General features: G+C 63.0%; 51 protein-coding genes (2 of these 51 cut by a window edge). 30 read left to right on the top strand and 21 right to left on the bottom strand.

The genetic code is table 11. The annotated features are described in order from the left end of the window. The 3 genes from glnE to ACPW75_RS16650 all read right to left on the bottom strand — a co-directional run. A protein-coding gene (gene glnE, locus ACPW75_RS16660) for a bifunctional [glutamate--ammonia ligase]-adenylyl-L-tyrosine phosphorylase/[glutamate--ammonia-ligase] adenylyltransferase (protein WP_179101397.1) crosses the window boundary here: on the bottom strand, window positions 1-2,146 show its 5' portion. Its footprint begins 728 nt before the window's first position; only the first 2,146 of its 2,874 coding nucleotides appear in the window; it begins with the start codon at window positions 2,144-2,146; the stop codon falls past the left edge of the window. A gap of 130 nt (window positions 2,147-2,276) precedes the next feature. Then, complete coding sequence (locus ACPW75_RS16655; protein ID WP_017410669.1) at window positions 2,277-2,717, bottom strand: GNAT family N-acetyltransferase; 441 nt, start codon at window positions 2,715-2,717, stop codon at window positions 2,277-2,279. Window positions 2,718-2,896: 179 nt separating this feature from the next. Beyond that, entirely contained in the window at window positions 2,897-4,147 is a 1,251-nt protein-coding gene (locus ACPW75_RS16650; protein WP_029302409.1) for a methyl-accepting chemotaxis protein, read from the bottom strand. A gap of 31 nt (window positions 4,148-4,178) precedes the next feature. On the opposite strand from ACPW75_RS16650, the gene ACPW75_RS16645 reads away from it, so the two are divergent. The 10 genes from ACPW75_RS16645 (at window position 4,179) to ACPW75_RS16600 (ending at window position 17,499) form a co-directional block, all read left to right on the top strand. Further along, entirely contained in the window at window positions 4,179-5,000 is an 822-nt protein-coding gene (locus tag ACPW75_RS16645) for a potassium channel family protein (RefSeq protein WP_039214669.1), read from the top strand. 152 nt (window positions 5,001-5,152) lie between these two features. After that, window positions 5,153-5,758, top strand: a complete 606-nt coding sequence (locus tag ACPW75_RS16640) for a TIGR04211 family SH3 domain-containing protein (protein WP_077096121.1) — start codon at window positions 5,153-5,155, stop codon at window positions 5,756-5,758. Between the two features lie 269 nt (window positions 5,759-6,027). Next, on the top strand, window positions 6,028-9,192 hold the full coding sequence (gene putA, locus ACPW75_RS16635) for a bifunctional proline dehydrogenase/L-glutamate gamma-semialdehyde dehydrogenase PutA (RefSeq protein ID WP_077096120.1): 3,165 nt from the start codon (window positions 6,028-6,030) through the stop codon (window positions 9,190-9,192). A 200-nt stretch (window positions 9,193-9,392) separates the two neighbouring features. Beyond that, window positions 9,393-10,172, top strand: a complete 780-nt coding sequence (gene nudC / locus ACPW75_RS16630) for an NAD(+) diphosphatase (protein ID WP_077096119.1) — start codon at window positions 9,393-9,395, stop codon at window positions 10,170-10,172. 142 nt (window positions 10,173-10,314) lie between these two features. Next, the gene (gene hemE / locus ACPW75_RS16625) at window positions 10,315-11,382 is read left to right on the top strand and encodes a uroporphyrinogen decarboxylase (protein ID WP_041217975.1); all 1,068 of its coding nucleotides are present in this window, start codon (window positions 10,315-10,317) and stop codon (window positions 11,380-11,382) included. Window positions 11,383-11,562: 180 nt separating this feature from the next. After that, window positions 11,563-12,492 (top strand): ROK family protein, encoded by a 930-nt coding sequence (locus tag ACPW75_RS16620; RefSeq protein ID WP_039214666.1) that lies wholly within the window; start codon window positions 11,563-11,565, stop codon window positions 12,490-12,492. Between the two features lie 49 nt (window positions 12,493-12,541). Further along, complete coding sequence (epd, locus tag ACPW75_RS16615; protein ID WP_010635047.1) at window positions 12,542-13,552, top strand: erythrose-4-phosphate dehydrogenase; 1,011 nt, start codon at window positions 12,542-12,544, stop codon at window positions 13,550-13,552. Window positions 13,553-13,614: 62 nt separating this feature from the next. Next, window positions 13,615-14,778, top strand: a complete 1,164-nt coding sequence (locus tag ACPW75_RS16610; RefSeq protein ID WP_024946155.1) for a phosphoglycerate kinase — start codon at window positions 13,615-13,617, stop codon at window positions 14,776-14,778. Window positions 14,779-14,894: 116 nt separating this feature from the next. Beyond that, window positions 14,895-15,974: a class II fructose-bisphosphate aldolase gene (fbaA, locus tag ACPW75_RS16605; RefSeq protein WP_024946156.1), complete on the top strand. Its 1,080-nt coding sequence runs from the start codon at window positions 14,895-14,897 to the stop codon at window positions 15,972-15,974. 220 nt (window positions 15,975-16,194) lie between these two features. Continuing rightward, the gene (locus tag ACPW75_RS16600) at window positions 16,195-17,499 is read left to right on the top strand and encodes an NAD(P)/FAD-dependent oxidoreductase (RefSeq protein WP_077096117.1); all 1,305 of its coding nucleotides are present in this window, start codon (window positions 16,195-16,197) and stop codon (window positions 17,497-17,499) included. A gap of 183 nt (window positions 17,500-17,682) precedes the next feature. On the opposite strand, the gene ACPW75_RS16595 is transcribed toward ACPW75_RS16600, so the two are convergent. The 3 genes from ACPW75_RS16595 to cutA form a co-directional block, all read right to left on the bottom strand. Next, complete coding sequence (locus tag ACPW75_RS16595) at window positions 17,683-18,096, bottom strand: hypothetical protein (protein WP_077096116.1); 414 nt, start codon at window positions 18,094-18,096, stop codon at window positions 17,683-17,685. Between the two features lie 124 nt (window positions 18,097-18,220). Beyond that, a complete protein-coding gene (locus ACPW75_RS16590; protein ID WP_077096115.1) occupies window positions 18,221-19,993 on the bottom strand; it encodes a protein-disulfide reductase DsbD in 1,773 nt (590 codons plus the stop codon). Further along, entirely contained in the window at window positions 19,990-20,307 is a 318-nt protein-coding gene (gene cutA / locus ACPW75_RS16585) for a divalent-cation tolerance protein CutA (RefSeq protein ID WP_039214661.1), read from the bottom strand. The genes ACPW75_RS16590 and cutA overlap by 4 nt, the downstream gene beginning before the upstream one ends. 193 nt (window positions 20,308-20,500) lie before the next feature. On the opposite strand from cutA, the gene ACPW75_RS16580 reads away from it, so the two are divergent. After that, entirely contained in the window at window positions 20,501-20,842 is a 342-nt protein-coding gene (locus tag ACPW75_RS16580) for a hypothetical protein (protein WP_179101396.1), read from the top strand. A gap of 95 nt (window positions 20,843-20,937) precedes the next feature. On the opposite strand, the gene ACPW75_RS16575 is transcribed toward ACPW75_RS16580, so the two are convergent. Further along, entirely contained in the window at window positions 20,938-21,375 is a 438-nt protein-coding gene (locus ACPW75_RS16575; RefSeq protein WP_077096113.1) for a PACE efflux transporter, read from the bottom strand. 124 nt (window positions 21,376-21,499) lie between these two features. Between ACPW75_RS16575 and ACPW75_RS16570 the strand changes: the two genes are divergently transcribed. After that, window positions 21,500-22,378: a LysR family transcriptional regulator gene (locus tag ACPW75_RS16570; RefSeq protein WP_077096112.1), complete on the top strand. Its 879-nt coding sequence runs from the start codon at window positions 21,500-21,502 to the stop codon at window positions 22,376-22,378. A gap of 13 nt (window positions 22,379-22,391) precedes the next feature. Here ACPW75_RS16570 and ygfZ read toward each other — a convergent pair whose 3' ends face one another. After that, a complete protein-coding gene (gene ygfZ / locus ACPW75_RS16565; protein WP_077096111.1) occupies window positions 22,392-23,297 on the bottom strand; it encodes a tRNA-modifying protein YgfZ in 906 nt (301 codons plus the stop codon). A 113-nt stretch (window positions 23,298-23,410) separates the two neighbouring features. Here ygfZ and ACPW75_RS16560 point away from each other — a divergent pair, with 113 nt between their 5' ends. Together ACPW75_RS16560 and ACPW75_RS16555 are read left to right on the top strand one after the other, a co-directional pair. Continuing rightward, window positions 23,411-23,680, top strand: coding sequence for a succinate dehydrogenase assembly factor 2 (locus ACPW75_RS16560; protein ID WP_011704741.1), 270 nt, complete (start codon window positions 23,411-23,413; stop codon window positions 23,678-23,680). A 19-nt stretch (window positions 23,681-23,699) separates the two neighbouring features. Next, entirely contained in the window at window positions 23,700-24,077 is a 378-nt protein-coding gene (locus tag ACPW75_RS16555) for a protein YgfX (protein ID WP_077096110.1), read from the top strand. A gap of 223 nt (window positions 24,078-24,300) precedes the next feature. Here ACPW75_RS16555 and nadB read toward each other — a convergent pair whose 3' ends face one another. After that, window positions 24,301-25,908: an L-aspartate oxidase gene (gene nadB / locus ACPW75_RS16550; protein WP_039214655.1), complete on the bottom strand. Its 1,608-nt coding sequence runs from the start codon at window positions 25,906-25,908 to the stop codon at window positions 24,301-24,303. Between the two features lie 182 nt (window positions 25,909-26,090). Between nadB and rpoE the strand changes: the two genes are divergently transcribed. From rpoE to pdxJ, 10 genes are all read left to right on the top strand, one after another. Then, window positions 26,091-26,672, top strand: coding sequence for an RNA polymerase sigma factor RpoE (rpoE, locus tag ACPW75_RS16545; RefSeq protein ID WP_005309371.1), 582 nt, complete (start codon window positions 26,091-26,093; stop codon window positions 26,670-26,672). A gap of 22 nt (window positions 26,673-26,694) precedes the next feature. Then, window positions 26,695-27,285, top strand: coding sequence for an RseA family anti-sigma factor (locus tag ACPW75_RS16540; RefSeq protein ID WP_077096109.1), 591 nt, complete (start codon window positions 26,695-26,697; stop codon window positions 27,283-27,285). A gap of 19 nt (window positions 27,286-27,304) precedes the next feature. After that, window positions 27,305-28,285, top strand: coding sequence for a MucB/RseB C-terminal domain-containing protein (locus tag ACPW75_RS16535; protein WP_016349517.1), 981 nt, complete (start codon window positions 27,305-27,307; stop codon window positions 28,283-28,285). 93 nt (window positions 28,286-28,378) lie between these two features. Next, window positions 28,379-28,840, top strand: coding sequence for a SoxR reducing system RseC family protein (locus ACPW75_RS16530; RefSeq protein ID WP_011704746.1), 462 nt, complete (start codon window positions 28,379-28,381; stop codon window positions 28,838-28,840). A 120-nt stretch (window positions 28,841-28,960) separates the two neighbouring features. Continuing rightward, window positions 28,961-30,754: a translation elongation factor 4 gene (lepA, locus tag ACPW75_RS16525; RefSeq protein ID WP_016349519.1), complete on the top strand. Its 1,794-nt coding sequence runs from the start codon at window positions 28,961-28,963 to the stop codon at window positions 30,752-30,754. Window positions 30,755-30,757: 3 nt separating this feature from the next. Next, a complete protein-coding gene (lepB, locus tag ACPW75_RS16520; RefSeq protein WP_016349520.1) occupies window positions 30,758-31,681 on the top strand; it encodes a signal peptidase I in 924 nt (307 codons plus the stop codon). After that, window positions 31,682-32,353, top strand: a complete 672-nt coding sequence (gene rnc, locus ACPW75_RS16515; RefSeq protein ID WP_044799232.1) for a ribonuclease III — start codon at window positions 31,682-31,684, stop codon at window positions 32,351-32,353. Continuing rightward, window positions 32,350-33,249, top strand: a complete 900-nt coding sequence (gene era / locus ACPW75_RS16510; protein WP_011704750.1) for a GTPase Era — start codon at window positions 32,350-32,352, stop codon at window positions 33,247-33,249. The genes rnc and era overlap by 4 nt, the downstream gene beginning before the upstream one ends. After that, complete coding sequence (gene recO, locus ACPW75_RS16505; RefSeq protein WP_039214654.1) at window positions 33,250-33,957, top strand: DNA repair protein RecO; 708 nt, start codon at window positions 33,250-33,252, stop codon at window positions 33,955-33,957. It begins immediately after the preceding gene. 162 nt (window positions 33,958-34,119) lie between these two features. Beyond that, window positions 34,120-34,857, top strand: a complete 738-nt coding sequence (gene pdxJ / locus ACPW75_RS16500) for a pyridoxine 5'-phosphate synthase (RefSeq protein ID WP_016349522.1) — start codon at window positions 34,120-34,122, stop codon at window positions 34,855-34,857. A gap of 85 nt (window positions 34,858-34,942) precedes the next feature. Here the strand turns inward: pdxJ and ast are convergent, their stop codons facing one another. The 9 genes from ast to kbaZ all read right to left on the bottom strand — a co-directional run bounded on the left by ast (window position 34,943) and on the right by kbaZ (window position 44,109). Continuing rightward, window positions 34,943-36,853, bottom strand: a complete 1,911-nt coding sequence (ast, locus tag ACPW75_RS16495; protein ID WP_077096108.1) for a thermostable cytotonic enterotoxin Ast — start codon at window positions 36,851-36,853, stop codon at window positions 34,943-34,945. 101 nt (window positions 36,854-36,954) lie between these two features. Beyond that, entirely contained in the window at window positions 36,955-37,809 is an 855-nt protein-coding gene (locus ACPW75_RS16490; protein WP_077096107.1) for a tagatose bisphosphate family class II aldolase, read from the bottom strand. After that, a complete protein-coding gene (gene nagA / locus ACPW75_RS16485) occupies window positions 37,800-38,999 on the bottom strand; it encodes an N-acetylglucosamine-6-phosphate deacetylase (RefSeq protein WP_077096106.1) in 1,200 nt (399 codons plus the stop codon). Before nagA ends, ACPW75_RS16490 begins: the two co-directional genes overlap by 10 nt. Next, the gene (agaF, locus tag ACPW75_RS16480) at window positions 39,000-39,434 is read right to left on the bottom strand and encodes a PTS galactosamine/N-acetylgalactosamine transporter subunit IIA (protein ID WP_010635027.1); all 435 of its coding nucleotides are present in this window, start codon (window positions 39,432-39,434) and stop codon (window positions 39,000-39,002) included. Between the two features lie 46 nt (window positions 39,435-39,480). Further along, the gene (agaE, locus tag ACPW75_RS16475; RefSeq protein ID WP_017410651.1) at window positions 39,481-40,359 is read right to left on the bottom strand and encodes a PTS N-acetylgalactosamine transporter subunit IID; all 879 of its coding nucleotides are present in this window, start codon (window positions 40,357-40,359) and stop codon (window positions 39,481-39,483) included. Then, complete coding sequence (agaW, locus tag ACPW75_RS16470) at window positions 40,349-41,125, bottom strand: PTS N-acetylgalactosamine transporter subunit IIC (protein ID WP_042051145.1); 777 nt, start codon at window positions 41,123-41,125, stop codon at window positions 40,349-40,351. The genes agaE and agaW overlap by 11 nt, the downstream gene beginning before the upstream one ends. A gap of 15 nt (window positions 41,126-41,140) precedes the next feature. Further along, window positions 41,141-41,614, bottom strand: a complete 474-nt coding sequence (gene agaV / locus ACPW75_RS16465; RefSeq protein ID WP_043160451.1) for a PTS N-acetylgalactosamine transporter subunit IIB — start codon at window positions 41,612-41,614, stop codon at window positions 41,141-41,143. After that, window positions 41,614-42,783 carry an SIS domain-containing protein gene (locus tag ACPW75_RS16460; RefSeq protein ID WP_077096105.1) on the bottom strand — a complete coding sequence of 390 codons (1,170 nt, stop codon included), beginning with the start codon at window positions 42,781-42,783 and terminating at the stop codon, window positions 41,614-41,616. The genes agaV and ACPW75_RS16460 overlap by 1 nt, the downstream gene beginning before the upstream one ends. A gap of 12 nt (window positions 42,784-42,795) precedes the next feature. Then, entirely contained in the window at window positions 42,796-44,109 is a 1,314-nt protein-coding gene (gene kbaZ / locus ACPW75_RS16455) for a tagatose-bisphosphate aldolase subunit KbaZ (protein WP_077096104.1), read from the bottom strand. Between the two features lie 272 nt (window positions 44,110-44,381). On the opposite strand from kbaZ, the gene ACPW75_RS16450 reads away from it, so the two are divergent. After that, window positions 44,382-45,179: a DeoR family transcriptional regulator gene (locus ACPW75_RS16450; protein ID WP_005309410.1), complete on the top strand. Its 798-nt coding sequence runs from the start codon at window positions 44,382-44,384 to the stop codon at window positions 45,177-45,179. Between the two features lie 69 nt (window positions 45,180-45,248). Here the strand turns inward: ACPW75_RS16450 and ACPW75_RS16445 are convergent, their stop codons facing one another. The 3 genes from ACPW75_RS16445 to barA form a co-directional block, all read right to left on the bottom strand. After that, window positions 45,249-46,169 (bottom strand): N-acetylmuramoyl-L-alanine amidase, encoded by a 921-nt coding sequence (locus ACPW75_RS16445; RefSeq protein WP_077096103.1) that lies wholly within the window; start codon window positions 46,167-46,169, stop codon window positions 45,249-45,251. A gap of 3 nt (window positions 46,170-46,172) precedes the next feature. Beyond that, the gene (locus ACPW75_RS16440) at window positions 46,173-46,652 is read right to left on the bottom strand and encodes a DUF1456 family protein (RefSeq protein WP_077096102.1); all 480 of its coding nucleotides are present in this window, start codon (window positions 46,650-46,652) and stop codon (window positions 46,173-46,175) included. Window positions 46,653-46,724: 72 nt separating this feature from the next. Further along, window positions 46,725-49,436, bottom strand: coding sequence for a two-component sensor histidine kinase BarA (gene barA / locus ACPW75_RS16435; protein WP_043165792.1), 2,712 nt, complete (start codon window positions 49,434-49,436; stop codon window positions 46,725-46,727). 153 nt (window positions 49,437-49,589) lie between these two features. On the opposite strand from barA, the gene rlmD reads away from it, so the two are divergent. From rlmD to eno, 5 genes are all read left to right on the top strand, one after another. Continuing rightward, window positions 49,590-50,912, top strand: a complete 1,323-nt coding sequence (gene rlmD, locus ACPW75_RS16430; RefSeq protein WP_077096101.1) for a 23S rRNA (uracil(1939)-C(5))-methyltransferase RlmD — start codon at window positions 49,590-49,592, stop codon at window positions 50,910-50,912. 254 nt (window positions 50,913-51,166) lie between these two features. Beyond that, window positions 51,167-53,377, top strand: a complete 2,211-nt coding sequence (gene relA, locus ACPW75_RS16425; protein WP_077096100.1) for a GTP diphosphokinase — start codon at window positions 51,167-51,169, stop codon at window positions 53,375-53,377. Between the two features lie 84 nt (window positions 53,378-53,461). Next, window positions 53,462-54,259 (top strand): nucleoside triphosphate pyrophosphohydrolase, encoded by a 798-nt coding sequence (gene mazG, locus ACPW75_RS16420; RefSeq protein WP_077096099.1) that lies wholly within the window; start codon window positions 53,462-53,464, stop codon window positions 54,257-54,259. Window positions 54,260-54,400: 141 nt separating this feature from the next. Then, window positions 54,401-56,038 (top strand): glutamine hydrolyzing CTP synthase, encoded by a 1,638-nt coding sequence (pyrG, locus tag ACPW75_RS16415; RefSeq protein WP_017410643.1) that lies wholly within the window; start codon window positions 54,401-54,403, stop codon window positions 56,036-56,038. 89 nt (window positions 56,039-56,127) lie between these two features. Next, a protein-coding gene (eno, locus tag ACPW75_RS16410) for a phosphopyruvate hydratase (protein ID WP_017410642.1) crosses the window boundary here: on the top strand, window positions 56,128-56,725 show its 5' portion. 704 nt of this gene lie beyond the right edge of the window; the window shows 598 of its 1,302 coding nt (coding positions 1-598); the start codon lies at window positions 56,128-56,130; its stop codon lies beyond the right edge, outside the window.

Genomic DNA, 56,725 nt, shown 5'->3' with positions numbered 1-56,725 from the left:
CCAGGTCGAGATCCGAGCCGTAGCCGAGCTCGATACCGCCCAGCTTGCCGTAGGCCACTACCGCAAAGCCGCGCTGGCCGCTCACCGCCACCTCGGGCGGTACCCCGTAGCGCTCGCTCATCTGGGCCCAGGCCTGATTGACCACCTCTTCGGTGATCGCCTCCGCCAGCCAGGTGAGGTGGTCGCTCACCTTCATCAGCGGCAGGGCGCCGGCGATGTCGGCCGCCACGATGCGCAGCAGCTGTACCTGCTTGAACTGGCGCAGCGCCTCCATCTGCTGCTCCACGTCCTCCTCGGGGATGCGCAGCAGGAACTGGCGCAGCTGGGGCTTGTACTGATCGAGCGGGGTGGGGTGGTAGAGGTGCTGGGGATCGAGCAGCTCGTCCAGCAAAATCGGGTAGCGGGCCAGCTGCTCGCTCACCAGATGGCTGGCGTCACACAGCCGTACCAGCTGGCGCAGGGCGCCCGGGTTCTCCGCCAGCAGTTGCAGATAGGCGCTGCGGGTGAAGATGCGGGTCAGCAGCTCGCACACCCGCTCGAACAGGCGGGCAGGTTGCTCGCTGGCGACCACCAGGCGCAGCAGTTCCGGCATCAGCCAGTCCAGCGCGATGCGCCCCTGCGGGCCCACCTGACGGCGCTTGTACTCCTCCTTGAAACGCAGCAGGGCACCGCAGAGCGAGGCAGGCTCAGCCACCCCCTGCGCAATCAGCAGTTGCTCCAGCTCGGCGGCGTCGAGCTCGGTGCGCCAGAGATCGAGCCAGAGCTGCTCCAGATGGGCGGGGGCCTCCTTCTCTTCCCCCACCACGGCGGCGAACTCCTGATGGACGGCGGCCATCTCCTCGTCCAGATGGGCCATGAAGGCGCCCCAGTCGGCAAAGCCGAGGGCGGCGACGAGCCGCTGGCGATCCCGCTCCTCGGTGGGCAGGGTCTGGGTCTGCTGATCGCCGATCTCCTGCAATATGTTCTCGACCCGGCGCAGGAAGCGATAGGCCGTCAGCAGGCGGTCGCAATGGGTGGCTTCGAGGGCGCCGCACTGGGCGATGGCGGCCAGCGCCTCCGGCAGGTGGCGCACCCGCAGCGCCGGCTCACGGCCGCCGCGAATCAGCTGCAGCGCCTGGGCGATGAACTCCACCTCGCGAATGCCGCCGGCCCCCAGCTTGATGTTGCCCTCCAGCCCCTTGCGGCGCACCTCGGCAGCGATCATCGCCTTCATCTGGCGCAGGCCGTCGATGACGCCGAAGTCGATATAGCGGCGAAACACGAAGGGGCGCAGCATCTCGGCCAGCTCCACCGCGTGTTCGCACTGAGGCCCCAGCACCCGCGCCTTGACCATGGCGTAGCGCTCCCAGTTGCGGCCGTGGTGCTGGTAGTAATCCTCCATGGCGGCAAAGGAGATGGCCAGCGGCCCCGCATCGCCAAAGGGGCGCAGCCGCATATCGACCCGAAACACCTGGCCGTCGACCGTGCCCTGGTGCAGGGCGTTGATGATGCGCTGGCCCAGCTTGATGAAGAATTGCTGGTTGGCGAGCTCGCGCCGCCCGCCGACCGTGTAGCCGTTCTCGGGGAAGGTGAAGATAAGGTCGATGTCCGAGGAGAAATTGAGCTCACCGCCCCCCAGCTTGCCCATGCCGAGGATCAGCAGTGGCTGCGGGTTGCCGTTGCCATCCATCGGGGTGCCCAGCTCGCCGCACTGCTTGGCGTAGAGCCAGTCGCGGGTCGCGCAGATAAGCGCATCCGCCAGTCTGGTGAGGTGGATAAAGCTCTCTTCCACCGCCGCGTGACCCAGCAGCTCGCGCCAGGCGATCACCAGCATGCGGCTGCGACGGAACTGGCGCAGGATGCGCTTGAGCGCCTCTTCGTCGTCCACCTCGGCCAGCAGGGCGGTCAGATCGTGCTGGTAGGCGGGCCAGCGCTCGGCCTGATCCAGATCGCCGGAGGCGAGCAGCTCGGTCAGCAACTCCGGCTGTTTGAAGAGGGAATCGGCGACAAAATCGGAGAGGCCGAGCAGGGTCAGCAGGGTCTGGCGCACCGACTCGGGTTGGTTGCCATAGTCGGGGGCCAGTTCAATCAGCCGTTGCCAGTGGCGCTGGGCCAGCTCCTGCAGCAGGGGGGAGAAGGCGGAGAAAGAGGGAGAGTGCTGGGCCACGGTTGCCGTCCTTGTGATTAACGAAACTGCCGGATAAAAAGCTGGCTGCCAATCTAGCACTGTCAGGCCCCCGCGTCACAGCGCAGGGGCGAGAAGCATGATCCGGCGGGAATTATCGGCAGCCGGCCATTCAGGTGCGCTGGTAGATATCGGGGTGGTAGATCTCCATCAGGCTGCCGGGGCTGGCGGGTGGCACGAAGCCGAAACCGGCGTAGAGGCCGTGGGCATCCGAGGTGGCGAGGGAGAGGCGGCGCAATCCCTGCAACTCGGGATGGTCGAGCATGGCCGCCACCAGCGCCTTGCTGTAGCCCCGGCCGCGATGCTCAGGCAGGACAAACACGTCGGCCAGATAGCCGAAGGTGGCCCGGTCGGTGATGACCCGGGCGAAGGCGACCTGCTGAGCGCCGAGGTAGCCGCCAAAGCAGAGCGAATGGTTGATGGCCCGCTGCAGGGTGGCAAGGGGAATGCCGCGACACCAGTAGGCCTCTTCAGACAAGAAGCGGTGGATCAGCGGCACGTCGAGCCGTCCCTTGTCGGCGCTGATTTCAAGCGCAAGTTCTGTGGTTTGCATCCTGGCTCCTTGCCGCGATGAAAAAAGAAAGGCCCCTCGTGGGGCCTTCCAGTCTAACCGGATTGCGACGTTCAACAACAGCGGCCCTGTGTCAGGCCAGTTTGAAGACCTGAATGATGAGTGCTGTCCAGGGGCTGGCTGTGCTGAGCCATCCCTTCCTGTCTGTGAGATGACGCCCGTCAGGCCAGTTTGAAGGCCTGGATATGGGTATCCAGGGTCTGGCTGTGGCGCTCCACCAGTTCGGAGGCCTCCTGCAGCTCGCGCAGCACCACCACGGAGCCCTCTACCACCTGCTTGACCTGCTCCAGGTTGCCGCTCATTTCCTCGGCCACCGAGCTCTGCTGCTCGGAGGCGGCGGCGATCTGGCGGTTCATGTCGGCCACCCCTTGTACCCTCTGCACTATGGTAGCGAGCTGGTCGCCGGCTTGGGTCACCTGTTCCACCCCCTTGTCGGCCTGCTGCACGCTCTGGGCCATCAGTTCGGCGGCCTGGCGGGCGTTGCCCTGCAACTGCTCGATCATCTTCTGGATCTCGACGGTGGCGGCCTGGGCCCGGTTGGCCAGTTCGCGCACCTCGGAGGCGACCACCGCGAAGCCGCGGCCGGCCTCGCCGGCGCGGGCGGCTTCGATGGCGGCGTTCAGCGCCAGCAGGTTGGTCTGCTCCGAGATGCCGCGAATGGTATCCACAACGGAGCCAATCTGCTCGACCCCCTGTTCCACCTGATTGACCACGGTGGAGGAGCGCTGAATGTTGCCGGAGAGGGTATCTATGGTGTTGACGGTGGCGGCCACGCAGCGGCTGCCCTCCTCGGCCAGCAGGCTGGTCTCGGCGGTGGCGTGGGAGGCCTGCTCCGCATGGGCGGCCACCTCGCGAATGGCGCCCACCATCTGGCTCATGGCGCTGGCCAGCTGTTCAATCTGGGTGAACTCCTCGCTGATGGCCTCGTTGGCCTCTTCCATGCAAAGGGTGACCTGGGAGGCGATGTCGTTGAGCTCCTTGCAGGCGACGCGCTGGGTGCCGAACACCTCCTTGAGGTTCTCCTGGGAGTGGGCCACCGCCTTGGCGATGTCACCGAACTCGTCACGGGACTTGAGCAGTACCCGGTGGCTCAGATCCTTGCGGGCGAAGCGCTCCAGCAGGCCCACCAGATAGTGCACCTGCTTGACCATCAGGCGCGAGCCGGTCAGCAGCAGCACCACGAACAGCAACCCCATGATGGCGGTCTCCATCAACCCGGTCCAGAGCAGGCTGTTGGCGATAGTGTCCGCCTTGTCGGGCGCGATGCCTTCGCTGAGCAGGGTGGTTTCCAGATTGCTGGCGTCGAACCAGAGCTTGACCAGCAGCAGCACAGTACTGAACACCATGAGCAGTACCACTTTGGGTACCAGCCGGATATTGCTCATTCGCCTCTCCAGCGGGTTTAACTGCATAATATTTCTCCTTTTAATGACCGGTTTTCCTTTGTCCTCAGGACTATCGGCATTATCTTCCTTTTTATTAATTCGCACCGTGCCTAAAGTGGGAAAATGTATGCGACATCACTTAACTCATCTGCGCGCCATGGATCTGCTGATGGCGTTTCTGTCGGTGATCTCGGTTTTGCTGGTCACGGCCCGCTGGTGGGGGCATGCCCAGCTCACCCCCCAGACCCTGCAGCTGTTCTATGACGTCGACAGTCTGATCTGCTACTTCTTCCTCGCCCACTTCGCCTATGGCTGGGCCCGCGCCTCCGACCGGATGGCCTTCTTCAAGGCCAACTGGTTCTATCTGCCGGGCAGCCTGCCGATGGTGGAGCAGCTGCGCTGGGCACGGCTCATTCAGCTGTGGCGGGTCTACCGGCTGCTGCGGGATCAGCCGGATCTGCTCGCCATGTTCCGTCGCGAGCGCAACGAGACCACCCTCTCCGGCATCCTGTTCCTGTTCTTCCTGCTGCTGGGGGTCGGTTCCGGGGTCATGTATCTGATCGAATCGGGCCAGCCCGGCAGCCAGATCCAGACCCCCTACGATGCCTTCTGGTGGACCCTGGTGACCCTGTCGACCGTGGGGTACGGCGATCTGGTGCCCAAGACGGAGCAAGGGCGTTTCGTCGCCAGCCTGCTGATCCTGTTCGGGGTCGGCCTGTTCGGCGCCATCAGCGGTTTCATGGCCAGCCTGTTTCTGCAGCCGGGGCGGGGGGATGGCGAGCTGGAGAAGTGGCGTCATCACCAGAGCGCGCAGCAGGATCTGTTGTTGCAGGAGCTGCGTGCCCTGCGGGACGAGGTGAAGGCACTGAAACAGAAATAGGCTGCGGCGTCCGGAATGGTCGCGTCGCGGCGCAGACAAGTTGCGAGCCAGCTCTCAGCTCGGGGGGCGCCACTTTTCTTTGCTTGTCCTTTGACCCGCAGGCGGCTTAACATTCGCCAGTCACCTAACCAAACGAAGAGAACCGATCGACCATGCGCGCCCTTCTCGGGATCCTGATCTGCTTGTGTGCCCAACAGGCACTGGCCGATACCCGTTATGTTTCAGACAACATCTTTACCTTTATTCACAATGGTCCGGGTACCCAGTACCGGATCCTTGGCAGCGTCAAGGCGGGTGAGCCGCTGGACGTCAAGGCAGTGAACAACGAAGCCGGTTTCACCCAGGTGGTGGATGGTCGTGGCCGTGAAGGCTGGATCAAGAGCAGCGAGCTGCAGGGCGAGATCAGCCTGCGCGAACGGCTGCCCCAGGTGCAAAAAGAGCTGGAAGAGGCCAAGGCCCGCCTGCTGAACCTCAACGGTGACAACGAGAAACGCTTCACCGAGAAGGATGGCAAGCTCGCCGAGCAGAGCAAGGAGATCGCCAGCCTGAAGGCTCAGCTGGCCAGCCAGAGCGAGGAGATGGGCAATCTCAAAGAGCAGAACGACGCCCTGACCCAGAGCTACGACAACCAGGAGCACGACATGCAGATGGACTGGTTCATCCGCGGTGGTGCCATGGTGGGTGGCGGCATCCTGCTCGGCATCCTGTTGCCCATGCTGCCCCGTCGTCGCAGCCGCGGCGATCGCTGGATGAACTGACAACGGCTGTCGGAAGCAGAGTGAAGGGTCGCCATGGCGACCCTTCTTTTTTGCCTTGAGAAAAATTGTATACAAAATAAGGCCATGAATTTTGTCTGGTTAGCATATGGGGCCGATATCGTGCGTCATATGAGCCAATCAGCGATCTTTGTTAATAACAGGCAACAATTTCATTTCATCTATGGGTTGATATTGTATACATTATCGGCGTTTCGGCGGCACGGCCGCCTTCGTCGATATCAGCCCTAGGGCGTACAGGAAGACCCCATATGTTCAAAGCTACCCAAGTGCTTGCCGCTGACTATGTTCCCTCCGATCTGGCCGCCCTGCGCGAAGCCATCACCCAGAACTACGTGGTGGATGAAAATGCCTATCTGGCCGAGCTGTCGGCCATGCTGCCGGGGGACGGCGCCTCGCTGGAACGGGTGACCCAGCGTGCCCGCACCCTGGTGACCAAGGTGCGCAAGGAGAGCGGCTCCGGCGACGGCATCGACGCCTTCCTGCAGGAGTACAGCCTGGATACCCAGGAGGGGATCATCCTGATGTGCCTGGCGGAGGCGCTGCTGCGCATTCCCGATGCCGAGACCGCCGATGCCCTGATCAAGGACAAGCTCTCCGGCGCCAACTGGTCGTCCCATTTTCGCAAGAGCGACTCCACCCTGGTGAACGCCTCCACCTGGGGGCTGATGCTGACCGGCAAGATCATCAAGCTGGACAAGAAGCTGGATGGCAACCCGGCCAACCTGCTGGGCCGCATGGTCAACAAGCTGGGGGAGCCGGTGGTGCGTTCCGCCATGTACGCCGCCATGAAGATCATGGGCAAGCAGTTCGTGCTGGGGCGCGACATGAAGGAAGCCCTCAAGGCGAGCCGCAAGTCCCGCGAGAAGGGTTACACCCACACCTACGACATGCTGGGGGAGTCCGCCCTGACCCTGGCCGATGCCGACAAGTATTTCGGTGACTACCAGCGCGCTATCGAGGCGGTGGGCAACGAGCGTATCAGCGACGGCGGCCCGGCCCCCTCCATCTCAATCAAGCTGTCGGCGCTCCATCCGCGCTATGACGTGGCCAACCGCGAGCGGGTGCTCGGCGAAATGTGCGAGCGGCTGGTGGGACTGGTGCGCCTCGCCCGTGACAAGGACGTGGCCATCAGCATCGATGCCGAAGAGATGGATCGCCTCGAGCTCTCCCTCGATCTGTTCGAGCAGCTCTATCGCTCCGAGGCGAACCGCGGCTGGGGCAAGCTCGGCATGGTGGTACAGGCCTACTCCAAGCGCGCCCTGCCGGTGCTCTGCTGGTTGACCGGGCTGGCCCGCGAGCAGGGGGACCTGATCCCGGTGCGGCTGGTGAAGGGCGCCTACTGGGACAGCGAGCTCAAATATGCCCAGCAGGCCGGCCTGCCCGGCTACCCGCTGTTTACCCGCAAGGCGGGCACCGACATCTCCTACCTCGCCTGCGCCCGCTACCTGCTGAGCGAGCCGACCCGCGGCTTCATCTCGCCCCAGTTTGCCACCCACAACGCCAACACCGTGGTCAGCATTCTGGAGATGGCCGGTGATCGCCAGTTCGAATTCCAGCGCTTGCACGGCATGGGGGAGGAGCTGCACAACGCCGTGCTCAGCGAATATCCCGGCCTGCACTGCCGCATCTATGCGCCGGTCGGCGCCCACAAGGATCTGCTGCCCTACCTGGTGCGTCGCCTGCTGGAGAACGGGGCCAACACCTCCTTCGTCCACAAGCTGGTGGATCCCAACACCCCGGTCGATTCCCTGGCCGAGCATCCGCTGCGCACCCTCAAGCGCTACTCCAGCCTGGCCAACGATCGCATTCCGCAGCCGGTGAATCTGTTCAGCGACCGCAAGAACTCCAGCGGCGTCAACATGAATATCGTCTCCATCCAGCGCCCCTTCTTCGCCAAGCTGAAGGAGCTGGAGAGCAAGCAGTGGCTGGCGGGCCCCATCGTCGATGGCGAGACCCTCAAGCGCAACGAGGCCCGTGTGGTGCTGAGCCCGCAGGATGTGAGCCAGCTAGTGGGCAAGATCCACTGGGCCGACGAACAGGCGGTGGAGCAGGCGCTGGCCTCGGCCCATGCCGCCTTCCCGCGCTGGCGCGAGACCCCGGTGAGCGAGCGTGTCGCCGCGCTGGAGAAACTGGCGGATCTGCTGGAAGCGAACCGCGAGCAGTTCATCTCCCTCTGTACCCGCGAGGCGGGCAAGCTGCTGCAGGATGGCATCGACGAGGTGCGCGAGGCGGTGGACTTCTGCCGTTACTACGCGGTGCAGGCCCGTGGCCTGATGGGGCAGGCCACCCTGCTGCCCGGCTACACCGGCGAGATGAACGAGCTATTCCTGCAGGGGCGTGGCGTGTTCGTCTGCATCAGCCCGTGGAACTTCCCGCTGGCGATTTTCCTGGGACAAGTCGCCGCGGCGCTGGCCACCGGCAACACCGTCATCGCCAAGCCGGCCGAGCAGACCGGTCTCATCGCCCACCTGGCGGTGACCCTGGCCCATCAGGCTGGCATTCCGGGCGACGTGCTGCAACTGCTGCCGGGTGACGGCGCCACCGTCGGCGCCAAGCTGACGGCGGATGCCCGCATCGGCGGCGTCTGCTTCACCGGCTCCACCGAGACCGCCAAGCTCATCAACATGACCCTGGCCCAGCGCGAGGGCGCCATCCTGCCGCTCATCGCCGAGACCGGCGGCCAGAACGCCATGATTGTCGACTCCACCGCCCTGCCGGAGCAGGTGGTGCGCGATGTGGTGAGCGCCGCCTTCCAGAGCGCCGGCCAGCGCTGCTCCGCCCTGCGGGTGCTCTACCTGCAGGAAGAGATCGCGCCGCGGGTGCTGGAGATCCTGACCGGTGCCCTGCAGGAGCTCAAAGTGGGCAACCCGGCCGAGCACAACACCGACGTCGGCCCGGTCATCGACGCCGAGGCCAAGGCCGGGCTGGATGCACACCTGGTGCACATGATCCCGCGTGCCCGCCTGATCGCCCAGGCGCCGATGTCGGCCGTGACCCTGGGTGGCCACTTCGTGCAACCGACCGCGCTGGAGATCGGCTCCATCCGCGAGCTGACCCGCGAGCAGTTCGGCCCCATCCTGCACGTGGTGCGCTATGCTGCCCGGGATCTGGACAAGGTGATCAGCGACATCAACGGTACCGGTTACGGTCTGACGCTGGGGATCCACAGCCGCAACGAATCCCATGCCGAGGAGCTGGCGAGCCGCATCAACGTGGGCAACGTCTACATCAACCGCAACCAGATCGGCGCCATGGTCGGGGTGCAGCCGTTCGGCGGGCAGGGCCTTTCCGGCACCGGTCCCAAGGCGGGCGGCCCCCATTACCTGAGCCGTTTCATTACCGAGAAAACCCGCACCATCAACACCACGGCGGTGGGCGGCAACGCCTCTTTGCTGGCGATGGGCGACGCCTGATCGACCGTGACCGACATCAGGCCGCCTGCGGGCGGCCTTTTTCATGGGCGTTCTCATGAGCGTTGAAAAGCCGCCATCTTGGGGTCGCCACCCGGCTTGCCGCGTCTTAATATGGTGGCCGGTTGTCGCTTTCATCCGTCACCGCCGCCCGGCCCCGGGCGCGCATCCCGACCGACGTCACAACAAAGAGTGCTGCATCTATGCCATTAACCGAACAGGCCCGCTGGTTCGTGCTGGGGGGCGATCACCTCGTCCTGCTGGATGAGCAGGGACGCATTCCACAAGGCCCCCGTGCCTGTCTGCCCAGCCACTTGCAGCATGCCGCCTTTGAGCGCTTTGACGAGTGGGACGGGCTGCCCTGCCTGCTGCTGGATCTGGGGGAGGCGGCTGACACCGAGGCCCTGACCCCCCTGCGCCAGCTGATGGTGGCCGGTGATGAAACGGGCTTTCAGCTGGCCGGCCGCGCCTGGCAGCTCGCCACCTTTCGCCGCACCCACCGTTTCTGCGGCGAGTGCGGTGCCCCCATGAGCCCGAAGGCGGGGGAGTGGGCGCAAGGGTGCCGCCATGGCCACGTCGCCTATCCGCGTATCTCCCCCTGCATCATAGTGGCGGTGCGCAAGGGGCCCGCCATCTTGCTGGCGGCCCACCGCCGTCACTATCAGGCCGAGGATCCCATGTATACCGTGCTGGCCGGCTTCGTAGAGGCGGGGGAGAACCTGGAGCAGTGCGTGGCGCGGGAGGTGTTCGAGGAGAGCGGCATCCGGGTGACCAACGTGCGTTACGTGGCGAGCCAGCCCTGGCCGTTTCCCCATAGCCTGATGATGGGCTTTACCGCCGACTACGAGAGCGGCGAGATCAAGGTGCAGGATGACGAACTGGTGGCCGCCGATTTCTTCGAGGCCGATACGCTGCCACGGCTGCCGCCCCACGGCACCATAGCGCGGCGGCTCATCGCGCTCTGCCTCGACGACCAAGCCTGAGGGAGGCAAAGAGGGGCGCTTGTTTGCGCCCCTTCACATCTTTGCACTCCAACGGCGGCGGCAGGCGTTTGAGCCGCCCCCCGCCGCGCACAAAGTGGTATCATATCCGCCATTTTATGCTGGATATGACTCAGGAACTGGGATGAAAGAGCTGAAGAACGATCGTTACCTGCGTGCCCTGCTGCGCCAGGAAGTGGACATGACCCCGGTATGGATGATGCGCCAGGCTGGCCGCTATCTGCCGGAATACAAGGCCACGCGCGCCCAGGCGGGGGATTTCATGTCCCTGTGCCGCAACGCCGAGCTGGCTTGTGAAGTCACCCTGCAGCCGCTGCGCCGCTATCCACTCGATGCCGCCATCCTCTTCTCCGACATCCTCACCGTGCCCGATGCTATGGGGCTGGGTCTCTACTTCGAGCAGGGGGAAGGCCCGCGCTTCGAGCGTCCGATCACCTCCATGGCCGATGTGCAGGCGCTGCCGGTGCCGGATCCGGAGGATGAACTCGGCTACGTGATGAATGCGGTGCGCACCATCCGCCGTGAGCTCAAGGGCGAAGTGCCGCTCATCGGCTTCTCCGGCAGCCCCTGGACCCTGGCCACCTACATGGTGGAGGGGGGCAGCTCCAAGGCGTTCACCAAGATCAAGCAGATGATGTATGCAGAGCCGCAGACCCTGCACCTGCTGCTCGACAAGCTGGCCGACAGCGTGATTAGCTATCTCAACGCCCAGATCAAGGCGGGTGCCCAGGCGGTCATGGTGTTCGATACCTGGGGCGGCGTGCTCACCCCGCGCGATTACCGCGACTTCTCCCTGCAATACATGCACAAGATTGTCGATGGCCTCATTCGCGAGCACGACGGTCGCCGTGTGCCGGTCACCCTGTTCACCAAGAACGGCGGCCAGTGGCTGGAGCAGATCGCCGCTACCGGTTGCGATGCGCTGGGTCTGGACTGGACCACCGACATCGCCGACGCCAAGCGCCGGGTCGGCGACAAGGTGGCGCTGCAGGGCAACATGGACCCCTCCATGCTCTACGCCAGCCCGGCCCGCATCCGTGAAGAGGTCGCCTCCATCCTGGCCGGCTTCGGTCACGGCAACGGCCATGTCTTCAACCTGGGTCACGGCATCCATCAGGATGTGAACCCGGAGCATGCCGGCGTGTTCGTCAACGCGGTACACGAGCTGTCCGCCCAGTACCACGGCCGCTGAGCGCCGCCGACAACACAGTGAACAACGGGGCCTGCGGGCCCCGTTTTGCTGCCTGCGGCGGGGGCTGCATCCTGACCGCCGCTCGGGTTACACTTCAACCCGGTAGCGGGCGGTCGACGGCAGGTGGGCACGGCAAGGTGCCCCCGGGCCTGACGCCCCAAGGTGATGGCTGGAGGCAGGATGAGCAACAGGTTGTTGGATTGGGGTATCGACCTTGGCGGTACCAAGTGCGAATGCGTGGTACTGGACGGGGACGAGGTGCTGCTGCGCCATCGTATTCCCACCGAGCGTGCCGGCGGTTATGACCACATGATCGGCCAGATCGCCAAACTGGTGGCAGAGTGCGCCGACAAGATCGGTCAGCGGCCGACCCTCATCGGCATGGGGACGCCGGGGGCGCGGGATCCGCAAACCGGCCTGATGAAGAACTGCAACACCACCGAGCTCAACGGCAAGCCGTTCAAGGAAGATCTGGAGCGCCGGCTCGGCGTGCCGGTGCTTATCGCCAACGACGCCAACTGCTTCGCGCTGGCGGAAACCCATCTGGGGGCGGTGCGCCAGCACCACCCTGATGCCAAGGTAGTGTTCGGCATCATCATGGGTACCGGAGTGGGCTCCGGCATCGTCATCAACGGCCGCATCCTCAACGGTCACCACGGCATCGCCGGCGAGTGGGGCCACAACGTGCTCTCACCCGACGGCCCCGAGTGCTACTGCGGCAAGCGCGGCTGCGTCGAGACCTTCATCAGCGGCCCGGCGCTGGAGGCCTGGTACGAGGCCAAGGCCAAGCGTCACCTCTCGCTGGCCAAGATAGCGGCGGCGACGGCTCACGACCACGTGGCCAAGCTCACCATCGACCGGCTGCATCTGCTGTTTGGCCAGGCGCTGGCCAACGTGGTGAACATTCTCGATCCGGATGTGATCGTCATCGGCGGCGGGGTCGGCAACGTGCAGAGCCTGTACAGTGTGGGACGGGAGACTATTTTGCCCTTCCTCTTTAATCCCCGCTTCGCCACCCCCATTATTGCTCCAGCCCTGGGGGACAGCGCCGGGGTATTCGGGGCGGCACTGCTGGCCCGCGGTGAATTTCAGGATGCCCTGCTGTCGTGAGTCAGCCATCCGCTTGTCCCTTTGTCCCAGCTAAGGACCCAGAGTTTTCATGATCAAGATTGCCATCAACGGGTACGGGCGGATCGGCCGCAACGTGCTGCGGGCCCTCTACGAGAGCGGCCGCGACAAGAACATCAAGATAGTGGCCATCAACGAGCTGGCTGCCCCCGAGGCCATGGTGCACCTGACCCGCTTCGACACCAGCCACGGTCGGTTCCACCATCCGGTGCAGCTGGCCGGCAACAGCATGCTGGTGGGGGAGGATCTCATCTCCCTGTTCGCCGAGCGGGATCCGTCGCGGTTGCCGTGGCGGGCGCTGGGGGTGGACGTGGTGCTGGACTGCACCGGGGTGTTCGGCTCGCGGGCCGATGCCGAGCTGCATCTGGCGGCGGGGGCGGGCAAGGTGTTGTTCTCCCATCCGGCCGAGGCGGACGTGGACGCCACCATCGTCTACGGGGTCAACCATCAGGTGCTGACGGGGCGCGAGCGGATCGTCTCCAACGCCTCCTGCACCACCAACTGCGTGGTCCCCGTCATCGAAACATTGCATCGAGAATTCGAGATAAATTGTGGTACTATTACGACAATTCATTCGGCCATGCATGATCAGCAAGTCATCGATGCCTACCACAGCGACTTGCGTCGAACCCGCGCTGCCAGCCAGTCCATCATCCCGGTGGATACCAAGCTGGCCAAGGGGTTGGAGCGGATCCTCCCCCACTTCGCCGGCAAGTTCGAGGCGATCGCGGTACGGGTACCGACCATCAATGTAACGGCAATGGATCTCAGTATTACTGTTCGTAAAAAAGTGACGGTTACTGACGTAAATCAAGCCCTGCAACGGGCATCCAGAGGTACATTAAGCGGTATTCTGGATTACACGGAAGAGCCACTGGTCTCCGTAGACTTTAATCATGATGCTCACTCCTGCATCATTGATGGTACCCAGACCCGGGTCAGCGATGCCAACCTCGTCAAGATGTTGATGTGGTGTGATAACGAATGGGGCTTCGCCAACCGCATGCTGGATACCACCCGGGCCATGATGGCCGCAGGCTGAGAGCTTGCACCGGGCGCAAGGTTACTGTTTTTAACATTACCTGAAAATATAGAGGACTGAATATGTCTGTTATCAAGATGACTGACCTGGATCTGGCGGGCAAACGCGTTCTGATCCGTGCTGACCTGAACGTGCCGGTAAAAGACGGCAAGGTCACCTCCGATGCACGTATCGTGGCGACTCTGCCGACCATCAAGCTGGCTCTGAAAAAGGGCGCCAAGCTGATGATCACCTCCCATCTGGGTCGTCCGACCGAAGGCGAGTACAACGAAGAATTCTCCCTGGCTCCGGTTGTCAACTATCTGAAAGACGCTCTGTCCTGCTCGGTTCGCCTGGCCAAGGATTACCTGGATGGCGTAGAAGTCGCCGAAGGTGAGCTGGTTGTGCTGGAAAACTGCCGCTTCAACAAGGGCGAGAAGAAGAACACCGAAGAGCTGGCCAAAAAATACGCCGCCCTGTGTGACGTCTTTGTAATGGATGCGTTCGGTACTGCTCACCGCGCCGAAGGCTCCACCTACGGTGTGGCCCAGTTCGCACCGGTCGCCTGTGCCGGCCCGCTGCTGGCGGGTGAACTGGAAGCCCTGGGCAAAGCCATGCTGAAGCCTGAGCGCCCGATGGTTGCCATCGTTGGCGGCTCCAAGGTCTCCACCAAGCTGACCGTACTGGAATCCCTCTCCAAGATCGCTGACCAGCTGGTGGTCGGTGGTGGCATCGCCAACACCTTCATCGCTGCTGCCGGTCACAACGTCGGCAAGTCCCTGTGCGAGCACGACCTGATCGACACCGCCAAGAAACTGGCTGCCGAAACCAATATCCCGGTGACCACCGACGTGGTTGTCGGTGCCGAGTTCTCCGAGTCCACCCCGGCCACCATCAAGTCCGTCGCTGACGTGACCGACGGCGACATGATCTTCGACATCGGCCCTGACTCTGCCAAGGCCCTGGCCGACATCATCATGAACGCCAAGACCATCCTGTGGAACGGCCCGGTCGGCGTATTCGAGTTCGACCAATTCGCTGAAGGCACCAAGGTGATCGCCGAAGCCATCGCTGCTTCTCCGGCCTTCTCCATCGCTGGTGGTGGTGACACCCTGGCTGCCATCGACAAGTTCGGCATCGCCGACAAGGTCTCCTACATCTCCACCGGCGGCGGCGCCTTCCTGGAGTTCGTGGAAGGCAAGGTACTGCCGGCTGTTGCGATTCTGGAACAGCGCGCCAAAGCCTAATTGACCCGAGACGGGGGGCAAAAGCCTCCCGTTTCGTTTATCATGTGCCCGCTGTGCCGGTTCATGATGAACCCCCCATTTTTTATTAACGGCATACGAGAACAGGACGATTAAACATGTCTAAGAAAATTTTCGACTTCGTAAAACCCGGCGTGATCACTGGTGATGACGTTCAGAAAGTGTTCGCCATCGCGAAAGAGAACGGCTTCGCTCTGCCGGCCGTCAACTGCGTCGGTACCGACTCCGTCAACGCCGTACTGGAAGCTGCCGCCAAGGTGAAAGCACCGGTTATCGTTCAGTTCTCCAACGGTGGTGCCGTGTTCACCGCCGGTAAGGGTCTGAAACTGGAAGGCCAGCAAGCTGCCATCATCGGTGCCATCTCCGGTGCCAAGCACGTTCACGCCGTTGCCGAAGCCTACGGTGTACCGGTCATCCTGCATACCGACCACGCCGCCAAGAAGCTGCTGCCGTGGATCGACGGTCTGCTGGACGCGGGCGAGAAGCACTTTGCCGAAACCGGCAAGCCGCTGTTCTCCTCCCACATGCTGGATCTGTCCGAAGAGTCTCTGGAAGAGAACATCGACATCTGCTGCGAGTACCTGACCCGCATGGCCAAGATGAACATGACTCTGGAGCTGGAACTGGGTTGCACCGGTGGCGAAGAAGACGGCGTCGACAACAGCCACATGGACCAGTCCGCCCTGTACACCCAGCCGGAAGACGTGGCCTACGCCTACGAGCGTCTGTCCAAGATCAGCCCGCGCTTCACCATCGCTGCCTCCTTCGGCAACGTACACGGTGTTTACAAGCCGGGTAACGTCAAGCTGACCCCGTCCATCCTGGATGCTTCCCAGAAGTACGTTTCCGAGAAGTTCGGTCTGCCGGCCAAGTCCCTGGACTTCGTATTCCACGGTGGTTCAGGTTCCACTCTGGAAGAGATCCGCGAGTCCATCTCCTACGGCGTGGTGAAGATGAACATTGACACCGACACCCAGTGGGCGACCTGGGAAGGCATTCTGGGCTTCTACAAGAAGAACGAAGCCTACCTGCAAGGTCAGCTGGGCAACCCGGAAGGCGCTGACAAGCCGAACAAGAAGTTCTACGATCCGCGTGTATGGCTGCGTGCTGGCCAGACTACCATGATCGCTCGTCTGGAGAAGGCGTTCTCCGACCTGAACGCCATCGACGTACTGTAATTCGTTACGGTAGTTTGATTGCATGAAAAGGCGCCCTGCGGGGCGCCTTTTGCATTGCAGCATGGCGGGGTCGCCAGCGGACGTGAACAAGGTGCCTTTCGAGGCACCTTTTGCATTTCTGTGATCCCTGCGGGCTGGATTGGCGGCGGGTGGCTGAGTATTATCGATGACAGGCCGTTTATTTTAGTAAACGCAACGCTATCAAGGCAGGATGCTGAGCATGCAGGCAGGAAAGCACTACCCCCATCAGGAGCACGTGGCCTCCTATTACGCGGCCACCCGCAACGACAATCAGCAGTGGCCTGAGCTCAGTGGCGAACTGAATGCCGAGGTCTGCATCATCGGCGGCGGTTTCAGCGGTCTCAACACCGCCATCAATCTGGCCGAAGCCGGTTACAAGGTGGTGTTGCTGGAGGCCAACCGCATCGGCTGGGGCGCCTCCGGGCGCAACGGCGGTCAGCTCATTCGCGGTATCGGTCACGACACCAGCCAGTTCGCCCGCTGGATTGGTGCAGAGGGCGTGCGCGAGCTGGATCTGATGGGGCTGGAGGCGGTCGAGCTGGTGCGCGAGCGGATCGAGCGCTTCAACATCGATTGCGACCTGCGCTGGGGCTACTGCGATCTCGCCACCCGTCAGCGCCATCTGGCCGGGTTTGCAGAGGAGGCGGCGCATCTGGCGAGTCTCGGCTACCGGCATGAGGTGAAGCTGGTGGCACGGGAGGATATTCACAGTGTGGTGGGGTCGGATCGCTACATCGGCGGCATGATCGACATGGGCTCCGGCCACCTGCACCCCCTCAACCTGGCGTTGGGTGAGGCGCGCGCGGCGGCCAGCCTGGGAGTGGCTCTGTTTGAGCAGTCCAGAGTGGTGCACATCGACTATGGCGATCGGCTGCAGGTCACCACGGCCCACGGCCGGGTCAGCGCCGACTACCTGGTGATCGGCTGCAACGCTTATCTCAACGACCTCAACCCCGAGCTGGGGGGCAAGGTGCTGCCGGCGGGCTCCTACATCCTCGCCACCGAGGTGCTGGAGAAGCGGCTGCGCCAGCGCCTGCTGCCGCAGAACATGGCGGTGTGCGATCAGAACGTGGCGCTCGACTACTACCGCCTCTCCGCCGACGGCCGGCTGCTGTTTGGCGGCGCCTGCAACTACTCAGGAAGGGATCCTCGCGACATCAAGGCCTTCATGCTGCCCAAGCTGCTGCGGGTGTTTCCCGAGCTGGCGGATATCGCCATCGAATTTCAGTGGGGAGGCATGATAGGCATCGGGGCCAACCGGCTGCCCCAGATCGGCCGTCTGCCGGAGCAGCCCAACGTCTTCTACGCCCAGGCCTATTCCGGCCACGGGCTCAATGCCACGCACATGGCGGGCAAGCTGGTGGCGGAGGCGATCAAGGGGGAGAGCCGGGGTTTCGATCTGTTCGGCAGCGTGCCCCACATGACCTTCCCCGGCGGCCCGGCGCTGCGCTCGCCCCTGCTGGCGCTTGGCATGCTCTGGTACCGCTTCAAGGATTTGTTCTAATAAGGGGAGCAGGGTCGGTACGCCAGCTGGCTTGATCCTGCAGCTTCTTGCAGTAATAGAGAGGGCAGTCAAACAATCAGCGTCCGCCCATCCCGCGTGTTGAATGGGCTGCACGTCGGATAGCAAGAGGATAGGGTGGATACCCAGGCCTGAGTCAGCCTGGGTATTCTGGTCGGTTGCGTGTCAGTGTGCGGGCTCGGCCAGACGCCAGCCCTGCTCGGTTTTCATCATCCACACTTCGGCCTGCTGCGGCAGCACCTGGCCCGCCTCGAACTCGCCGTATTTGCGTTCCAGCTCCATCAGCCCCATCTCCTGCTGGAAGGGGCCGACCCTGTCATAGACCAGATCCTCGTCGTGCAGCACCTGCAGCTGTTCGATCCCCTGCTTGAAGTGGAGCTGGTAGCTCACCTTGACCAGATAGACCCCCTCCATGCGCTCTTCCTTATCGAGGATGGCGAAGTCACTGATCTCGAACAGATTGGCGTCGGTGTCTGCCTGCAACTTGGCGGTGACCTGGGTCCGGATTGCCTCTTCACCTGGACCTGCGTAACAGCCATATAGCCAGAGGGCCAGCAGGGGGATGAACCACTTTTTCATCAAAACTCCGGACGAACGAGACGGGAAAGCGCAAATATTGCCACGCTGTCGATCATATACAAGGGATTGCCGGAAAAATGGCGGTCAAACCGGGGGCCCGCACGGTTGCACGGGCCACCCGGCCTCAGCGCAGCTTGTCCAGCTGGCCGAGAAACTCGGCGGGCCCCATAAAGCCGGTGACCCGCTGGCCACTCACCTCGTTGCCAGCGCGGTCGAAGAAGATCAGGGTCGGCAGCCCCAGCACGTTGAGGCCGTTGAGCAGTTCCACATCGGCATCGTCGTTGGCGGTGACGTCCGCCTGCAGCAGCACCATCTGGCCGAACCGCTCGCGCACGGCGGGGTCGCTGAAGGTCTTGTGTTCGAACTCCTTGCAGGCCACACACCAGTCGGCATAGAGATCGAGCAGCACCGGCTTGCCACGGGCGGCGGCCAGCTGGGTCTTGAGATCGTCCAGCGTCTTGATGCGAATGAAGGCCGGTGCCTCGGCCTGAGCGGCTGCGCTGACACCCTGGGGTGGCAGCAGCAGATCCTTGCCCACCACCACGGCGCTGATCATGGCCAACAGCAGCACGAAGCCGCGCAGGCTGCGCCCCACCGAATGGCCCTGATGTTGGTTGTGATGATAGAGGTAGCCGCACAGCAGCAGCCCCCAGCCGAGCCAGGCCAGGGTGGTGACCTGATCGCTCCAGAGCCTCGAGAGCAGCAGGATGGGCACCGCCAGCAGTGCAAACCCGAACAACTGCTTGATCACGTCCATCCAGGCGCCCGCCTTGGGCAGCAGCTTGCCGCCCGAGGTACCGAGCAGCAGCAGCGGCAGCCCCATGCCGAGCGACAGGGCATAGAGAGCCGCACCGCCGAGCCAGAGATCGCCGCTCTGGGCCACGTAGATGAGGGCGCCGGAGAGCGGGGCCGTGGTGCAGGGAGAGCAGACCAGGCCGGAGATCATCCCCATGATGCCGACTCCGAGCACGGAGCCGCCCTGCTGGCGGTTGGAGAGGCCTGACAGCCGGGTCTGCAGGTTGCTCGGCAGCTGCAGGGTGTAGAGCCCGAACATGGAGAGGGCCAGCAGCACGAACATCACCGAGAGGCCGATCAGCACGTAGGGATGCTGGAGGGCTGCCTGGAATTTCAAGCCTGCCGACGCCACCACCAACCCGAGCAGGGTGTAGGTGACCGCCATCCCCTGCACGTAGACGAAGGAGAGCAGGAAGGCGCGACGGGTGGAGAGATGATGGCCGGCCCCGGCGATGATCCCGGTCAGGATGGGATACATGGGGAAGACGCAGGGGGTGAAGGCGAGGCCGAGCCCGAGTGCGAAGAAGGCGGCGACGCTGAGCCAGAAGCCCTGGCTGCCGAGGGCCGCCGCCAGCTGATCCTGCTGGCTGCTGGCCGGTGTGGGCTGGTCAGGCTGCTCGCTCTGCTGGGCGGTGAGCGGCTGGATGCTGATCAGCTTGTCGGTGGGGGGATAGCAGAGGCCGTCGGTACAGCCCTGATAGCTGATCTTGAGGCTGGCCTGCTGGCCGGCCTCGGTCAGGGTGACGGGGATCTGCACCTCCCGGTAATAGACCTGGGTCTTGCCGAAGAAGTCATCTTCATGCTCGGTGCCGGCGGGCAGCACCGGCTCCTCGAAGGCGAGGTTTTCCCCCTTGAAGCGGAAGCTGTGGCGATAGAGGTAGTAGTCGTCGGCGATGCGTAGGCGCAGCAGCAGCCGATTGCCCTGCTGTTCGCTCTCGAGGATGAACGCCTCGTCCACTTTCAGAAATTTGGGCTGGGCGCTGGCCTCGATGCCGAGGGCGCTCAGCAGATCCGTGCTGCTGGCGCGGGCCGGCAGTGAGCCCAGGCCGGCCAGCAGGGCACAGAGCAACAACAGGGGAAAGAGCAGGCGAGACGGAGTCATGAGGTTTCCTGTTTTATCCAATCGAGATAGGGCTGGTGGCCCTGGCTTGTGGGCAGCGCCAGGATCTCCGGCACCTCATAGGGGTGATGAGCAAGAATGCACTGGCGCAGCGGCTCGAACAGGGCGGCGTGCGACTTGATGATGAGCTGGATCTCCGTGGCCCGTTCGATCTGGCCCTGCCAGCGATAGACGGAGGTGAGGCCGGGCAGCTGGTTGATGCAGGCCGCCAGCCGCTGGTTCAGCAGTTGTGCGCAGATGAGGTCGGCACTGGCCTCATCCGGGCAGGTGCAAAGCACCAGAATGGTGTCGGTCATGGTGAAATATCTCGTCCGATCGGGGCGGCTCGGCGCCCGTAAACCAGTGGCTACTATACCTAGCGACGGGTCAAATAGCATCTGGCGCACTTTGCGGCTGCGACATGAAAATAAGTGGGGGGCATGAGATAGACGCTGTCAGAGCGACAAGGCAGAATGAGCGGGCTTGTTCCCATTCGACGTAAGGAAATGTATGACCCAACAGAATGAGCAGCAGAGAAACCGCATGTTGAGCCTGTTGCGCGAAGGTGAGCGCCGTATGTTGGTGCAACTGGCCGGTCTGCTGCGTACCAGTGCCGATGAAATCAATGCCGAGCTGGAAAAAGAGGAGCTGCTGGATACCCTCGAGCAACCGGTCACGGTGGAGTATCTCAACGGCGTGGTGCAGCACCATCTGTTCGAGCGCCTGCACAAGGGCGACATGGTCGCGGCCCAGCGACTGCTGACCCAGTACCAGAGTGACCTTGAGGCCATGCTGATGCAGGAGTCGGCCGAGGCAGAGGCCCCGACCGAAGAGCTGAAGGCACAAGCCTGAACGCCGCGGCAGGCCCGCCGGGCTTGTCCTCCCCCAGCACCATCATGCCACTTGCATGATGGTGCCTCGTTTTTCCTGCCGTTTTTTGCCGTGCTTCAACCCAGTGCGTTCTGCTGCAACTGACCCGGGATTGGGTACACCTTGTCGTAGCTCCAGTTGTAGATGAAGGCGTAGACCAGGTAGAACAGCACGAAGCCCAGATCCAGTACCAGCGCCTCCATCATGCTGATGTCGAGCCACCAGGACATCACAGGCAGGGCGACGAACAGCAGGCCCCCCTCGAAACCGAAAGTATGTGCTACCCGCTGCCACAGGCTCTTGTGGGTATGCCCCTGATACTTGAGCAGCAGCTTGTCGACCCCGATGTTGTAGACATAGTTCCAGACGGTGGCGAGCACCGAGAAGAACAGGGCCAGGGGCCCCATGTGGTTGAGTCCGACGCCGGTCACCCAGCTGGCCAGAGGGGCGGCGATGAGCAGGCCAATCAATTCGAAGCCAATGGCGTGGCGCAGGCGGTCACGTGTGTTGCGCATAGTCAGTCTCTCTATCTATCTGAGTGTCGATGGCGTTCAATTTATCGCTATTTTCTGATAGGTTCACGTTGGTATGTATCGCTAAAATAGATACAGCTATCATCCGACCTGACCGGAGCACTGCATGAACCCTTCACTGGAACAACTCAAGACGCTGCTGGTCGCCGCACAGGCGGGCTCCTTCTCGGCGGCGGCGCGTCAGCTGGGCAAGGCGCAGTCGGTGGTGAGCACCGCCATCGCCAATCTGGAGATAGATCTGGGGCTCGAGCTGTTCGACCGCAGCGGCCGCTACCCGGTGCTGACCGAGGCGGGCACCCGCATCAGCCAGGAGGCCAGCATACTGCTGGCTCAGAGCGAGCGACTGCAGGCAATCGCCGGCGAGCTGGCCACCGGTGTCGAATCGCGTCTGACCCTGGCCATTGACGATGATTCCCACCTGCCCTGGCTCGGCTCCCTGCTGGAGGAATTTGCCACCCGCTACCCGACGGTGGAGCTGGAGCTGTTGTTTCCCTTGATGGAGGATGTGACCGAGTTGCTCAAGAGCGGCCGTGCCCAGCTCGGCATCAGTTACCAGCAGGTCGCTCTCCAGCGGGGGATCGTCACCCGTACTCTGGGGAAAGTGGTCATGCCGCTGGTGGTCTCCCCCGAACATCCGCTTGCTCACAGAGGGCTGGTACAGGAAGTCGATTTGCAGGGCGCGCGCCAGCTGGTTGCCACCGGGCGACGGGAGGGGCCCGAGCGCCAGCGTTTTCGCATTGCCTCTCAGGTGTGGTGGGTCGAGGGGGATCTGGGGGTACTGGAACTGGTCAAGCGCGGGTTGGGATGGGGCGTGGTGCCCGATTTTCTGTTGCACCGGCCGCTGGCCCGGGGCGAGGTAGTGGTGCTCAAGCCGGACTTCATTACCCAGCCGGAGCTGGCACTGGAGCTGCAGTGGCATCGCGCCCGCCCGCTCGGGCAGGCGGGGCGCTGGTTGAAGGAGGCCCTGCTGGCGCGGGCGCGCTAGCAGGGCTCTTCGCTTACTCGGTCAGCTGATAGGGGAGGGGCTGCAGGCTCAGGCTTGAGCCCTCCTCCTGCTTGAGCCGGAAACGGGCGTCGGCCTCGGTGTCCTTGGGCAGCACGGCGGTGAGCCACAGCTCGCCATCCTGCTGCCAGGCGTTGAGCACCATGCCGCTACGGCGCCAGTTGTCACCGAGCTGGATCTCCAGGGTGTCACCGCTGGCAACCGGCGTTGCGGCAGTGCCGCTCAGCACGAACAGGGCGCGGTTGTTGGCACCACGATACTTGGCGCGGGCCACCGTCTCCTGCCCCATGTAGCAGCCCTTGGTGAAGCTGATGCCATCGAGCGCCTGCAAGTTGAGCATCTGGGGAATGTACTCACCCTGATGAACTGCCTCGAGATGGGGGATGCCGGCCTTGATCTCCAGTCCCCACCAGAGCGACTCGGGGCCGCTGGGCAGAGTCAGCGCCAGCGGCTGTTCGCTGACCAGCAGCCAGCGATCGGCCTCGACCCGCACCGCCATGCCACCCTCGATGAGACCGCTCTGCTGCAGGCCGTATTGCCCTGCGATCCAGCCATCGGTCCCCTGACCGGCCACGCCGACCGCCTGACCATGATTTTCGCTGATCTCGACCTTGGCAAAGATCGCGAACTTCTTGAGCTCGGGCAGCTGGCGTGCCAGCACTGACGGCTTGGTCAGCAACAGCAGGCGATCGCTCAGGCAGAGCAGGCGAAAATCGCTCCACAGCTTGCCCTTGGGATCACAGTGGCCGCCCAAGGTGTGCTGGCCCGGCTGCAGGGCGTTGACGTCACAGGTGACCTGGCCCTGCAGGTATTTGGCGCGATCCTGGCCGCTCAGGCTGGTGATGGCCAGATCGGTCAGAGGGAACAGGGTTGGCTCGGCGGGAAGGGTTGGCAGGCTCACGATGGCATTCCAGAGACAGAAAGTATGTGACCTGCATGGTAAAGACGTAAGGAATGTTTGTCAGCCGGAAAATCCAGCTGTTACCATCGCCGGGTCTTTGTAAGGAGAGTTCCATGTTGAGCCCAATTGAAAAATCCCGCCTGAAGTGGGCCTGCCGCCGTGGCATGCTCGAGCTGGATGTGATCTTTATGCCTTTCTTCGAACACGAGTTCGACGGTCTGAGCGAGGCGGAGCAGCAAACCTTCATCCGCCTGCTGGAGTGCGAGGATCCGGAGCTGTTCCGCTGGAGCATGGGCCACGGCGTGCCGGAAGACCCCGCATTTGCCGCCATGATCCCGCTGATCCTGGAGCGCAATCAGGCCCGCCACGATCGCCAGCGCTGATCTGCCCGTACGGGTGTCGATGCCCGTCACCGTCTCCAGGCAGCAGCGCCTGCTGCTGTTGTCGCTGTTTCTGCTGATCCTGTGGCCGCTGGCCGCCCTGATCCACGGCTGGCAGTGGGCCCTGTTGCTGCCCTGCTGGGGGCTGGGGCTATGGCGCGCCTGGCTAGGTGCAAGCCGGATGAGCGGTGTGCTGGAGTGGGATGGGCTGTGGCTCACCTGGCAGGGCCATCGTTATCAGCTGGGGACAGGCAGCCGCATTTGGCCCGGGGTACTCTGGCTGCAACTGGTCGCGACGGAGCGTCCCGCCATCCGGCTCTGGCTGTTCAGCGATGCGCTGACGCCAGCCCACTACCGCACGTTGGCTCGCGCCATCCACTTTTCTCAGCCGACCCGCTAGTCTCTCTTCCCCATAAAACAGATGACCCCGCCGGAGCGAGGTCATCTGGGGGGGAGGATCGATTAATCCCTATCCATCGTCAGCAATGCTGGTTCATGACGGACAGGATCAATCCTTGTCCGGCGTCAGCACGGTCGGCTTGGGGTCCGGCTGCATGTCCGGGTAGTCCGGGTTGCAGCGGTGCAGGCCGCGGGACCCTCTGGCTCATTGCGAAGCGAAAGGATTAGTCCCGCTCCGGCGTCAGCACGGTTGGCTTGGAGTCCGGCTGCATGTCCGGGTAGTCCAGGTTGTAGTGCAGGCCTCGGGACTCCTTGCGCTGCAGGGCGCAGTTGACGATGAGTTCGGCGACCTGCAGCAGGTTGCGCAGCTCCAGCAAGTTGTTGGAGACCCGGAAGTGGGCGTAGTACTCCTGCACCTCCTGCTTGAGCAGGTCGATGCGGCGCTTGGCCCGGGCCAGGCGTTTGTTGGTACGCACTATCCCCACATAGTCCCACATCATCAGCCGCAGCTCGTGCCAGTTGTGCTGGATCACCACCAGTTCGTCCGAATCTTCCACCTTGCTTTCGTCCCACACCGGCAGACGGGGCGGCTCCACGCTCATCGGTAGCTTGGCCAGGATGTCGGCCCCCGCCTGATGGGCATAGACCACGCATTCGAGCAGGGAGTTGGAGGCCATCCGGTTGGCGCCGTGCAGCCCGGTGTAGGTCACCTCGCCGATGGCGTAGAGGCCGGGGATGTCGGTCTGGCCGTTGTTGTCGATCATCACGCCGCCACAGGTGTAGTGGGCGGCAGGGACGATGGGCATCGCCTCCTTGGTGATGTCGATGCCGACCGCGAGGCAGCGTTCATGAATGGTCGGGAAGTGCTTGATGATGAAGTCGGCCGGCTTGTGGCTGATGTCCAGATACATGCAGTCGGCGCCGAGCCGCTTCATCTCGTGGTCGATGGCGCGGGCGACGATGTCCCGTGGTGCCAGCTCGGCCCGCTCGTCAAACTCCGGCATGAAGCGGCTGCCGTCGGGACGGCGCAGGTAGGCCCCCTCGCCGCGCAGGGCTTCGGTCAGCAGGAAGTTGGGGTCATCGGGGTGGAACAGGCTGGTGGGGTGGAACTGGTTGAACTCCAGGTTCGCCACCCGGCAGCCGGCGCGCCACGCCATGGCGATGCCGTCACCGGAGCTGACGTCCGGGTTGGAGGTGTACTGGTACACCTTGGAGGCACCGCCGGTGGCCAGCGCCACGAAGCGGGCACGGATCACTTCGACCTGCTCGGCGTTGCGGTTCCAGACATAGGCGCCCAGCACCCGGTTGCCCGGCAGACCCAGCTTGCGGGTGGTGATGAGGTCGACCGCGTTGAAGCGCTCCATCAGCTGGATGTTGGGGTGAGCGCGCACCTGATCGATCAGGGTGAGCTGTACCGCCTTGCCGGTGGCATCCGCCGCGTGGAAGATGCGGCGATGGCTGTGGCCCCCTTCCCGGGTCAGGTGATAGTGGGATTCGCCCTCGGCGTCCTCCTCCTGATCGAAGGGGACCCCCTGTTTGATCAGCCACTGGATGGACTCGCGGGCGTTGCGGGCGGTGAACTCCACCACGGCCGGGTCACACAACCCGGCCCCGGCGTTGAGCGTGTCGCTCACGTGGGATTCGATGCTGTCGGTCTCGTCGAACACGGCAGCGATGCCTCCTTGCGCATAGAAAGTGGCCCCTTCACTGATGGGCCCCTTGCTCAGAACCAGGACTTTGGCCTGGTCTGCCAATCGCAACGCGAGAGACAAACCGGCGGCACCGCTGCCAATGATCAGTACGTCGCAAAGGTATTCAACACTTGCTTTCATAAGTATCATTGGCCTGGATTAAGAACTGGCACCATGGTAGCCCAAGCGAGGGTGGTGATGCAGCCTGCGTCACATTTTTTTCAATGCAAGCGAACTTTCCCTGATTCCTCCTGTCTGAACTTGTGCGCTTAGGAAGGGCCGGAAAAGAAAAACGATAACCTGATGGGGGTTTTACGGCTCTGATGAGCGACCAGAATCTACTGGACGAACAGCTGGTTGAACGGGTCCAGCGTGGCGATAAAAATGCATTCAACCTGTTGGTAAAAAAATACCAGCACAAGGTGGTCAACCTGGTGGCCAGGTATGTCAACAACCCGGGCGATGTACCGGATGTGGCGCAGGAGGCATTCATCAAGGCCTACCGTGCGCTGCCGACATTCCGTGGCGAGAGCGCGTTTTACACCTGGTTGTACCGGATCGCCGTGAACACGGCCAAAAATTATCTGACCTCTCAAGGGCGCAGGCCGCCCAGCAGTGACGTAGAGGCGGAAGAGGCAGAATACTATGGCGGTGGCGAAGCCTTGCAAGAGGTGGCTACCCCGGAAAACCTGACGCTGACCGACGAGATCAAGCGCACCGTGTTTTCTGCCATAGAAGCTTTGCCGGAAGACTTGAGGACAGCTATCACCCTTCGCGAACTGGAAGGGCTGAGCTACGAAGAGATTGCCGAAATCATGGATTGTCCGGTGGGTACGGTGAGATCCCGCATCTTCCGGGCGAGGGAAGCAATCGATAAAAAGCTGCAACCTCTGATCGAGAATTAACTGGGGAAAGACAGGTTAACTTATGGCAACTAAAGAGCAACTCTCGGCCCTGATGGACGGTGACTTGAGCGATGTTGAGGTTCTGAACGAGCTGGGAACGGATCCGGCTCTGCAAGACACCTGGTCTCGTTACCACCTGATTGGTGATGCCATGCGGGGGGACCTGCCGGTCAATCTGCAACTGGATCTGAGCGGCAGCATCATGGCTGCGCTGGAAGATGAACCCACCATCCTGGCGCCCAAACCGGTGGAGAGCAAACCTGCTGCACCGCAGCAGGGGACCGCCAAGGTCGTGCCGTTTCTGCGCCGTGCCGGCCAGCAGGTGGGGCAATACGCCATCGCCGCCTCGGTCGCTGCCGCCGTCATCTTCGGGGTGCAGCAGTATCAGGGGCAGGATGGTCTGCCGACCAATCCGGTACTCAACACTATCCCCGTTGGTGGCAGTGCCTCACCGGTGAGCGTGCACTACCCGCAGGATGGCAACCGGGCCACTGCCCGTCAGCAAGGGCTGAGCGAGCAGCAGATGCAGGAGCAGCGCGAGCGCATCAATGCTTTCCTGCGTGACCACCAGTTGCAACAGCGTCTGCTGCAAGACAAGCAGATTCAGGAATAACGGATTTAGGGATCAGAACGTGCGCCAGTCCAGCCGTATTTTGCTGGCCTCTCTCCTGCTGATCAGTGCCAAGGCCTCGGCCGACGACAAGTCGGCCGAGGCCTTGTTGCAGCAGATGCAGAGTGCCGTCTCGCAACAGAATTTTGAATTGTCCATGGTCAAGGCCCGGCAGGGGCGCCTCGAACCCATCCGCTTCAGCCATGGCGTGATCGATGGCAAGGAGGTGGCTCACCTCAGCTATCTCGATGGCAAGACCATCGAGTATCTGCAGCGCCAGGATGAGTACACCTTCTTCGAAAATACCCACGAACCCTACACTCTCAAGGGAGCCCGCTTCCCCGGTGTGTGGGCGAGCCTAGTCAGGATGCCGCTGCCACGGGTGCTGGAGAGCTATGACCCCGTGCTGGCCGGTCGCAGCCGGGCGGCCGGGTTGGTAGCACAGGTCGTGCGGCTGGTACCCAAAGAGGCCGACAAGTATGGCTTCGTGCTCTGGATCGACGAGCAGAGCCACCTGCTGGTGCGGGTGGACATGGTGGATCGGGAGGGCAATCTGGTGGAACAGGTGCTGGGAGTGGATCTGGACAGGCTGCCAGCCCCGGCGCCCTGGCTGGTGAAGCTGGCTGGCAGCAAGCTGCCCCAGGCTCTGGCACTGGAAGACGCCTACCCGGCGCCGCAGCAGCAGCTGAACTGGCACCTGACCTGGTTGCCGGAGGGGTTCAAGGTGCTCTCGCGGGATCGGCATCAGCTGGTGACCACCAGCCTGCCGGTGGATTACATGATGCTCTCCGACGGGCTGGTGGATCTCTCGGTCTACGTTGCCCGGGTCGACCCCAAGCAGGCGGTGCGCCAGCAGTTGATCCGCCAGGGGGCTACTTCGCTGGTGAGCTATGTCAACGACGTGGGGGTCGAGATCACTGTGGTGGGGGAAGTGCCGGCCGACACTGCGAAACGCATCGCCGAGTCGGTGCAACCGCTGGCCCGCAACGAGACCGTCCAGTAGTCGCCGATGCACTGTTGCTTGCCCAATCCGGGCAGTCATGTTCAGATTGGGTCAATCTCTGTCTAGTTAATGTGGAACCGTCTTGTGAGTGGAATGAGCGAAGAGCTGGCAACCGTAGTGGCCATTGATGGACAACATGCCTGGGTGGAGTGCGAACGGCGCTCCGCCTGCAGCGGTTGTCATCAACAGTCCAACTGCGGCACCGGCACGGTAGCCAAGGCGTTTCCGTTGCAGGCGCAGCGGCTGCGGGTGGCGCTCACCATCGAGGTGAGCGTCGGTCAGCAAGTAAGGCTCGGCATCCCCCAGGCGAGCATTCTGCAGGGGGCCGCGCTGGTCTACGTGCTGCCGCTGTTCTGCCTGCTGGCGGGAGCCCTGCTGGGGCAACTCTGGCTGGCTCCCTTGCTGTCGGCCGGGGAAGGGGTCACCATCCTCAGCTGCCTGCTGGGCGGCCTTATCGGATTTTCACTGGTTCGTTACTTTTCCAACCGGCTCGATCAGGGGGCTTATGGTCCCCGCATGCTGGGTGTGGTCCTGCCCACCCGCCACCTCTCCTGACACTGTCCAGGCCTGTATTTCTGGTGCTTCGTCGACTAAAGATTGGCCGTCGACCGGGTTATCCAGTAAAATCCTGCCTCCATATCCGGCCCTAACCTAATTTTGAGTGATTCTTGCTCGATGAAACACATTCGTAACTTTTCGATTATTGCGCACATCGACCACGGTAAATCGACCCTGTCGGACCGTCTGATCCAGACTTGTGGCGGCCTGTCCGACCGCGAGATGCAGGCTCAGGTGCTTGACTCCATGGACCTGGAGCGCGAGCGCGGCATTACCATCAAAGCACAGAGTGTGACCCTGAACTACCAGGCACAAGACGGTAACACCTACCAGCTGAACTTTATCGACACCCCTGGCCACGTGGATTTCTCCTACGAGGTCTCCCGCTCGTTGGCGGCCTGTGAAGGGGCGCTGCTGGTGGTGGATGCCGGCCAGGGGGTTGAGGCACAGACTCTGGCCAACTGCTATACCGCCATGGAAATGGATCTGGAAGTGGTGCCAGTGCTGAACAAGATCGACCTGCCGGCCGCCGAGCCGGAGCGGGTTGCCGAAGAGATCGAAGACATCGTCGGCATCGACGCGGTCGATGCGGTGCGCTGCTCCGCCAAGACCGGCCTGGGTGTTGACCTGGTGCTGGAAGAGATCGTGGCCCGGATCCCGGCGCCGGAAGGTGATCCGGATGCGCCGCTGCAGGCGCTGATCATCGACTCCTGGTTCGACTCCTATCTGGGCGTCGTGTCGCTGGTGCGGATCAAGAACGGCTCGCTGAAGAAGAATGACAAGATCAAGGTGATGAGCACCGGTCAGGTGTGGGGTGTCGATCGTATCGGTATCTTCACGCCCAAGCAGGTGGACACCATGGGGCTGGGTTGTGGCGAGGTAGGTTGGGTTGTCTGCGGTATCAAGGACATCCACGGCGCGCCGGTGGGTGATACCCTGACCCAGGCCAAGAACGGTGCCGAGAAGGCGCTGGCTGGCTTCAAGAAGGTGAAGCCGCAGGTGTATGCGGGCCTGTTCCCCATCTCCAGCGATGACTACGAGTCGTTCCGCGACGCCCTCGACAAGCTCTCCCTGAACGATGCTTCCCTGTTCTTCGAACCGGAGAGCTCCACCGCGCTGGGCTTCGGCTTCCGTTGCGGCTTCCTCGGCATGCTGCACATGGAGATCATCCAGGAGCGGCTGGAGCGTGAATACGATCTGGATCTCATCACCACGGCGCCGACCGTGGTCTACGAGATCGAGCTGACCGACGGTACCACCATCCACATCGACAGCCCGGCCCAGATGCCCGCCATCACCAGCATCAAGGAGATGCGCGAGCCGATCGCCGAGTGTCACATCCTGCTGCCGCAGGAGTACATGGGCAACGTGATCACCCTCTGTATCGAGAAGCGCGGCGTGCAGACCAACATGGTCTACCACGGCAAGCAGGTGGCGCTGACCTACGAGATCCCGATGGCGGAAGTGGTGCTCGACTTCTTCGACCGCCTGAAGTCCACCAGCCGCGGCTATGCCTCGCTGGACTACGGCTTCAAGCGCTTCGAGACCTCCGACATGGTCCGTCTGGACATCATGATCAACGGTGAGCGGGTCGACGCCCTGGCCATCATCACCCACAAGGAGAACGCCCAGTACCGCGGTCGCCAGGTGGTGGAGAAGATGCGTGAGCTGATCCCGCGCCAGATGTTCGATATCGCCATCCAGGCTGCCATCGGCAACCAGATCATCGCTCGCAGTACCGTCAAGGCCCTGCGCAAGGACGTGACCGCCAAGTGTTACGGTGGTGACGTGAGCCGGAAGAAGAAGCTGCTGAACAAGCAGAAAGAAGGTAAGAAGCGGATGAAGTCTCTGGGCCGTGTCGACGTGCCGCAGGAAGCTTTCCTCGCAATTCTCCACGTCGGAAAGGACTAATAGATGGCAAGCACGTTTTCCCTGATCCTGGTGGTGGTCTGCGCGATCACCGGTGTTATCTGGTGTCTGGACAAGATGATCTGGTCCAAGCAGCGGGCCGCCAAGATTGCCGTGGCCCGTGCCCACGGCGGCGCCCATCTGGACGAGAAAACCCTGGCCAAGGTGGCGCCGGTGCCGGTCTGGATCGAACAGACCGCCGGGGTATTCCCGGTCATCACGCTCGTGCTGATCCTGCGTTCGTTCATCTTTGAACCGTTCCAGATCCCGTCGGGCTCCATGATGCCCACCCTGCTGGTGGGCGACTTCATCCTGGTGGAGAAGTTTGCCTATGGCCTCAAGGATCCGGTGACCAACACCAAGTTCCTCGAGACCGGTGAGCCCAAGCGCGGCGACGTGGTGGTGTTCAAGTATCCGCTGGATACCCGGGTGGACTACATCAAGCGGGTGGTCGGCATGCCGGGGGATCGGGTCATCTATCGCAACAAGGAACTGATGATCCGGCCCAAGTGCGATGAGCAGGAAGGGAAAACGTGCCCGGGCTTCCAGAAGCTCGACGTCAAGTTTGAACAAAGGGGTGAATTTACCCAGATGGGGATCCCGCTTGACCGCTATACCGAGCAGCTGGGCGAGGTGTCTCACGAGACCCTGCGCAACCCGCTGATGCCCGATATGGTCGGCCGTTACTACCGCCAGCCCGGCACCTACCCAGACGAATGGGTGGTGCCGGAAGGCCAGTACTTCGTGATGGGTGACAACCGTGACAACAGTACCGACAGTCGTTTCTGGGGCTTCGTGCCCGAGCAGAACCTGGTCGGCAAGGCGGTCGCTATCTGGATAAGTTTTGAATTCGAGCGCGAAGAAGGCTCCCTGCTGCCAAGCTGGGTACCGACAGGGGTGCGCTTCAACCGCATTGGCGGAATCAAGTAAATGAATATCAAGATGAACAGACTGCAGTCCCGTCTCGGGCATGTCTTTCAGGATCAAGAACTGCTGACCCGGGCGCTGACTCACCGCAGCGCCGGTTCCCGTCACAACGAGCGACTGGAATTCCTGGGTGACTCCATTTTGAGTCTGGTGATTGCCGATGATCTCTTCCACCGCTTCCCGCAGGCGGCGGAAGGGGATCTCAGCCGGATGCGCGCCACTCTGGTACGCGAGAAGACCCTGGCCGAACTGGGCCGGGAGTTCGACCTCGGGGATCACCTGATCCTGGGGCCGGGCGAGCTGAAAAGCGGCGGTTTTCGCCGTGAATCCATTCTGGCCGACACGGTCGAGGCGGTGATCGGTGCCGTCTATCTGGATACCAATCTTGAGACGGTACGGACACTGCTGCTGGGCTGGTACGCCAGCCGCCTGGAAGAGATCAAGCCGGGCATAGAACAGAAGGATCCCAAGACCCGTCTGCAAGAAATTCTGCAGGGAAGCCGCAAATCCCTGCCGACCTACACAGTGACCAACGTCAAGGGCGAAGCCCACAACCAGGAGTTCACCGTCCAGTGTGACGTGGAAGGCCTGGATGGTCCGCTGGTCGGGGTCGGCACCAGCCGTCGCAAGGCCGAACAGGCCGCTGCGCAGCAAGCATTGGAAAAACTGTCATGACAGATACCACCTACTGCGGCTTTGTCGCCATCGTGGGCCGCCCCAACGTGGGCAAGTCCACCCTGCTCAACAAGCTGCTTGGCCAGAAGGTCAGCATCACCTCGAAGAAGCCCCAGACCACCCGTCACCGGATTCTGGGGATCGACACCGAGGAAAACTACCAGACCATCTATGTCGATACACCGGGTCTGCACATCGAAGAGAAACGGGCCATCAACCGCCTGATGAACCGCGCCGCCACCAGTTCGCTGGGGGACGTGGCCATGGTGGTGTTCATGGTCGACGGGACTCACTGGACCAAGGACGACGAGATGGTGCTGGGCAAGCTGCGCCACCTCAAGTGCCCTGTGGTGCTGGCGGTCAACAAGATCGACAACGTCAAGGAGAAAGAGGATCTGCTGCCGCACCTCGAGTGGCTGGGCCAGCAGATGAACTTTGCCCACATCCTGCCCATCAGTGCCGAGAAGGGCACCAACGTGGAGAAGATCCGCGAGTGGGCCAAGGATCTGCTGCCGGAGAACGTCCACTTCTTCCCGGAAGACTACGTGACCGACCGCTCCTCCCGCTTCATGGCCTCCGAGATCATCCGCGAGAAGCTGATGCGCTTCACCGGTGAGGAGCTGCCCTACTCGGTGACGGTGGAGATCGAGCGCTTCAAGGTGGAGGAGAACGGTCTCTACCACATCCATGGCCTCATTCTGGTGGAGCGCGATGGCCAGAAGAAGATGGTCATCGGCAACAAGGGCGAGAAGATCAAGACCATCGGCACCGAGGCGCGCCTCGACATGGAGCGGCTGTTCCAGAACAAGGTTCACCTGGAGCTGTGGGTCAAGGTCAAATCCGGTTGGGCTGACGACGAGCGCGCCCTGCGCAGTCTCGGCTACGGTGACGACTGATTGCTGACCCCGGCTTTCGTCATCCACAGTCGGCCCTATCGGGAGACCAGCCAGCTGGTCGAGGTTTTCACCCAGGATAGTGGCCGTTTTACTCTGGTGGCTCGCGGTTCCCGCGGGCCACGCTCGCCTCTGAAGGGGCTGTTGCAACCCTTTACCCTGCTCACCATCGCCTGGCGCGGCAAGGGCGATCTCAAGAATCTCACCCAGGTCGAGTGCCCGGATCACTCCCTGCGGCTCGGCGGCGATCGCCTCTTCTACGGCCTCTATCTCAACGAGCTAGTCTACTACCTGCTGGAAGCCCACACCCCGTTCCCCGAAGTGTTTGACGCCTATGCCCGCGCCATCATGGCGCTGGCCGACGGCGAGACGCCGGAGCTGCCCCTGCGCCGCTTCGAATTCCTGCTGCTGCAGGCGCTCGGCTACGCGGTGGACTTCGAATATGCCGCCGACGACGAGTCGCCGATCCAGCCCGAGCTGCTCTACGGCTTCGAGCGTGAATTGGGCTTTGTCGCTTGCGAGCGGGCGCCGGATCCCCGTACCCTGTTTCTCGGCGCGCACCTGCTGGCCTTTGCCGAGGGGCGCTTCGACAGTCCGCCCCTGCTGCAGGCGGCCAAGCGTTTCAGCCGGCTGGCGCTGCAGCCCTATCTGGGGCGGCGCCAGTTGAAGAGCCGGGAGCTGTTTTTAAAACGCCGTAATAGCTTGGGTTAACCGCCCTGCGGCGTTAACCAACACGGCAAGAATGTTACCTAGGTCCGATTACGCTGCGCTAATCGAACCTACGAGCTGCCACACACGTGACATATGGATATCGGCGCTGGCGCCAAGGCGGCAGTTGCACAGTTAACAGCGAAGAGTTTCAAGGAGTCCTCAATGAGTGAAATCTATCTGGGTGTGAACATCGATCACATCGCCACCCTGCGCAACGCCCGCGGCACCCAGTACCCGGATCCGGTACAGGCTGCCTTCGTGGCCGAGCAGGCCGGTGCCGATGGCATCACTGTGCACCTGCGCGAAGATCGCCGTCACATCACCGACCGTGACGTGGAGATCCTGCGCCAGACCATCCAGACCAGAATGAACCTGGAGATGGCGGTGACCGAAGAGATGATCGGTATCGCCTGCCGCATCCAGCCCCACTTCGTCTGCCTGGTGCCGGAGAAGCGCACCGAGGTGACTACCGAGGGTGGTCTGGACGTGGCTGGCCAGCTGGACAAGGTGACCGATGCGGTGGCCCGCCTCGCGGCTGTCGGCGCTCAAGTATCCCTCTTCATTGATGCGGATCCGCTGCAGATCGATGCTGCCGCCGAGAGCGGTGCCCCCTTCATCGAGATCCACACCGGTCGTTACGCCGATGCCACCACGGATGCCGAGCGCAACGCCGAGTTCAAGCGCATCGCCGCCGGTGCCTCCTACGCCGCCGGCAAGGGCTTGAAGGTCAATGCCGGCCACGGCCTGCACTACCACAACGTCAAGGCCATCGCCGCCATCCCCGAGCTCTATGAGCTCAACATCGGCCACGCCATCATCGGCCGCGCCGCCTTCGACGGCCTGGCCAAAGCGGTCAGCGACATGCGCCTGCTGATGCAGGAAGCCCGTCAGGGGATCTGATCTGCAGGCAGGGGCTGGGCCCCGTGGCACGAAGAGAAAAGGGACGCCACGGCGTCCCTTTTTGTCAGGTCAAACTTGGTCTGGGTCAGGACTTTTTCGCAGCCGCGGGTTTGGCTCCTGCCGGGGTCAGCTCTAGGGTGATGAGCTCCAGCGGCGCCAGGGTGATGAGACTGGGGGCATCGAGGGTGGCCGGCACGCTGGCATTGCTGCCGTAGCGCGGCTGCACCGTGAAGCGGGTAGCCTCGCCCGCCGGGATCTCCAGCTGGCGCTGAGGCTCCAGCAGGAATGTCTGCGGCTTACTGGAGGGATTGCGCAGGGTGATGAAGGCGCGGCTCGGACTCCAGGCCGCCCAGCCGTACACCGCCAGCAGGGTGGGGTCGCCACCGATCCAGTGGCTGTCGAACAGCACGGCCTGGTTCTGTTGCGACCAGAGAGCCGCCTTGGCCAGCAGGTCCCAGTTCTGGCCGCTCAGCAGTTCCGGCGTGAGATAGAGCTCCTGCAACTGGGTGCCGGTGGCGAAGTAGCTCCAGGCCTGATCGGCGAAGTCTTGCGGTGACTGCCGATCCAGATGCTTGGCCTGTTTGGCATAGACCAGCCCGTGCAGCATCAGGGAGTTGAGCGGGAACAGGGGGCCGTTCTTGACGATGGAGCGATAGGTCTCGGCATCCCGGTAGGTGATCCACTGCTGTACTTTGGAGCCGGGTCCGTAGAAGTTGATGTCATCGCCGCCGCGCCAGATGGAATCGGCAAAGAACAGCCAGGCGGGGGAGGCGGTGGTGCCGGTGGTCAGGTTGATGAACACCTTCGGATTGGCGGCCCGGGCATCCGCGATCAGATGGATGGCGGCATCGAAGTCGCTGGTGAAGCGACTCCCCTCGATCAGCTTGTCCGCATTGCCGGTCCCGTCGAACTTGAAGTGGCTGACCCCTTGATCCTTGATGAGCGAGATCACCTTCTGGTGGAAGTTCTGGTAGTAGACCGGGCCGGAGAGGGCGAACTTGCCATCGCTCAGCTCATAGCCGAACTCGGCGGCATGGGAGACCCGCTCATCCCTTGGCTTGTTGTAGCCACCCCAGGGGGAGAGCCAGATCCCGAGCTGGGCATGGTAGCGTTCGGCCGCACGCTTGAGCTTGCTGAAGCCGTTGGGGAAATCCTTGCTGAAACCCCAGTTGCCCAGTCGATCGTCCCAGCCGTCGTCAAACAGAAAGCCGTTCATGGGCACGCCGCGCCGGCTGATCAGCGCCTCGCCGAACTGATCGATGCGCTTGAGTGCCTCGGCCTCCGTATAGGGATTGAAGAAGCCGATGTCGAGCCAGGAGTTGTAATGCAGGTAGGGGGCGTAGGGGCGATCGCGGGCCTCGTTGAGGAAGCGGTTGAAGTCGCGTCTGAGCTGACCCTCGCCAAAGGTGCCGACATAGGTGCGATAGCTGAGCGGCTTGCCTTCGGTGAGCGGCAGTTTGAGCGGGATCAGCTGGCTGACGCCACCCTCGTAGGCCCGGGTATTGACCAGCGGATTCTGGGGGGTAATGAAGAAGCTGTCGCTGACGATGGGCGAGCTGTTGATGGCGCCATAGACAAACGGCGCCTGGGAGTGGAAGGGAAGCATGGAGAAGCCGTTGATCTTTTTGCCGTTCTTGAGGGTGTCGAGGGCAAAGTCGATGCTGGCGTAGCGCTTGTCCCGGCCCAGCCGGATGGCGCTCTTGACCACGAAGTCGGCATTTTCCAACGCCATCTCGATCCGGTCGTCGCTCTTGGTGAATGCGGTGACCCTGAAGTCGGCGGAGGGGGTCAGCCGATCATCCGTCCCCTTGATGTCGAACAGGTTGTCTGAGCGAATGAGATCGCCGTTGGCGGTATTGGTGAAGGTCAGCTCCCGGAACTTGCCGGCATCGGTTTCGACCTTGATACGGTACTGGTCACCCTCCAGCGACAGGGTTTCGGCCTGGGCGAAGGGGGTCAGCATGAGCAGCAGCGTCATGGCGGTACGTGCGTGCATGGTTGTCTCCACGTGTTGATGTGAGTGAGGTGTGAGTCGGCAGACCTCACCTGTGATACCAGGATGGAGGCAGGCTCGCCGCAGCGGGCCCGCCTTTGGGATTACAGCTTGCCGTCACTCATGCACGTGCGGATCTTGGCGGCGACCACCTCCTCCATGGCGGCCATGGCGGGTACCAGATACTGGCGCGGGTCGCTGGCGTCGGGGTGAGAGGCCAGGAACGCCTTCATGGCGTCGGAGAAGGCGATCTTGAGCTCAGTGGCCACGTTGACCTTGCACACCCCGAGCTCGATGCAGCGGCGCACGTCCCGGTCGGGAATGCCGGAGGCGCCGTGCAGCACCAGCGGCACCGCTACCCTGGCCCGGATGGCGGCGAGGCGCTCGAAGTCTAGGCGCGGCTCCTCCTTGTAGAGGCCGTGGGCCGTGCCGATGGCGACGGCCAGGGAGTCGATGCCGGTACGCGCCACGAACTCGGCCGCCTTGTCCGGGTCGGTCAGATGGGCGTTGGCGGCGTCCACGATGAGGTCATCCTCCTGCCCGCCGAGCTGGCCCAGCTCGGCCTCCACGCTCGCCCCCATGCGGTGACAGAAGGTGACGACCCGCTGCACCTTGGCGACGTTCTCCTCGAACGGCAGGTGGGAGGCGTCGATCATGGCGGAGTGGATGCCGGCCTCGACCTTGTAGTGGATATCCTGCTCGTCCTCGTGGTGGTCCAGATGCAGTACCAGCGGGATGCGGTACTGATGGGCGGCCGAGGCGCAGATGGAGACCAGGTACTCGACCCCCGCGTGGCGGTAGGTGCCCGGCGTGGCGGCCAGGATCACCGGGGAGTTCAGCTTGGCGGCGGTGCGGGCCACCACCTCGACGGTCTCCAGGTTGTGGATGTTGAAGGCGGGCACCGCATAGCCGCGGCGCTGGGCATCTTTAAGCATTTCGTGGGACGAGATCAGATACATGAGGACTCCTTGGCACCCTGGCGGGCACCAGCTTCAGGGAAAGAGAGCGTGGCAGGGGCGGGGAGGATCTCCCGGCCCGTCACCCAGATATGTTGTTGATTGAGTTCCGCGGTCAGGGCGAGCAGGTTGGCCTGCTTGCCGACGGCCAGCGAGCCGAGGCGATGTTCCATCCCCAGCATCCGGGCCGGTGCCAGCGAAGCCATGCGGATGGCTTCCTCCAGTGGCACGCCGGCCAGCTGCACCATGTTGCGCACGGCGCCGAGCAGGGTGAGGGTGCTGCCCGCCAGGCCACCGCTTTCGGTGCGCACCACTCCGTCCTTCATCTCCACCCGGTAGTCGCCGAGCAGGTAGTGACCGTCCGGCATGCCGGCGGCGCGCATGGCATCCGTGATGAGCAGCAGGCGATCCCTGGCGCAGCAGTGGCAGAGTCTGAGCACGCACGGATGGACGTGGTGGCCGTCGGCGATGAGCTCCAGCCAGGCATCGGGATGCACCAGGCCTGCGCCGGCCATGCCGGGTTCTCTGTGGTGCAGGCCGCGCATGCCGTTGAAGCAGTGCACCAGTCCGGAGGCCCCCGCCGCCAGCGCCGCCATGGTGGTGTCATGGTCGGCGGCGGAGTGACCCAGCATCACCCGGATGCCGATCTGCTTGAGATGACGGATGGCGGCCAGCGCCCCGGTTTTCTCGGGGGCGAGGGCGACCACCTTGAGGGTGCCTCGTGCCACCTGTTGCAACTGGTCGAGCTCCGCCAGATCCAGCTCCCGGAACAGGGCCGGATCATGGGCGCCCTTGTTGTCAGGGGTGAAGTAGGGCCCCTCCAGATAGCTGCCGAGCAGTTGCGCGCCCGGCAGGGGGCTCGCCATGGCATCGGCGATGCGACCCAGGGTGCTGAGGATGGCGGGCAGCGGGGCGGTGACCGTGGTGGCGAGGAAGGCGCCCACCCCTTCCGCCGCCTTGGCAAGGGAGAGGCGGGCCAGGGCGTCGGCCGCCTCGTCCATCACGTCGACGCCGGCCCCGCCGTGAACATGGCCATCGATGAGGGCGGGCACCAGCAGCTCGACCTCCCGCACCGGGTCGTCGGCCGGGATGGGGCCGATGGCGGTGATGACGCCCCCTTCATGGGTCAGTACCTGATGTGTCAGCCAGCCCTGCTCGGTCAGCAGGCGGTGGGCGCGGATCCGCTCTGCCATCTAGATCCCCTCCTCGGCCAGCGTCTCGGCCCGCTCGCGCGCCAGCTCGTCCACCAGGCTGGTGAGGCCGCGATGACCGCAGCACAGCGCCTGTTCGCGAAACTGGGACGGGGTCAGCTCGCCGCGCTCCATCACCATCTCCAGCAGCAACTGCAGATTGGTGCCGGTGACCACTTCCCGCCCGGGCTGGCGCAGCGCCAGGGTGGAGGCGACCCGAAACGGGGTTCCCCCCAGCAGGTCGGTCAGAAAGACCACCCCATCCCCTCGCTCAACCTGGGTCAGGGCGGTTTCGCACTGATCCTGCAGCAGGGCCGTGGTGGAGGACTCGGGAAAGTCGATGGCGACCACCGCCTCCTGCTCGCCGAGGATCTGCAGCATGGCCTGTTCCATGCCGCTGGCGAAGCCGCCGTGTCCGCAAATGATGATGCCCAACATAATCTGTTCCTTTACAGCAAAGGGCCGGCCTGGTGCCGGCACCGGATTAGAGGAAGCCTGCAAACTTGCCGACGATGCCGAGCACGACCGTGATGACGATGAGGCGCAGCGGGCTCCAGCCGCGGCGGATCAGCCCATACATGGCCAGGGTGTAGAGCAGCGGCAGGAAGGCGGGCATCAGCTTGTCGAGCACGTCCGCCTGCAGTTTCACCACCGCATCGCCGGCGGTGATCTCCAGGGTGGTGCCGAGCCGCACATAGGTGGCGACCAGGGCGCCGATCACAGTCATGCCGACGATGGAGGCGGCATGGCCCACCTTGCGGGTGTTGGCCTTGATGAGCGGAATGGCGGCCACCCCCATGCGGTAGGCGTAGTGCGCCAGCCCGAAGCGCAGGCCGAAGTGCACCAGGTTGAACAGCAGGAAGAAGACCACAGCCCCCATGATGGAACCCTGCAGGGCCAGGTCGGCGCCGATGCCGCCGCAGATGGGCAGCAGGGTGAGCCAGAACATGGCATCGCCGATCCCGCCTAGCGGGGCACCGACCGCGATCTTGGTGCTCTGGATGCTGTTGACGTTCTGCTTGGAGCGCTCCATCGCCAGCACTATCCCCATCACGAAGGTGACCAGGAAGGGGTGGGTGTTGAAGAAGCCCATGTGCCCCTTCATCGCCCGGGAGAGATCCTTGGGGTTGGTGTGGATCTTTTGCAGTGCCGGCAGCAGGCCGTAGAGCCAGCCGGAGGCCTGCATCCGCTCGTAGTTGAAGGAGGCCTGCAGCAGCAGGGAGCGCCAGGCGAAGCGGTTGATGTCCTGGCGGGTCAGCTCGGCCCCGAGTTGCTGATCTTCGTAGACGTCGTCGGAGACGGTGCGGGTCGGTTGCGGCTCGGCCGCCTGGGTCAGCCGGGTAGCGGTGTTGTTAGATGCCATCTTCAGTTTCCTCCTGGATGGGGCGGGCTTGTGGCGCCGGGTCCTTGCGCATGAAATCGATCAGAGCCATGGCCAGGGCGGCCGCGGCGATGGCCAGCACCGGCAGCTTGAGCCAGGCGGCGGCAACAAAACCGAGGATGAAGTAGGGGATGTAGACGTTCTTCATCATGATCTTGAGCAGCACGGCGAAGCCGATGGCGGGCATGATGCCGCCGGCGACGCCGAGGCCGTCGATGAGACGGGCGGGCAGCACGTCGATGGCGCTCTTGGCGTGTTCGGCCCCGAAGTAAGTGGGCAGGAAGGCGCACAGGAAGTAGAAGGAGCCGAGCGCCAGCAGCGCCAGGTAGTTGACCCGCTCGATGCCGCGCACATCCCCCTGTTCCGCCATCCGGTCACAGCGGGACATGACCCCCGACATCACCGAGAAGAGGAAGGTGATCCCCATCTGGACCGCCACCGCGAACGGCACTGCGACCCCGACCGCCACATCCGGCTTGACCCCGGTGGTGATGGCGAAGGTGGCGCCGACTATGGTGCCGATGATGACGTTGGGCGGTTGCGCCCCCGCCAGCGGGGCCAGCCCCATCCAGACCAGCTCCAGGGTGCCGCCCACCAGAATGCCGGTGGGCAGGTCGCCGAGGATCAGGCCCACCAGCGGGCCCAGTACCACGGGCCGGTGGAAGTGGGTCAGGCCGTTGAACAGGTCAAGCCCGGCGAAGAACGCCAGCATGCCCAGCAAGAGCCCTTGCAACAAACTGATTTCCATCACAATTGTCCTTAATCAGATGAGGTTGAAAATGTCCTGTGCCGGTTCGGTCGGCACCCCCTGGACAAAGCAGGTGACGTGGGCGTCCTGCAGGGCGCGAAACGCCGCTATGTCCGACTCGTCCACCGATACCGTCTTGTGGATCTGACGCTTGCCGTCGGCGTAGTGCATGTTGCCGACGTTGATGCGGGGGATGGGCACCCCGCCCTCCACCAGGGTGCGAAAGTCCGCCGGACTCTTGCACACCAGCAGGATCTTCTGGCGATCGGCGGCCTTGCCGATGTTGTCGATCACCTTCTGCAGCGGCCAGAAGCGCACTGCGATGCCCTCTGCCAGCACCATCTCCATCAGGTTCTGCTGGATGGGGTCCTCTGCGACTTCGTCATTGGCCACCAGCACCAGATTGGCGCCGGCGAAGCCGACCCATTGCACGCCGACCTGACCGTGGATCAGGCGCTCGTCGATACGGCTCAGCACTATGTTCGGCATCAGACGCCTCCTTGCTGGTTGAACGGATAGATGTTGACCCCCTGCACGACCCGGTTGACCCGCCCGCTCGGGCAGGGGTTGTCCGGGGTGATGCCCAGCACCAGCGCGGTGTGGAAGGCGTAGTACTGGGCGTAGAGCAGGTAGCAGAGCGCCAGCTCGGCGTCGTCACCGTTGAGGGGGGTGGGCAGATAGATGTGTTCGCCGGCGCTGATGAGCGGATCCGGCCGGTCGGCCAGGGCGACCACCCGGGCGGCATGGCCGTCCTGGCGCAGCTCGCCGAGCAGGTCCAGGTCGTACTGGCGGGTATAGGGATCGTTGGACACCAGCAGCACGATCAGGGTCTGCCGATTGATGGCCGACTTGGGCCCGTGGCGAAAGCCGGTGGGGGAGTCGTGCATGGCCATCACCTGGCCGGCGGTGAGCTCCAGTAGCTTGAGGGCTGCCTCCTGGGCCACCCCCTGCAGGCTGCCGCTGCCAAGGTAGATGACCCGCTCCGGCAGCGGTCGATCCCACTCGGGCACCTTCAGTTCGGCCTGGGGCAGAATGGCGTCCCCCAGCGCGATGAGCGGCTGGCTGGCGATCGGGTTGAACTGGCGTGGCAGGAACACCGCCAGACAGCTCAGCATCATGCTGGTCAGGCTGCTGGTCATGGCAAAGCTGCGGTCGTGGGTCTGGGGCGGCATCAGCAGCGCCAGGGAGCGGGCATCCTTCTGACAGCGGCGATAGAGCTCCCCTTCGCCGTTGCAGGTCAGCACCAGGTGGTGGCACTCGCTCAGCAGCTGGCTGGCCAGCTCGACCGCCGCCACGCTCTCCGGGCTGTTGCCGGAGCGGGCGAAGGAGATGAGCAGGGTCGGGCAGTCCTGTGCCAGGTATTCGCCCGGATCGGTGACGATGTCGGTGGTGGCGATTGCCTCGAAGCGGCCGTTGAGGCGGGCACTGAGATAGGGGGCGAGGGCGCGGCCGGCAAAGGCGGAGGTGCCGGCTCCGGTCAGGATCACCCGCAGGTTGCCTCGTGACAGCAGGGGCAGCAGGAAGCGCTCTATGGTGGCGCGGCACTCCTCCACCATGGTGAGGGTCTCCCGCCAGGTGGCGGGTTGCTGGCGAATTTCACGGGCGGTGGCCAGGCCGTTGGCCGACCGCAGCGTCTCTTCTGGATAACCAAGGATCATCTCTACAACTCCTTATACAACCGGGGTCAGCCGGGAGTGGCTGGCGGGGACGGCGCTGCAGGCCGCCGCGTATTGGCGCAGCACCTCCTGCACCTGATCGAGAATGAGGTCGTGAATCCGGGGCGACAGCGTGCCCTGGCGCACCTTGCGGTATTGCAGCGGCAGGTGCTGGCTGAGCAGCGGCAGGGGAATGGGTTCGGCGGCCAGGTTGGCCAGCAGCCGGGCGTAACAGTCGTCGACCCGGCTGTCGGGCCAGTAGTAGCGAATGCGATCGGAGTAGCTGTAGCCGCGGGCCAGCCGGCACTCGTTGGGGCTGCCCTGATAGTGGCTGCGCCAGAAGTCGGGGCGATCCAGCATGGTCTCTTCCAGCACCTGGCGCAGGCCCGAGCAGGACTTGGCCACCACCAGCTCCTCCTCGATGGCGGCGAGGGCAAACAGTGCCTCGCGCAGGGCAAAGGTGAGGGCGGGGCCGACCTTGAGGATGGCGAAGTGATCGCGCACCAGCTGGCGGTAGGCGTCCGGGGTCTGGTAATCGGTGGAGTGGGCCTCGAACACCAGATGGGGATAGGCCTCGATCATCCGGCTCAAGGGGGCGGCCCGCTCGGGACGGTAGTCGATGACGTGGGTGTGGTCGAACTCCACGCCGGGCTGCACCACCAGACCAATCACCCGCGGCCAGAGCTGGGCCAGTCCGGCCTGCTCGAAGGCTTGCTGGTGGGCGACCAGGGTGTGGCGCGCCGCCTCCGGCGTGGTGACAGCCAGCTCGGCCAGCTCTTCGTGGGCGCCGCCCGGTACCGGCACTTCGGTGCCAATCACATAGACCAGGTCGCTGTGGCCAAACTGCCGGATGGCGGTCTGTTCGGCCACGTTTGCCAGCCGGGCGGCGCGCGCCGCCACCAGCTCGTCGGTCAGCGGCACCGGATCCCCCTGGCAGGACATGCTGCAGTCGAGGTGGATCTTCTTGAAGCCGGCTGCGACATAGCTGGCGATGAGATCCTCGGCATGGGCCATGGCCTGTGCGGCGGGCTCGCTCTGCCAGCGGTTGGGGCCGAGGTGATCCCCACCCAGTACCAGCCGCTGTACGGGAAAGCGGCATTCGGCGGCGAGCCGGTGCAGCAGGTCGCGAAAATCGGCCGGCGTCATGCCGGTGTAGCCGCCAAATTGATCCACCTGATTGGAGGTGGCCTCGACCAGCAGCAGCTGATCCCCTTGCGCCGCCAGTCGCAGGGCCGCCTCCAGCACCAGCGGATGGGCGGAGCAGACGGCGTAGATCCCGACCTGCTCCCCCTGCTTGTGTTGTGCGACCAGATCCAGCATTGATTTCATTTCCCTCTTCCTCTTGGCCTGAACAAGATGCTTTGCTTTCGATATCTTTCTTTACCCTAGGCGTACGGCGTTCGAAACGAAATAAAAGCGTGTTCACATCTTGAGCAAGATCACAAAAAGAAATGAATCGAAAGTGTTGTGGCTGTTTTAGGGAGTCTGACGGCACTTTTCAATTCAATGAAAGCTTGATTTGCCATCGAGGCTGAGTGTTAATAGGGAAACGTAACGAAGTGAAAGCTCTACTTTCACCACAGGACTCCGGCAGAGAGACTATGCAAATCACCGAAAAGAGCGTGCTCGGCACCAGCGAGCGACGGGAGCGCATCATTCAGCAGCTGCGCAGCAATGGCAGCGTTCAGGTCAACGAGCTGGCCGGCCACTATCAGGTATCTACCGTCACCATCCGCAACGATCTGGCATTTCTGGAGAAACAGGGGGTGGCGGTGCGCGCTTACGGTGGCGCCCTGTTGTGTGAATCCGGCCAGCCGGTGGCCGAGCGCACCATCGCCGACAAGAGCGTGCTCAACACTCCGGTCAAACAGCGCATCGGCGCCATGGCGGCGAGCCTGGTGCAGCCGGGTTGCCGCCTCATTCTCGACTCGGGCACCACCACCCTGGAGGTGGCACGCCACCTGCGCGATCACCAGGAGATAGTGGTGATGACCAACGGCATGAACGTGGCGAATGCCCTGCTGGAGGCGGAAGGGGTGGAGCTGCTGATGACGGGGGGTCACCTGCGCCGCAAGTCGCTCTCCTTCTACGGCGCCCAGGCGGATCTCTCCTTGCAGAACTATCACTTCGATCTGCTGTTTCTCGGGGTGGATGGCATCGATCTGGAGCGCGGCGTCAGCACCCATCACGAAGACGAGGCCAGGCTCAACCGCTGCATGTGCCACGTGGCCGAGCGGATCATCGTCGTGACCGATTCCAGCAAGTTTGGCCGGCTGAGCCTGCACAAGATCATCGATACCCGGCGTATCCACACCCTGATCACCGACGACGCCATTGCGGCCGAGACCCTGGCCGGTCTGCGTCAGGCCGGGATAGAGGTGCTGCTGGTGGAGGCCTGAGCAGGCACTCGACGGAGAATGCAAAAGAGGGACGCCGCGGCGTCCCTCTTTTGTGTTCGGTGACGAAACTCAGCGTTGCTCGGGAAAATAACGCTCGAGCAGGGCAGTGAGGATGGCCTGGCTCTCGGCATCCGCTTCACCGCTGACCAGGGCGGGCCTAAAGTGGAGCTGGAAGGCGCGCAGGGCGGCGCGGCTCTGCTCGTCCCAGCTGCCGCTCGGGGCGACGCCGTAGCCGTAGCGGGCCAGCCGTTGCTGCCAGCCGAGGGCATCCCAGGCCGGTGCCGGCTGCTGGCGCAATTCGGCCAGCCGGGTTTCGTCGGGCCAGGCTCCCACCCCGTAGTGCAGGGCCAGCTCGCGCCAGGGGAAGTGGGGGCCGGGATCCTGCTTGCGCTCGGGGGCGACATCGCTGTGAGCCAGCACCTGGGTGGGGGGGATCTGGTAGCGCTCGACCAGCTTGCGGGTGAGGGCGCCGAGGGCGGCTATCTGTGCCTGGGTGTAGGGCTGCCAGCGCCGCTGGTGGGCGGGCTGCAGCTCATCTTCTGGCGGGTAGCCGAGGTTGACGATCTCGATGCCGAGTGAGCTGGCGTTGAGCCCCGCATATTGATGCCAGCGACTGCGGCCGGCATGCCAGGCGCGCTGGCTGTCGGGCACCAGCTGGTAGACCGGCAGCGGCCGCTCATGGGTATCGCGCGGGATCAGGTAGTGGGCGCTCACCTGATGGGCCGGCTCGGTCAGCAGGCGCAGGGAGTGGCCATCGTCTTCGTCCGTGTAGTGCAGGATCAGAAAGGCGATGCGCTCGTTCTGGCTGGCGCTCTGATAGTCGTTGTTGAGCCGATAGGGGGCGGGCTGGCAGGCGCAGAGCAGCAGGGCGAGGCAGAGCGCAAACCCGTAGCGACGAGTGTCCGGGAAGAGAATACCCAGTTGCCATGGCCGGCGCCACCCACCGGCCGCCTGCTGGCGGGATGACGGTGAGTGCAGACGCCGGCCCATGGTTCAGCCGCGATACTTGGCGGTGAGACCGATGAGGAAGTTGCGCAGGATCTGATCCCCGCAATCCTGATAGTGCTTGTGGTCCCGTGAACGGAACAGGGCGCTCAGCTCGGACTTGGAGAGGTTGAAGTGGGCCAGCTTGAGGGTGCCCAGCATGTCCTCTTCCTTGAAGTTGAGGCCGATGCGCAGCTTGCGCAGGATCATGTTGTTGTTGATCCGGTTCGGGATCACCTGGGCCGGCGCATCTTCCCGCGCGCCACGGCGCACCAGGATGAAGCCGTCGAGGAACTGGCTCAGGGCCGAATCCGGACAGGCGGCAAAGCCCGCTTCCTGCTCTTCCCCTTCCTCCGCCTCTTTGATCAGCCAGCTGTGCAGCTGGGCATGGGTGACGGTCAGGTTGCCCTTGGCAAACATGTCGACCATCTGGTCGTTGCTGATGCGGAGGGCGTAGCGCAGGCGGCGCAAAATATCGTTGTTGGTCATGTCGACTCCTGTGGAAACGGCGCAACTTTACCATCTGGCGGGGCCCGCGTCAGAAAAAGCGGGTTGCCCGGTTCAGGATAGATAGCGTGGTGCCTCCTGGCGTACCTGCTCCATCGCATCCTGCAGCTCCAGCAGCTCGGGCTCGAGTTCGGCCACCGGCACCCCGTCGCGCAGCTGCTGCTCCAGCTGGGAGAGCAGTCGCTGCAGGCCGGGGACGCCGGAATAGGCGCAGCCGCCATTGAGGCGATGGAGCTGGGCCAACACCTCGCTATCCTCCACCTGGCCGGCAAGCGCCGCCTCCAGCACCGGATCCACCTCGTCGAAACTGGCCATCAGCATGGTCAGCATCTCCTTGGCGAGATCCAGCTTGCCCGCCGCCTGACGCACCGCCAGTGACCAGTCGATCTGCTGGCTGGCGTGATTCTGGTGGCGACGATGGGCGAAGTCGGTGATGAGCTTGGCCAGCATGGCCTCGTCGATGGGCTTGGCCAGGTAGTCGTCCATGCCCTGGCGGATCAGCCGCTCCCGCTCGCCGGGAATGGCGTGGGCGGTGACCGCGACGATGGGGGTCTCGGTGTTGAGGGACTGGCTGCGAATCGCCTGGGTGGCGCTGATGCCGTCCATGATCGGCATCTGGATATCCATGAAGATGATGTCGAACGGCTGGCTCTGGGCCAGTCTGACCGCCTCCTTGCCGTTCTTGCACACCACCACCTGGCTCACCATCTCCTTGAGCATGGCGGCGATGAGCTTGAGGTTGGCGGCGTTGTCGTCCACCGCCAGCACCTTGATCTCCTGCACGCTGCGCGGGGAGGGGGTCGGCAGCGGGGCGCTGCGCACCGCCTCGGGGGAGAGCAGGGCGTGCAGCAGCTTGCGATGGTTGATGGGTTTGGAGAGGCAGTGCTGGGCGCCGTGGGCCAGCATGGCCTCGTAGAGCGAAGGTTCGTGGCTGCTGAGCAGCACTATGGTGTTCTGCTGGCGATCCAGCCCGTCGAGGCGCGCCACCACCTGCTGCGGGCTGTGCTGGGTACCGCTGCCGATGATCACCATGTCCTGGCTGCTCATGTCGGGCCAGGGGGCGTCGCTGGCGAGGGATTGCACCTCCAGCTGCCACTCCGCCAGCAGAGCACAGAGGGCCGAGTGGCTGAAGGGATCCGGCTCCAGCAGCCAGACCCGCTTGCCCTGAATGCGATCCAGCGGCAGCTTGTCGGTCTGGGGCAGGGGAGAGACCTCCAGATCCAGGCTGAAGGAGAAGACCGACCCCTTGCCGAGCTCCGATTCGAACCGGATCTGGCCACCCATCTGCTGTACCAGCTTCTGGGTGATGACCAGGCCGAGGCCGGTGCCGCCATAGCGGCGGGAGATGGAGGAGTCGGCCTGGTTGAAGGCCTGGAACAGCTGGCGCTGCTGCTCTTCCGAGATGCCGATGCCGGTGTCGCGGATCAGCACGTTGAGCCGCACCTTGCTGCCGCTGGCACTGCCGATCTGTTCGATGCGCACATCCACGTTGCCGTGCTCGGTGAACTTGATGGCGTTGCCGGTGAGGTTGGTCAGCACCTGCTGCAGGCGCATGGGGTCGCCGGTGAGGTAGTCCGGCACCTCGGCATCCACCTGCAGGGAGAGCTCCAGCTGCTTGTCGTGGGCGCTGGGGCCGAGCAGGTGCATGGTCTCGTTGAGAGTGTCGCGCAGGCTGAACGGGATGTGCTCCAGCTGCAGCTTGCCCGCCTCCAGTTTGGAGAAGTCGAGGATGTCGTTGATGATGCCGAGCAGGTTGCGAGCCGACTTCTCGATGGTCTGCATGTAGTCGGTCTGGCTCGGAGTCAGGCTGGTCTTGAGCAGCTGGCGGGTAAAGCCGATGACCCCGTTGAGCGGGGTGCGCAGCTCGTGGGACATGTTGGCGAGGAACTCCGATTTGACCCGCGCCGCCTCCTGCGCCCGCTTCTTGGCCATGTCGAGCTCGACGTTCTGGATCTCGATCTGCTCCAGCGTCTCGCGCAGGTCGGAGGTGGCCTGATCGATGTTCTGCTGCATCTCCTCGTGGTATTCCGAGAGCGCCTTGGCCATGGCGTTGATGCCGTTTTTCAGCATGTCGAGCTCGCCGGTGAGTTGGCCGCTGACCCGGGTATCGAGCCGCCCCTCCCTGATCTTGTGCACCGCCTGCACCATGTCGGTGATGGGCTGGGTCACGCTCTTGACCAGCCTGAAGCCGAACAGGGTACTGAAGGCGATGCCGATGAGCACCATGATCACCGCGAAGAAGGTGTCGCGGTATTGCAGGATCATGGCCCGGTCGGTGGTCATCTGCATGGAGATGTAGCCGATCATCGGCGGCTCCACGTCGCTTGGCAGCGGGAAGCCATCCATGCTGGTCTCGGCCTGGATCGGGGTGCGCAGTATGATGTCGTCGCCATAGAGGGTGACGCTGGTGAGCTCGGGGATCTGGCTGCCGTCCGGCAGCCGCAGCCGGGTGAAGTCCCTGTGGTAGTTGGACGTCACGAACAGCTGGTTGTCCTGGGTGAAGACGGCGATGGACTTGATGAGCGGCGAGTTCTTGCGGTGGGTGAGGCCGATCAGCCGCTTGAGCGACTCGCGGCTGTGCTGGGTCATCCCGTATTCGCTGGCGATGGCCAGCGGCTCTATGATGTTGATGCCCTGATCGATGAGGTTGTTTTCCAGCTGCTGATAGCGGTGGAAAGTGAAATAGCCGGCCATCAGGCCGCCGATGATCAGGGTCGGCAAGATGGTAAAGGCCAGCACACGCGCCCGAAGGCCGTATTTGGTCATGCGGATGGTCCCCCGATGAGCAGGGTTGGCAATGGCGTAAACGAGCGGGAGCGGGCCCACAGGCCGTATTTGGTCATACTATTATTCTTGTGGGACAATAGCCTGCTGCAGATTCCACAATCATGACATAGCCACCTATAGGCACCAAGTTTTATGGCCCAGTTTTTCAAGCCCCAAAAGAAATCCACCCAGCCCCAACGCATTGAATTTACGGTAGACAGCCTGGATCACCACTGCGTCGGGATCGGCCGCCATCAGGGCAAGGCGATCTTCATCGAAGGGGCGCTGCCCGGTGAGCAGGTCAAGGCCCGCATCCTTGAAGACAAGAAGCAGTATGCCCACGCCGCCCTGCAACAGGTGGTGACCCCGGCGGCCAATCGTATCGCCCCCTTCTGCAGCCACTACCGCGAGTGCGGCGGCTGCAGTGCCCAGCACCTGGCCGAAGCAGATCAGCGCGCCGCCAAGGAGGCTGGCCTGGTCAGCCTGTTCGAGCGGCTTGGCAACATCCAGCCTCCGGCGCTCGAGCCCGTGCTGGGCGGAGAGTCCCGCGCCTATCGCCGGGTCTGCCGGCTGGCCATCAAGTTCGACAAGAACGGCCGCTGCACCCGGGTGGGCTTTCGTCGTCGCCAGTCCAATGATCTGGTGGAGATCGGCGGTTGTCCGGTGCTGGCCGAGCCGCTCTCCGTGCTGATCAGCCCGCTGCGTGAGTGTCTCAACCGCCTCAAGAGCCAGCGCGAGCTGGGCCATGCGGAACTCATTCAGGCCGAGCAGGGCATCCTGATGCTGCTGCGCCATACCGGCCGGCCGACCGAGGCTGATCGGGCGCAACTGATCGAGTTTGCCAAGACGCAGGGGATCGACCTCTATCTGCAGGCGGCCGACGAGCAGATTGAGCCGCTGCACCAGCAGTTTGCGCCCTCCTACTCGCTGGATGGCCTGTCTCTTGCATTCGCTCCCGGTGACTTCATTCAGGTCAACGCGCCGGTCAACCAGCGCATGGTGGAGCAGGCGCTCTGCTGGCTGGAGGCGGGCAAGGATGACAAGGTGCTCGATCTGTTCTGCGGCATCGGCAACTTCACCCTGCCGCTGGCCCGTCAGGCCCGCGAAGTGGTGGGGGTAGAAGGGGAGCTGGCTATGGTGGCGCGCGCCGAAGAGAACGCCCGTCGCAACGGCATCAGCAATGCCCGTTTCTACAAGGCGGACTTGAGCGGCGACATCGCCGGCATGTCCTGGGCACGGGAAGGCTTCGATCTGGTGCTGCTGGATCCTGCCCGCCCGGGTGCGTTCGAGGTGATGGAGCACGTCGTGAAACTTTCACCCAGACGGGTGGTCTACGTTTCCTGTAATCCGGTCACCCTGGCGCGCGACAGCCAGGTGCTGGTGAAAGGGGGCTACCGGCTGGTGCGCCTCGGCATGCTCGACATGTTCCCCCACACCGGCCATCTGGAGTCCATGGCGCTGTTCGAGCGCAAGTAACGGGCGCTGCGGGGCAGATGAAACGCTATGGCCAAACGCCAGGTTGCGTGGCATTTGCCCGGTCCATAACGCTGTCTGGGCGGCCATGATTGGGGTAATCTAGACCCTCGTAAATCGGCAGGGGCTGGCGGAGAACTCTATTGTCTTTCTTGACAATATGCCTTGAAAAAATCTCCGCATATCCCCATTTGAGGCATTCTCATGAGGGGGAGGGGGCGACAGCCTTCGGCCCAATAATTTAAAGGATTGATACCATGGTTGCGGTTCGCGATATTCATTTGAAAGACAACTTCACCCTGGAGGAGTGGGTCAGCTCGCTCACCCTGAGTGACAGTGACAAAGATCAGCTGCGAACCGTCTACCAGTACTGTCTGACGCTCGGTGACGAAGCGCTCACCAACCGCCTGCTGGTCCGCGGGGTCGAGATGGTGGGCATCCAGCTGATGCTCAGCATGGATCTCGGCACCCTCAAGGCCGCCATCATCTACCCCTTCGTCGAAGCCGGTCTCATCAGCCAGGAGCGGATGGACGAGGACTTCGGCCCCAAGATCGCCAAGCTGGTGGAAGGGGTGCTGGAGATGGAGGCCATCCGCTCCCTGCAGACCCTGCACCGCAGCGAAACTTCGCCGGAACAGGTCGACAACGTGCGCCGCATGCTGCTCGCCATGGTCGAGGATGTGCGCGCCGTGGTGATCAAGCTGGCGGAGCGGATAGCCTGCCTGCGGGAAGCGAAGAAGGCGGATGAAGAGACCCGGGTGCTGATGGCCCAGGAGATCACCAACATCTACGCCCCGCTGGCCAACCGGCTCGGCATCGGTCAGCTCAAGTGGGAGCTCGAAGATCTCGCCTTCCGCTACCTGCACCCGGATACCTACAAGCAGATCGCCAAGCAGCTCGACGAGAAGCGGCTCGATCGGGAGCGCTACATCCGCGAGTTCGTGCAGTCCCTGCGCGATGCCCTGAAAGAGGCGGGGGTCGAGGCCGAGGTCTACGGCCGGCCGAAACACATCTACAGCATCTGGCGCAAGATGCAGAAGAAGCACCTCGAATTCAACGAACTGTTCGACGTGCGGGCGGTGCGGGTGGTGACCAAGCGGCTGCAGGATTGCTATGCGGCGCTCGGCATCGTTCATACCCACTTCCACCACATCCCCCGTGAGTTTGACGACTATGTCGCCAACCCCAAACCCAACGGCTACCAGTCCATCCACACAGTCGTGGTGGGGCCCGAGGGCAAGACGGTGGAGATCCAGATCCGTACCGACCAGATGCACCAGGATGCCGAGCTCGGCGTGGCGGCGCACTGGCGCTACAAGGAAGGGGCGCAGGCCGGCGGCAAGGCCAACACCTTCGAAGACAAGATCGAGTGGCTGCGCAAGCTGCTCGCCTGGCAGGAAGATCTCTCCGAGAGCGGCTCCCTGCTCGAAGATCTGCGCAGTCAGGTGTTCGAGGACAGGGTCTACGTCTTCACCCCGAAAGGGGATGTGATCGATCTGCCGGCGGGCGCCACCCCGCTCGACTTTGCCTATCACGTGCACAGCATGATCGGCCACCGCTGCATCGGCGCCAAGATTGACGGCCGCATCGTGCCGTTCACCTATGCGCTGCAGACCGGCGATCAGGTGGAGGTGATCACCCAGAAGGAGCCGAACCCGAGCCGCGACTGGATGAACCCCAACTCCGGCTTCCTGCGCTCCAGCCGGGCGCGGGCCAAGGTGGCCACCTGGTTCAGAAAGCTGGATCGGGACAAGAACATCGCCGCCGGCAAGGAGTTGCTGGAGAAGGAGCTGGACAGGCACAACCTGACCCTCTCCAAGGTGGACAAGGTGGTGCTGGAGCGCTTCCATGCCGACGAGCTGGAAGATCTGCTGGCCGGCATCGGCAGTGGCGACATCCGCATCAACCAGCTGCTGAACTACCTGGACACCCGCTACAACAAGCCGACGGCGGAAGAGGAAGATCGCCGCCTGCTGGAGAAGCTGGAGCAGAAGGCCAACGTGCCGTTCCGGCCCAAGCCCAAGGATCACATCGTAGTGGAAGGGGTCGGCAACTTGATGACCCATATCGCCCGTTGCTGCCAGCCCATTCCGGGGGACGGTATTCAGGGTTTCATCACCATGGGGCGCGGCGTCTCCATCCACCGGGAGGATTGCGAGCAGCTCAAAGAGCTCTCCCGTCGCAACCCGGAGCGGCTGATCGACGCGGTATGGGGGGAGAACTACTCCGGCGGCTACGGCCTCACCATCCGCATCCTCTCCAACGACCGCTCCGGCCTGCTGCGCGACATCACCACCGTGCTGGCCAACGAGAAGATCAACGTGATGGGGGTGCGTTCGCGCTCCAACGTGCGCGAGCAGACCGCCGAGATCGACATGGAGTTGGAGATTTACAACATCAACGCCTTCAACCGGGCGTTGGCCAAGCTCAGTCAGCTCAACGATGTGATCAGCGCCAAGCGCCTCTGATTGTCATCAACAACCAATTCGTGACCGACCGCCAGGTCGGTCACTGTTTTCCCCCTGCGTTACGAATCAAGAAGCGAATATCCCATGTCCCAACGTTACGACCTGCCTCAACTGCTCGACATCATGGCCAGATTGCGCGACCCGAACGGGGGTTGCCCCTGGGATCTGAAGCAGAGCTTCCAGACCATAGTGCCGCACACCCTGGAGGAGGCCTACGAGGTGGCCGATGCCATCGAAACCCAGGATTGGGACGGATTAAAGGGTGAACTGGGCGATCTGCTGTTCCAGGTGGTGTTCTACGCGCAGCTCGGCAAGGAACAGGGGCTGTTCGATTTCGCCGATATCGTCGATACGGTGAGCGAGAAGCTGATCCGCCGCCATCCCCATGTTTTCTCCGATGCCGACCTTGGCGACGAGCAGGCGGTGAAGGTGAACTGGGAGGCGGAAAAAGCCAGAGAGCGGGCCGCGCTCGACAAGGAGAGCGTGCTGGACGATATCCCGCTCTCGCTGCCGGCCCTGACCCGCGCCGCCAAAATTCAGAAACGCTGCGCCACCGTCGGCTTCGATTGGAAGACCCTGGGCCCGGTGGTGGACAAGATCCACGAGGAGATCGACGAGGTGATGGAAGAGGCGCTGATGGCCGACGTGGACGAGGAACGGGTGAGCGATGAGCTCGGCGATCTCTTGTTCGCCACCGTCAATCTGGTGCGCCATCTGGGAAAGGATCCGGAGCAGGTATTGCGGGGCGCCAACGCCAAGTTCGAACGCCGGTTTCGTCAGGTTGAGCAGTTTATCGCCGCAGAAGGGCTGAAAGTGAGCGACTGTTCGCTGGAAAAGCTCGATGCCGCCTGGGACAGAGCCAAGGAAACCGAACAAAGTTGATTTGGCGCAAGATGGGGGCGCCGGGAGCCTGATAGATTTTTGTTCATTGTTTGGGAGAGGGGGTTTTGGTATACTGTTTCCCCGTCCTGCTTCATCCCCGAAGCACCCCTTAAAATTCCCTAAACTTCTTTCAGGTTCAGCATGACGACAAAATATATTTTTGTAACTGGTGGCGTTGTTTCATCCCTCGGCAAAGGCATTGCCGCAGCTTCTCTGGCAGCCATTCTGGAAGCCCGTGGTCTGGATGTGACCATCATGAAACTGGACCCCTATATCAACGTGGATCCGGGCACCATGAGCCCGACCCAGCACGGTGAAGTGTTCGTAACCGAGGACGGGGCCGAGACCGATCTGGACTTGGGCCACTACGAGCGTTTCATCCGCACCAAGATGACCCGTCGCAACAACTTCACTACCGGCCGCATCTATGCCGACGTGCTGCGCAAAGAGCGCCGTGGTGACTATCTGGGCGCCACCATTCAGGTGATCCCGCACATCACCAACGCCATCAAGGAGCGGGTGATTGCCGGTGCCGAAGGCCATCAGGTTGCCATCGTCGAAGTGGGCGGTACCGTGGGCGACATCGAGTCCCTGCCGTTCCTCGAGGCCATTCGTCAGCTGGCTGCCGAAGTGGGCCGCAACAATGCCATGTTCATGCACCTGACGCTGGTTCCTTACCTGGCTGCTGCTGGTGAAGTGAAGACCAAGCCGACCCAGCACTCCGTCAAAGAGCTGCTCTCCATCGGTATCCAGCCAGACGTGCTGATCTGCCGCTCCGACCGTGCCATTCCGGCCGTTGAGCGCGCCAAGATCGCCCTGTTCTGCAACGTGCCGGAACGCGCCGTCATCTCCATGAAAGACGTCGACTCCATCTACAAGATCCCGGCACTGCTCAAGTCCCAGAATCTGGACTCCTACTTCACCGAGCGTTTCGGTCTGGAGTGCAAGGAGGCCGATCTGGCCGAGTGGGAACAGGTCATCTATGAAGAGGCCAACCCGACCGCAGAAGTGACCATCGGCATGGTCGGCAAGTACGTATCCCTGCCGGATGCCTACAAGTCCGTCAACGAGGCGCTCAAGCACGGTGGCCTGAAGACCCGTCTGTCCGTCAACATCAAGTACATCGATTCCCAGGATATCGAGACCCGTGGCGCCGAGCTGCTGGAAGGTCTGGACGCGATCCTGGTACCGGGTGGCTTCGGTGAGCGCGGCGTGGAAGGCAAAATTCAGGCGGCCCAATATGCTCGCGAGAACAAGATCCCCTACCTGGGTATCTGCCTCGGCATGCAGGTAGCCATGATCGAATTCGCCCGCAACGTGGCGGGCATGGAAGGGGCTCACTCTTCCGAGTTCAAGAAGGATTGTGCCTATCCGGTGGTGGGTCTTATCACCGAGTGGGTGGATGACGAAGGCAACGTCGAGACCCGTACCGAGAAGTCCGATCTGGGCGGTACCATGCGTCTGGGTTCCCAGCTCTGCCACCTGGTCGAAGGTTCCAAGGTGCGCCAGATGTACGGCAGCCCGACCATTTACGAGCGCCACCGTCACCGTTATGAAGTGAACAACAAGTTGCTGCCGCAGATTGAAGCAGCAGGTCTGAAAGTGACCGGTCTCTCTGCCGACAAGAAGTTGGTGGAAATTATCGAGATCCCGGATCACCCTTGGTTCGTGGCCGCGCAGTTCCACCCGGAGTTCACCTCGACTCCCCGTGATGGCCACGCCCTGTTCGCCGGTTTTGTGAAGGCGGCAGGCGAGTATCAGAAGCGTAATCTGAAGTAATTGAAAATAAATGCGGTTGGGGCCCTGTGCCGCAGCCGCTTTTTTTGGCATATTTTTGTTGTTTTTTTACGAAACCTGAGGAAATACACATGTCCAAGATCGTTAAAGTGATCGGTCGTGAAATCATCGACTCCCGTGGTAACCCGACCGTTGAGGCCGAAGTTCACCTGGAAGGTGGTTTTGTTGGTATGGCAGCCGCTCCGTCTGGCGCGTCCACCGGTTCCCGCGAAGCGCTGGAACTGCGTGACGGCGACAAGAGCCGTTTCCTGGGTAAAGGCGTGCTGAAAGCCCTCGAAGCCGTAAACGGCCCGATCGCTCAAGCTCTGCTGGGTAAAGATGCCAAGGATCAGGCCACTGTCGACCAGATCATGATCGACCTCGACGGTACCGAGAACAAATCCAAGTTCGGCGCCAACGCCATCCTGGCTGTTTCCCTGGCTAACGCCAAAGCTGCCGCTGCTGCCAAAGGCATGCCGCTGTACGCCCACATCGCCGAGCTGAACGGCACCCCGGGTGTCTACTCCATGCCGCTGCCGATGATGAACATCATCAACGGTGGTGAGCACGCCGACAACAACGTCGACATCCAGGAGTTCATGATCCAGCCGGTTGGCGCCAAGACCCTGAAAGAAGCTGTGCGCATGGGCGCTGAAGTGTTCCACAACCTGGCCAAGGTGCTGAAGTCCA

The organism is Aeromonas sp. FL131 (assembly GCF_049860615.1).
Taxonomy (GTDB): Bacteria; Pseudomonadota; Gammaproteobacteria; order Enterobacterales; family Aeromonadaceae; genus Aeromonas; species Aeromonas hydrophila.
Note: the sequence above shows the minus strand (reverse complement) of the source record. Positions and strands in the feature narration are given on the sequence as shown.

What these genes read in the sequence shown, in the direction of transcription:
- ACPW75_RS16655 (WP_017410669.1), bottom strand. Translation starts at nt 2,717, where the DNA reads ATGCAAACCACAGAACTTGCGCTTGAAATCAGCGCCGACAAGGGACGG.
- ACPW75_RS16650 (WP_029302409.1), bottom strand. Translation starts at nt 4,147, where the DNA reads ATGCAGTTAAACCCGCTGGAGAGGCGAATGAGCAATATCCGGCTGGTA.
- ACPW75_RS16640 (WP_077096121.1), top strand. Translation starts at nt 5,153, where the DNA reads ATGCGCGCCCTTCTCGGGATCCTGATCTGCTTGTGTGCCCAACAGGCA.
- putA (WP_077096120.1), top strand. Translation starts at nt 6,028, where the DNA reads ATGTTCAAAGCTACCCAAGTGCTTGCCGCTGACTATGTTCCCTCCGAT.
- nudC (WP_077096119.1), top strand. Translation starts at nt 9,393, where the DNA reads ATGCCATTAACCGAACAGGCCCGCTGGTTCGTGCTGGGGGGCGATCAC.
- hemE (WP_041217975.1), top strand. Translation starts at nt 10,315, where the DNA reads ATGAAAGAGCTGAAGAACGATCGTTACCTGCGTGCCCTGCTGCGCCAG.
- ACPW75_RS16620 (WP_039214666.1), top strand. Translation starts at nt 11,563, where the DNA reads ATGAGCAACAGGTTGTTGGATTGGGGTATCGACCTTGGCGGTACCAAG.
- epd (WP_010635047.1), top strand. Translation starts at nt 12,542, where the DNA reads ATGATCAAGATTGCCATCAACGGGTACGGGCGGATCGGCCGCAACGTG.
- ACPW75_RS16610 (WP_024946155.1), top strand. Translation starts at nt 13,615, where the DNA reads ATGTCTGTTATCAAGATGACTGACCTGGATCTGGCGGGCAAACGCGTT.
- fbaA (WP_024946156.1), top strand. Translation starts at nt 14,895, where the DNA reads ATGTCTAAGAAAATTTTCGACTTCGTAAAACCCGGCGTGATCACTGGT.
- ACPW75_RS16600 (WP_077096117.1), top strand. Translation starts at nt 16,195, where the DNA reads ATGCAGGCAGGAAAGCACTACCCCCATCAGGAGCACGTGGCCTCCTAT.
- ACPW75_RS16595 (WP_077096116.1), bottom strand. Translation starts at nt 18,096, where the DNA reads ATGAAAAAGTGGTTCATCCCCCTGCTGGCCCTCTGGCTATATGGCTGT.
- ACPW75_RS16590 (WP_077096115.1), bottom strand. Translation starts at nt 19,993, where the DNA reads ATGACTCCGTCTCGCCTGCTCTTTCCCCTGTTGTTGCTCTGTGCCCTG.
- cutA (WP_039214661.1), bottom strand. Translation starts at nt 20,307, where the DNA reads ATGACCGACACCATTCTGGTGCTTTGCACCTGCCCGGATGAGGCCAGT.
- ACPW75_RS16580 (WP_179101396.1), top strand. Translation starts at nt 20,501, where the DNA reads ATGACCCAACAGAATGAGCAGCAGAGAAACCGCATGTTGAGCCTGTTG.
- ACPW75_RS16575 (WP_077096113.1), bottom strand. Translation starts at nt 21,375, where the DNA reads ATGCGCAACACACGTGACCGCCTGCGCCACGCCATTGGCTTCGAATTG.
- ACPW75_RS16570 (WP_077096112.1), top strand. Translation starts at nt 21,500, where the DNA reads ATGAACCCTTCACTGGAACAACTCAAGACGCTGCTGGTCGCCGCACAG.
- ACPW75_RS16560 (WP_011704741.1), top strand. Translation starts at nt 23,411, where the DNA reads ATGTTGAGCCCAATTGAAAAATCCCGCCTGAAGTGGGCCTGCCGCCGT.
- ACPW75_RS16555 (WP_077096110.1), top strand. Translation starts at nt 23,700, where the DNA reads ATGCCCGTCACCGTCTCCAGGCAGCAGCGCCTGCTGCTGTTGTCGCTG.
- nadB (WP_039214655.1), bottom strand. Translation starts at nt 25,908, where the DNA reads ATGAAAGCAAGTGTTGAATACCTTTGCGACGTACTGATCATTGGCAGC.
- rpoE (WP_005309371.1), top strand. Translation starts at nt 26,091, where the DNA reads ATGAGCGACCAGAATCTACTGGACGAACAGCTGGTTGAACGGGTCCAG.
- ACPW75_RS16540 (WP_077096109.1), top strand. Translation starts at nt 26,695, where the DNA reads ATGGCAACTAAAGAGCAACTCTCGGCCCTGATGGACGGTGACTTGAGC.
- ACPW75_RS16530 (WP_011704746.1), top strand. Translation starts at nt 28,379, where the DNA reads ATGAGCGAAGAGCTGGCAACCGTAGTGGCCATTGATGGACAACATGCC.
- lepA (WP_016349519.1), top strand. Translation starts at nt 28,961, where the DNA reads ATGAAACACATTCGTAACTTTTCGATTATTGCGCACATCGACCACGGT.
- lepB (WP_016349520.1), top strand. Translation starts at nt 30,758, where the DNA reads ATGGCAAGCACGTTTTCCCTGATCCTGGTGGTGGTCTGCGCGATCACC.
- rnc (WP_044799232.1), top strand. Translation starts at nt 31,682, where the DNA reads ATGAATATCAAGATGAACAGACTGCAGTCCCGTCTCGGGCATGTCTTT.
- era (WP_011704750.1), top strand. Translation starts at nt 32,350, where the DNA reads ATGACAGATACCACCTACTGCGGCTTTGTCGCCATCGTGGGCCGCCCC.
- pdxJ (WP_016349522.1), top strand. Translation starts at nt 34,120, where the DNA reads ATGAGTGAAATCTATCTGGGTGTGAACATCGATCACATCGCCACCCTG.
- ast (WP_077096108.1), bottom strand. Translation starts at nt 36,853, where the DNA reads ATGCACGCACGTACCGCCATGACGCTGCTGCTCATGCTGACCCCCTTC.
- ACPW75_RS16490 (WP_077096107.1), bottom strand. Translation starts at nt 37,809, where the DNA reads ATGTATCTGATCTCGTCCCACGAAATGCTTAAAGATGCCCAGCGCCGC.
- nagA (WP_077096106.1), bottom strand. Translation starts at nt 38,999, where the DNA reads ATGGCAGAGCGGATCCGCGCCCACCGCCTGCTGACCGAGCAGGGCTGG.
- agaF (WP_010635027.1), bottom strand. Translation starts at nt 39,434, where the DNA reads ATGTTGGGCATCATCATTTGCGGACACGGCGGCTTCGCCAGCGGCATG.
- agaE (WP_017410651.1), bottom strand. Translation starts at nt 40,359, where the DNA reads ATGGCATCTAACAACACCGCTACCCGGCTGACCCAGGCGGCCGAGCCG.
- agaW (WP_042051145.1), bottom strand. Translation starts at nt 41,125, where the DNA reads ATGGAAATCAGTTTGTTGCAAGGGCTCTTGCTGGGCATGCTGGCGTTC.
- agaV (WP_043160451.1), bottom strand. Translation starts at nt 41,614, where the DNA reads ATGCCGAACATAGTGCTGAGCCGTATCGACGAGCGCCTGATCCACGGT.
- ACPW75_RS16460 (WP_077096105.1), bottom strand. Translation starts at nt 42,783, where the DNA reads ATGATCCTTGGTTATCCAGAAGAGACGCTGCGGTCGGCCAACGGCCTG.
- kbaZ (WP_077096104.1), bottom strand. Translation starts at nt 44,109, where the DNA reads ATGAAATCAATGCTGGATCTGGTCGCACAACACAAGCAGGGGGAGCAG.
- ACPW75_RS16450 (WP_005309410.1), top strand. Translation starts at nt 44,382, where the DNA reads ATGCAAATCACCGAAAAGAGCGTGCTCGGCACCAGCGAGCGACGGGAG.
- ACPW75_RS16445 (WP_077096103.1), bottom strand. Translation starts at nt 46,169, where the DNA reads ATGGGCCGGCGTCTGCACTCACCGTCATCCCGCCAGCAGGCGGCCGGT.
- ACPW75_RS16440 (WP_077096102.1), bottom strand. Translation starts at nt 46,652, where the DNA reads ATGACCAACAACGATATTTTGCGCCGCCTGCGCTACGCCCTCCGCATC.
- barA (WP_043165792.1), bottom strand. Translation starts at nt 49,436, where the DNA reads ATGACCAAATACGGCCTTCGGGCGCGTGTGCTGGCCTTTACCATCTTG.
- rlmD (WP_077096101.1), top strand. Translation starts at nt 49,590, where the DNA reads ATGGCCCAGTTTTTCAAGCCCCAAAAGAAATCCACCCAGCCCCAACGC.
- relA (WP_077096100.1), top strand. Translation starts at nt 51,167, where the DNA reads ATGGTTGCGGTTCGCGATATTCATTTGAAAGACAACTTCACCCTGGAG.
- mazG (WP_077096099.1), top strand. Translation starts at nt 53,462, where the DNA reads ATGTCCCAACGTTACGACCTGCCTCAACTGCTCGACATCATGGCCAGA.
- pyrG (WP_017410643.1), top strand. Translation starts at nt 54,401, where the DNA reads ATGACGACAAAATATATTTTTGTAACTGGTGGCGTTGTTTCATCCCTC.